Here is a 56,980-nt window from a genome sequence, read left to right on the forward strand (position 1 = left end):
AAGCTGCTGCTCAACTTCTCGTGGTGGGTCAACCGCAAGGACGCCGGCGGCAGCTACCTGTTCGAGGGCGGGTTCCTCGGCATGGACAACATCGGGCCGGTCAACCGGTCCGAGCCGATGCTCGGCGAGTGGCGGCTGGAGCAGTCCGACGCCACGTCGTGGATGGCCGCGTACAGCCTGCACCTCATGCAGATCGCGCTGGAGCTGGCGCGGGACGACGAGTCCTATGAGGACGTCGCGACGAAGTTCGTCGAGCACTTCCTGTCGATCGCGGAGGCGTTCACGCACTTCGGTTCGCACGGCGGCGGGATCTGGCACGACGAGGACGGCTTCTGCTACGACCGGGTGTCGCGTCGGCGTGCCGACGGTGACGTCGAGTCCGAGCCGGTGCGCGTGCGGTCGATGGTCGGCCTGATCCCGTTGCTGGCTTCGGCGGTGCTGGAGCCGTGGGTGCTCGAAGAGTTGCAGGGGTTCACCAGCCGGCTGGAGCACCTGCTCAAGCGACGGCCCGAGCTGCGGCAGTTCATCGACTTCCACTACGAGCGCGGCGCGTTCGTGTCGTTGCTGGACGAGTCGAAGCTCAAGCGCGTGCTGCACCGGATGCTCGACGAGCAGGAGTTCCTGTCCCCGCACGGGATCCGCAGCCTGTCAGCCGCTCACCGCGAGGGCCTCGAGGTCAAGGTCGCGGGCCAGGACCACCGCATGGGCTACGAGCCGGGCGAGTCGCACACGCCGATGTTCGGCGGCAACTCGAACTGGCGCGGCCCGATCTGGCTGCCGACCAACGCGTTGCTGGTGGAGGCGCTGCGCACAGTCTGCACGTTCCACGACGGCATGTTCCAGGTCGAGATGCCGACGCACTCGGGACGCTGGGTCACCGCGGGCCAGGTCGCGGACGAGCTGAGCGATCGGCTCGTCGGGCTGTTCCTGCCCGACCACGACGGGCGCCGGCCGTCGGACGGCAAGCGGATCGAGGCCTCCGAGTCACCTCTTTGGCGCAGGCACGTCACCTTCAGCGAGTACTTCGACGGGGACACGGGCGAAGGTCTCGGCGCGACGCACCAGACGGGCTGGACCGCTCTCGTGGCAGGTCTGATGACGGAAAGAACACGCTGACCAGCACCGTCGTGATCAAATCCTGATCAAGGAGACACTCGCGGATCGTAATTATCCGTGTGCAATACGTGAAGAAGTTGTGTGATCTGAGCCAAACCACACAAGATTTTGCGACTAAAACGGTGATTTGACGCAGGATCGTTGCAAGGCAGTGGCCTGTAACACGCACGTGCTGTCCACCACGTCACCCGAGTGGCAGGATCCCGTTCACTCGTCCGCGACAGTTACGAGGAGTGACGCAGTGGCTCGTCGACCCAGGCACGTGCTCGCCCTGCTGCCCGCAGCGGCCCTAGCGCTGACCGCGCTCGCCGGTTGCGCGACGAGCACCAACAGCGGTGGTGGGACCACCGACGGTGGCATCAAGCTTGTCAAGGAAGGCAAGCTCGTCACCTGCACCCACCTGTCCTACAAGCCGTTCCAGTACACGGACGGCGACAAGACCGTCGGTTTCGACGTCGACCTGGTCGACCTCATCGCCGACGAACTGAAGGTCAAGCAGGAGATCTTCGACACCCAGTTCGAGACGATCACCTCCGGCGCGAGCTTCAACGCCAACCAGTGCGACCTCGCGGCCGCCGGTATGACGATCAAGGAAGAGCGCAAGCAGGCGATCGACTTCTCGGACCCGTACTTCGAGGCCACGCAGGCGCTGCTGGTCAAGAAGGACTCGCCGATCAAGGCGCTGGCGGACCTCAAGGGCAAGAAGATCGGCGTCCAGCAGGACACCACCGGTGAGATCTACGCGAACGACAACAAGGCCGCCAACGGCTACGAGGTCATCCAGTTCGAGGACCTCCCGCTGATGGAGACCGCCGTGCGCACCGGTGCCGTCGACGCCGCGATCAACGACAACGGCGTGCTCCTGGACTACGCCAAGGAGTTCCCGGACACCGTCGTCTCCGCCGAGTTCAACACGAACGAGCAGTACGGCATCGGCATCAAGAAGGGCAACACCGCTCTGACCACGAAGGTCAACGAGGTCCTGAAGAAGGCCAAGGAGAGCGGCAAGTACGACGAGATCTACAAGAAGTGGTTCGGCAAGGCGCCGGAGAAGAAGTAGCGATCTCGAACTGACGGGGCGGCGGACGACGCCGCCCCGTCGGCGTCCGAACCACATCCGCTAGGAGTCACACCATGGCGCTGTCCAAGCGCAAGCGGGCCGAATACTTCCGGTACTCGCAGTACACGCTGCTCGTCGTCATCGCCGTGGTGATCGCGTTCCTCGCCGACTGGGAACAGATCCGCACGGCGTTCTTCAACTTCAAGACGATGGGGGACATGTTCCCCAACGTCATCACCATCGCGTTGAAGAACACCCTCATCTACACCGCGCTCGGGTTCGCGTTCGGCCTCGCGCTCGGCCTCATCCTCGCGTTGATGAAGCTCTCGTCGATCGCGCCGTACCGCTGGATCGCGACGATCTACATCGAGTTCTTCCGCGGCATCCCGGCCCTGCTGGTGTTCATCGGCCTGGCGTTCGGCGTGCCGCTCGCGTTCCAGATCCAGTTCGACATCTACTCCACGGTCATGCTGGCGCTCGGCATCGTCGGTGCCGCCTACATGGCCGAGACCATCCGCGCCGGCATCCAGGCCGTGCCGAAGGGGCAGGTCGAGGCCGCGCGTTCGCTCGGCATGTCGCAGGGCCGCGCGATGATCACCATCGTGATCCCGCAGGCGTTCCGGATCATCCTGCCGCCGCTGACCAACGAGCTGATCCTGCTGACCAAGGACTCCTCGCTGATCTACATCATCGGACTGGCCCGCGACCAGTACGAGCTGACGAAGTTCGGGCGCGAGACGCTGAGCCGCAGCCCGTCGCTCACCCCGATCCTCGTCGTCGGTCTCTGCTACCTGATCATCACGTTGCCTCTCGGGTACCTTTCGCGGTACCTGGAGCGCCGCTCCGGCGGGAAGAAGGTGTCCGTCCTGTGAGCGAGATCAGTGTCGAGATCACCGGCCTGAAGAAGTCGTTCGGCTCGCTGGACGTCCTCAAGGGCATCGACGTCACGGTCAACCGCGGCGACGTGGTCTGCATCATCGGCCCGTCCGGTTCCGGCAAGTCGACGCTGCTGCGCTGCGTCAACCTGCTCGAGGAGCCGAACGGCGGCAAGATCGTCGTCAACGGCGTCGAGCTGACCGACCCGGACGTCGACATCGACCTGGCGCGCACGAAGATCGGCATGGTCTTCCAGTCGTTCAACCTGTTCTCGCACCTCAACGTTCTCGCGAACCTCACGGTCGCGCAGCGCAAGGTGCTCAAGCGGAACGAGAAGGAAGCGCAGGAGATCGCCCTGCGCAACCTCGACCGCGTCGGGTTGAAGGAGAAGGCCAACTCGATGCCCGCGCAGCTCTCCGGCGGCCAGCAGCAGCGCGTGGCGATCGCCCGCGCGCTGTCGATGGACCCGGACGTGATGCTGTTCGACGAGCCGACCTCGGCGCTCGACCCCGAGCTCGTCGGTGACGTGCTCGGCGTGATGCGCCAACTCGCCGACGAGGGCATGACGATGCTGGTCGTGACGCACGAGATGCAGTTCGCCCGCGAGGTCGCCGACAAGGTGATCTTCATGGACGGCGGCTACATCGTCGAGGAGGGCCCGGCGGCCGAGGTCATCGGCAACCCGCAGGAGGAACGCACCCAGGAGTTCCTGGCACGCGTGCTCGACCCGACGCACCACGGCCCGAGCGACCCGGTCTAGAGCTCGTGGCGAGGGGGAAGGTCGCCGCGGCGGACGTGCTGCGGGGGCTGTTGGGGGAGAACGACAATTCCGCTGGTGGCGGGTGGAGGTTGCCTCGGCGCAAGCCGAGCACCCCACCCGTCATCCGCGTCGTGGACCGGGTGGTCACCGACGTCCTCGACCTGCGCGCGGTCGAGGTCCCGTACGTGCTGGAGTTCGAGCGCTGCCAGTTCGAGGCGGCACCGGACCTGCGGCAGGCGAACCTCGCCGGCATCTCGTTCACCGACTGCGACCTGCCCGGCCTCGAAGCGCGCAACCTGAGCAGCGGCAACGACGTGTCGCTGATCGACTGCCGGGTCTCGGGCCTCGCCGACTTCACCGACGCGGAGATCGCGGGCTCGGTCCTGTTGCGGGAGACCAGGTTCAGCGTGCCGGGCGGGCTGTGCCTGCACGGTGACCGGCTGACGGTCGCGGGCGCGTTGCTCGGATTCGGCATCGTCACCGAGGGCGAGGTGCGGCTCGCGGGCTCGCGCATCGGCGGCAACGTCAACCTCGGCAGCGCCGTGCTGGAGAACGCCGACGGCTTCACGTTGAACGGCAACGGCATGCAGGTCGGTGGCAACTTCCTCGGCGCGTTCACGTCGCACGGTGTCGTCTTCCTGGCCAACGCGCGCATCAGCTCCACCCTGTCGTTGAGCGGAGCGACGCTCTCGCGCGGACCGGACTTCAAGGACAGCAGCGATCCGCACGCCGACCCGTCCGCGACGCTCTTCCTGGACCGCGTGGACGTGTCCGGTGACCTGGAGCTCGACCGCGGGTTCACGAGCCGGGGCACCATTCGCGCGGTGAACGCGAAGATCGGTGGCACGTTGTCGCTGGCCGAGGCCGTGCTGGACGCGGTCTCACCACCTTCGGTCGGCACCGACCCGACCGGCTCGGGCCGCGCGTTGCACGTCGACGGCGCGGAGATCGGCGGCGACGTCGTGGGACGCGGCGTGCGGATCAAGGGCCAGCTGCGCATGGTCGACACGCACGTGCGCGGCAGCATCACGATCGAACGGGCCACTGTGGACAATCCGGCCGCGGACGCCGTGCTGGCCAACCGTTCCCAGATCGGCAGCAACTTCGTGGTGCGCGAGTCGGAGGTGTCCGGCGGCCTGGAACTGCGCGGCATCACCGTCGGCGCGAACCTCGACCTGCGCGGCAGCCGGTTGATCAAGCCGGGCAAGTACCGGCACCAGCCGCGCGAGAAGCCGTCGCTCGACATCGGTGGCGCCACGATCGGCCGCGACCTCATCTGCGCACGGGGTGACAAGGAGTTCGTCGCGCACGGCGGCGTGCGGTGCCGTCGCGCGGTGATCGGCCGCATGGCGAACTTCAACGGTGCGGTGCTCGGGTACAAGCTCGACAGCCACGCGTTGAACGCCATGGGCATGCAGGTGCAGGAGCTGATGCTCAACGTCGTGTCACCGCCCAAGGGTCTCGTGACGCTGCGGCAGGCTCGCTGCACGTCGTTGGACGACAACGAGAACTTCTGGAACACCACGGGTTTCATCGACCTCGACGACTTCCGCTACGACTCGCTCGCGTACCCGATCAACCTGCGCGACGACGACCAGGTGCAGCAACGGCTGCGCTGGTTGCGGCAGGCCATGCGGCGCAGCTACCACCCGCGCCCGTACGACCAGTTCGCCGAGATGCTGACTGCGGCAGGCAACGAGGAGCACGCCTCGACCGTGCTGATCGAGAAGCAACGCCTGCGGTACAAGGCAGTTGCCGAGGGCATGCGGTTCTTCGGGCCGTTGGTGCTGCTGTGGAGCTTCCTGCAGCGGTCGATGGTCGGGTACGGCTACCGGCCGGCGCGGGCGTTGGGGTGGCTGATCGCGGCGTGGGTCGTCGGCAGCATCTGGTTCCAGTTCAAGGGACCGCTGGTCGAGATCAACGACGACGACCACCTGCCGTGGAACGCGTGGCTCTACACGATCGACCTCGTGGTGCCGATCGTCGACTTCGGCAACAAGAACCGATGGCAGACGCCGGGCGCGTCGCAGTGGATCGCGTCGGGACTGATCGTGACGGGCTGGATCCTGGCGACGACCGTGGCCGCCGGTCTGACGCGGATGCTCAAGCGTTAGCAACCGTTAGAACGCCACCATCGTGGTATTTCCCCGGCCGATGAACAGTGGTGCGATCGTCCGGTGATCGCCGCCGAGTCCACCGAACTGTTCGTCGGACCTCGGACCGCACTGCTGCAGGTGGTGCGGCTGACCTCGCCTTCGTTGGCGGGGCCCGTGCACGCGCACGTGTCCGGGCCCGGGCTGCACTCGCCGCGGCACGGCGGATCGCTCGCGCTGGGGCCGTTCGGTTACGAGCTCGCGGTCGACGTGTCTGAGCACCCGCCCGGTGCCGTCGTGCCCGCCCAGGCCGTCGTGCGGTCCGGTTCCGGCGAGGAGTCCTGCACGTTCTCGCTGGTCGTGGGCTCGCCGGGGTGGACGGTGCACCTCGTCGGGCACGTCGCGGGTGATGCGCCGTTCGACGCGCTGCGGGCACATCTGGACCTGGCACTGACCGATCCCGCCTACCGGTTCGCCGTGACGTCCGTGGAGTTGCTGCAGCCCTACTGGGACATGTTCCCGCAGCACCGCTCGTCGCTGCTGCGGCTGATCTCCGAGGGCCGGGTCGAGGTCGTCGGGTCGGAGTCCAATGTGGTCGGTGTGACGCCGGTGCTGTCGTCGCTGCCGTCCGGGCCGTCGCTCGCGGCCTCGTCACTCGGTGAGGCCGAGCGGTCGGTCTACTCGTCGTTCCTGGAGTTGCGGTCCGGGGCCGCCGCTCCGCACGTGATGCTGCCCGTCGGGGCCGCTCGTGATGCTCCCAACCCGTGGGTGACGGCGATCCATCACGACTGGAGCGCGCGCTACACGTGGCCGCGGATCGTCTGCTCGTTGCCACGCGACTACTACGTGCGCGGCTCGGTGCCCGTGCCGGCTGCTCCGCTGGACGACTCTCCTGCTGCTGTGTTCGCTTCGCACGCGGCTCGGCTGACCGGGGCGTCGTTTCCCGCCGCCGCGCTGTCCCGCGCTGCTCTGGCGCATCCACGAGAGGCCTTCGACCTGCAGTCCGACGTCGTCTCGCGGTCCTTGGAGGCGCTGACGTCCTCTGTGGACTCGTCGGTGGTCGTGTGGAACCCGCTGCCGTCGGCCTGCACCGACATCGTGTCCGTGCACCTGCCGCACGAGCGCAACGTGCACGTGGAGTTCGACGGTGCCGTGCTGCCGACGTTGGTGGACGGCGTGACCGTGACGTTCTTGGCGCGTGATGTGCCCGCACGTGGGTGGCGCACGTACGAGTTGGTCGAGGACGACATCGATCACGGCTGGCAACGCGGCTATGGCACCGAGATCGCGTCCACTCACTACGTCCTGTCGTACGACCCGATCGCTTCACTCGTCGCCGTCGACGGTCCTGTGCTCGAAGCGCCTCGTCTCGTCGGCCCGATCAGCGTGTGGCACAGCGAGGTCGGCGAGAAGATGGTCGGCTCCACGACCTTCACGCTGTGGAACGAGGTCGAGCACCTCGGCCCTTCGTCGCTGCACGCCGTGCTGGGGTCCCGGTCACCCGCCACCGGCACGTTGTCCTCCGTGAAGACCCGGCCGACGCTGGCCGGTCCGCTGCTCGGCCCCGTCTCACCTGCCGTGACGCCGGTGTTCGCGCGCTACTGGCTGCACGAGCCCGCGCCGTTGGGCGGATTGCCCGCGAACGTCCACCTGGAGGTGCTCGGCCCGGCCCGGCTGCGCGTGGTGGCCGTGTCGGACGGCGCGGAGTTCTCCGGCGTCGTCCGGCTCTCGCTGCCCGAGGGGTGGTCGGCGTCGTGGACCGAACTGCCGGTGTCGCTGCCGGCGGGTGGTCACGTGTCGGCCGAGGTGCGGCTGGAGGCGCCGCGCACGCCGGGCTGCCACCCGGTGCGGGCGACGTTGGAGGGCCTGCCGTTCGAGGTCTACGACGTCGCGCTGCTGACCGTGCCCGAGTGGGATTCCGACGACCCGGTCGAGGTGCTGTGGGTGGCCTCGTCGCCGCCGGTCGTGTCGGTGCGACCGGGTGAGTCGTCGTCGTTGCGGGTGGTCGTGGCCTCCGGCGCGCACGGCGACCTGCCGGTGCAGGCCCGGTTGTTGTCGCCGCGTTCGTCGTGGGAGTTCGCCGGTCCGTTCTGCGTGGGTGGCCTGCTGCCGGCGCAGGGGCGGCTGCCGCTCGGCTTCACGCTCTCCGCGCCCACCTGGGCCACACCGGGCTCGTGGTCTGCCGTGGTCCGCGTGACCGCGGGCGACCTGGTGCGGACCACTGCGCCCATCCGGCTCGAAGTGGCTGGTTAAGCTGCTGCACCGTGACTGATCTGGTGCTGGCACTGGACTTCGGCGGCACCAAGATCGCCGCCGCGCTGGTGGACCCCTTCGGCGCCGTGGTGCGCTCCGAGCGAGTGCCGACGCCGTCCGCGAACCCTTGGGACGCGGTGGTTTCGGTGATCTCCTCGGTGGTCCAGGACTCGGCCGTCGCGGGCGTGGGAATCGGCTCGGCAGGTCCCGTGGACACCGTCGCCGGTACCGTCTCCCCGATCAACGTGCCCTCGTGGCAGGCCTTCCCGCTGCGCGAGTCGGTGGCGTCGCTGTTCCCGGCCGTGCCGGTCGAGCTCGCGGGTGACGGCGTGTGCATGGCGCTCGGCGAGCACTGGCGCGGCGCCGGGCAGGACAGCAGGTTCATGGTCGGGCTGGTCGTGTCGACCGGGGTCGGCGGCGGGCTGGTGCTGGACGGACGGCCGTTCGGCGGGCGCACCGGCAACGCGGGACACATCGGGCACGTCGTGGTGGAGCCCGACGGCCTGCCCTGCACCTGCGGCGGGCGCGGATGTGCGGAGACCGTGGCGAGCGGTCCGCGGATGGTGGCGTGGGCCCGGCGGATCGGGTGGCAGGCGCCGGACGACGCGGACGCCGCCCTGCTGGCCGCCGCCGCGCTGGCCGGTGAGGAGATCCCGCGGGAGGCCTTCGAACGCGCCGGGCGGGCGGTGGGGATGGCCATCGCCGGTGCGGCCGCGGTGTGCGATCTGGACATGGCGGTCATCGGGGGTGGTGTGGCGCAGGCCGGGGAGTTGTTGTTCGAGCCGGTCCGGCGGACCTTGAAGACGCACGCCGGGTTGTCGTACCTGGACGGGCTCGAGGTGCGTGCCGCGCAGCTGGGTGGCGAGGCCGGGCTGGTGGGAGCCGCCGCGTTGGTGCGGCAGACCGCCTGACCTGGTCAGACCGCTTGGCGGCTGTGGCGGAGCGGAGACTCCACTCGGGCCACCGGTACGCCCGCCGTTTCCAGCGCCGTGCGGACGGCTCGGGCCACCTCGACGGCGTTCGGGGTGTCGCCGTGCACGCAGATCGAGTCGGCCTGGATCCGGACCGGGCGGCCGGAGACGCTGCGGAGCCAGCCCTCGGTGGCCAGTTGGACGCACCGGGCCGCGATCTCGGCCGGGTCGCGCAGGACGGCTCCCGGTTCGGAGCGCGGCACCAGCGTGCCGGACGGGGTGTAGGCGCGCCCGGCGAACGCCTCGTGCCACACGCGCAAGCCCGCTACCGAGGCTCGTTTCAGCCAGACCGCACCCGGCGGACCCAGGACCGCGAGCGCTGGATCGAACAGGCGGACCGCGTCGACGACGGCGTCTGCCTGGGGCTCGTGGCGGACCAGGGTGTTGTAGAGGGCGCCGTGCGGTTTCACGTACGAGACTCGGGTGCCCGCGGCTCTGGCGAACGCCGACAGGGCGCCCAGCTGGGCGATGACCTCGTTGGTCAGGGTGTCCGGAGCCACGTCGATGAAGCGGCGGCCGAAACCCGCCAGGTCCCGGTAGCCGACGTGGGCACCCACCGCCACTCCTGCCGCTGCGGCCTGGACGCAGGTCTCGCGCATGGTGTCGGCGTCACCGGCGTGGTAGCCGCAGGCGATGTTCGCGCTGGTCACGACGGCCAGCAGGGCTTTGTCGTCGCCCAGGGTCCAGTGGCCGAAGCCCTCGCCCAGGTCCGCGTTCACGTCCATGGCCGTCCTCCTCGTGCGCGCTCGATCGATGGATTGTGGGATTGTTGAACGATTCTACGATAGTGCAATAGAACGATCCTGCAAATAGACTGCCGAGGTGACCGAGACGTGGGTGTCGACGCTGGCCCAGAACAAGGCTGACCTGGAGCGCGCGAGCACCGCGCAGAAGGTCGCCGACATGCTGCGCGAGCGGGTGCTGCTCGGTGAACTGGAGCCGGGCCTGCGGCTGAGCGAGGAAGCGATCGGCGGGGCGCTGGGCGTCAGCCGCAACACGCTCCGCGAGGCGTTCCGGCTCCTCACCCGCGATCGGATCCTGGTGCACGAGCACAGCCGCGGTGTGTTCGTCCGCCGCCCGACCGGCGAGGACGTCCGGGACCTCTACGCCGCCCGCCGGGTCATCGAGTGCGGCTCGCTGCGACTGTGGAACGACGTCGGCGACGCGCAGCGCGAAGCCGTGCGGGCACCGGTCCGCCAGGCCGTGGCACGCGCCGAGAAGAACGACTTCAGCAAGACCGGCAGCGCGAACATCCAGTTCCACCGCGGCATCGTCGGCCTCGCCGGCAGCACCCGCCTGAGCGACGAGTCCGACCGTCTCTTCGCCGAGCTCATGCTCGCGTTCCGCGTGGCGCACGAGGTGGAGGCCTTCCACCAGACCTACCTGCCGTGGAACCGCAGGATCGTGGAATTGTTGAACAATGGAACGGTTGAACAAGCCGTCCACCAGCTCGACGAGTACTTCGACGCCGCCGAGAAGGACCTGGCGAGCCGTCTACTGGCGGATTAGTCCAAAGAGAACGTTAAGTCGAAGGCAACGATTGCGATCACGAGGCTGACGGCACCCTTCATCAGGCCTAACATCCGCGCAACACCGCGTACACGGAGGGCCACCATGCCGTCGGATCACAAGACCGGCTTGCGCTGGAGCAACTGGAACCTGCTGCTGATACTTCCGCTGTTCATGCTCGTCACGCCGTGGTTCAACATGGACGAACCCAGGATCTTCGGGTTGCCGTTCTTCTACTGGTACCAGTTCCTGTTCGTCCCGCTCGGCGTCGTGTGCGTCGGCCTCGTCTACGTCAAGACCAAGGACGAGCCCGTGGTCACCGGTAAGCCGGACAAGCTCGGCGTGGACGACCTGGACGAGGGAGCGAACTGATGCAGTGGACCGAGCTGATCGTTTTCAGCGCTCTCTTCCTGCTCGTCACGGTCATGGGCTTCCTGGCCGCGCGATGGCAGAAGGGCGACACCCTCGAGCACCTCGACGAGTGGGGCCTCGGCGGTAGGAAGTTCGGCAGCTGGATCACGTGGTTCCTGGTCGGTGGCGACCTCTACACCGCGTACACCTTCGTCGCCGTGCCGGCGCTCATGTTCGGCGCGGGTGCGACCGGGTTCTTCGCGCTGCCGTACACGGTGATCCTCTACCCGCTCGTCTTCCTGCCGCTGGTGCGGATGTGGTCGGTCAGCCGCGTGCACGGCTACGTCACGCCCGCCGACTTCGTTAAGGGCCGCTACGGCTCGCACTGGCTGGCGCTGATCATCGCCATCACCGGCATCGTCGCGACCATGCCGTACATCGCGTTGCAGCTCGTCGGCCTCGAAGCGGTGCTGCGGTCCATGGGCCTCAACGGCTCCGGCATCCTCGGCCACCTGCCGCTGTTCATCGCGTTCCTGATCCTCGCGCTCTACACCTACCAGTCGGGTCTGCGGGCGCCGGCGCTGATCGCCTTCGTCAAGGACATCCTGATCTACCTGGTGATCCTGGTGGCGATCGTCTACCTGCCCGCGAAGTTCGGCGGCTGGGGCGAGATCTTCAACGACGCGCAGGCCAAGTTCGACGCGACGCCGAGCAAGACCGACGGCATCCTGCTGACCGGCACGAACCAGCTGCAGTACGCCACGCTGGCCCTCGGATCGGCGCTCGCGCTGTTCCTCTACCCGCACTCGCTGACCGGAATCCTCGCGAGCCGCGGCCGCAACGTCATCAAGCGCAACATGGTCGCGCTGCCGGCGTACTCGCTGCTGCTGGGCCTGCTGGCACTGCTGGGCTTCGTCGCGATCAGCGCGGGCACCAAGCCGCTCGTCAACCAGGCGACCGGCCGTCCCGACACCAACACGATCGTGCCCGAGCTCTTCGGCGCGAACTTCCCGTCGTGGTTCGCGGGCATCGCGTTCGCGGCCATCGGCATCGGCGCGCTGGTACCGGCGGCGATCATGTCCATCGCGGCGGCGAACCTGTGGACGCGCAACGTCTACAAGGAGTACGTGAAGAAGAGCGCCACCCCGGCGGAGGAGGCCAAGCAGGCCAAGCTCGCCTCGCTGGTGGTGAAGTTCGGCGCCGTCGCGTTCATCGTGTTCGTCGACCCGCAGTTCTCGATCGACCTGCAGCTCATCGGCGGCGTCATGATCCTGCAGACGCTGCCGGCGGTCGCGATCGCGTTGTACACGCGCTGGTTCCACGTGTACGCCCTGATCGCCGGTTGGGTCGCGGGCATGGGCTACGGCATGTGGCTGCTCTACAACATCGGCAACCCGGCCGTCGGCAAGGCGCACTTCGCCGGATCCGCGTTGCCGCTGGGCAACATCTCGATCCTCGGGTGGCACCCGTTCGGTGGCTCGACGACGCAGATCTACGTCGGCATCATCGCGCTGCTCGTCAACCTGGTCGTCGCGGTGGTCGTCACGCTGATCGCCAAGAAGGCCAAGTGGTTCAACGGCACGGACCAGACCGATCCGTCCGACTACCACGTCGACGAGGACAACCCGAGGGTCAAGCCCATCGCGGCCCACTGAGACGAAGTCCGCAACACTATGGGCCACCTGTCGGTTACGGCGGGTGGCCCTTTGCGTTGAGGATCGATCACGTGAAAACCATCGCCGGACTGGTCGGGCTGACCGCGCTCGCCCTCACCCTGAGTCCCGCCGTCGCCCACGCGCAGGACGCGAACTGCTACGACACCTCCGTCCCGCTGACCGTCGAGGAGCAGCGGCTCGACGACACGCTCGTCACGGGCGGTCCCGCCGTCGGCCCCTCGCTCGTCAAGCTCGCCGGGTTCGACGGCCGCGTCACCGACTTCACCGCCAGGCTCTGCCGCCAGGTCCTGCCGAAGCAGGCACAGCAGTTCGTGGAACGCGAGGGCAACGCGCTGTGGAAGGCGGCCGTCGCCCGCGCGCAGAGCACAACACCCGTGGCGCACGACGCCTACGACGACCGCCCGCTCTACTGGGCACGGCTGCAGCTCAGCTCCGCGCTGCGCCAGTGGAAGCCGCGGTTCGCGATCTCTCCCGCCGACCGCGCGACGCTGATCCAGAAGTTCGACTGGGCCTCGCGGGGCCTGAGCGACTCGGCGTTCCCCAGCAGGCCCGGCGTGCGCAAGGTCGCCGTCACCGGCTTCGACCCGTTCCAGCTCACCGGCGTGAACGTGCGGCGGGCCAACCCGGCCGGTGCCGCGGCGTTGCAGCTCGACGGCCGTGAGATCTCCACGCCCACCGGCAAGGTCGTGCTGCAGGCGGCCGTGCTTCCCGTGCTGTGGGGCGGGTTCGACGAGGGTGTCGTCGAACGGTTCTACGGTTCGGCGTTGCAGCAGAAACCCGACGCGTTCGTGACGATCAGCCAGGGCAGGCCCGGCCGGTTCGACGTCGAGCGGTGGGCGGCGCGGTGGCGTGGTGGCTTCGCGGACAACAACAACGTCAACTCGTACGGCAGCGTCCCGAACGCGGCGGGCTGGCCGCAGCCGGTCGCCGAGTTCATCGAGACCACGCTGCCGTTCCAGAAGATGATCGACGCGGGCACCGGCCCGTTCGCGGTGAACTACAACCTGGCCTTCTGCGAGTGGGTCGTCGTCGGTTCGCAGCAGTCGTGCCGCACCGACCAGCCGACGCCGGGCAGGATCGCCGCGTCCGGTGGCGGCGGTGACTACCTCTCCAACGAGAGCATGTACCGAGCCAACCGGCTGCGAATCGGTTACGGCGCAACGAACGTCCTCGGTGGACACCTCCACACGCCGGTGCTCGGGCAGCCCGCCGACCCGGCCGCGCTGACCGATCCGGCCTTCGAAAAGCAGCGTCGGGACATCGCCGATCAGGTGAAGGCCCTAGTCTCTGTGGTGTGACTCGTGTGCGGCTGGCGGTGGCAATTGTCCTGAGCGCGTTGACCCTGTCCGCGTGCGCGATCCAGGTGGGTGGTCAGGCGGTCCCCGGACCGTTGCCGTCCACCGCCTCCGCCTCCGCGCCCGCACTCCCCAAGTCGGGGCAGTGCATGAACGCCTACGAGCTGAAGGTGCTGCAGTGCACCGAATCGCACGAGGCCGAGGTCATGAGCGTCGGTGAGCTCACCGGCCTGCCCACGACCTACCCGGACACGCAGGCGCTGCGCAAGGCCGCGCTCCCGCCGTGCCGCCAGACGCTCAGCGAGTACCTGGGCAGCGGCGACTCGGACTCGACGCGCCTGCGGGTCTGGGCGTTCTGGCCGAACGAGCAGGGCTGGAAGGACGGCCAGCGCTGGCGGCTGTGCACCGTCGTGGAGATCAGCCCGGACGAGAAGCCGCTGGCGCGCAAGGGTTCTGTGAAGGACGTGCTGAAGGGCAACGGCTTCGGCACCTTCCAGACCTGCACCCAGGGCTCGCCGTCGAAGGACCAGGAGGTCAAGGTCGTCGCCTGCACCACCGCGCACATGGCGGAGGCGGTGCCCGGCGGCGTCGTGTCGCTCGGCAAGTCGACCGACCCCGCTCCCTCCAAGGAGCAGATGAACTCGATCGCGACCGAGAAGTGCACGAAGGCCGTGCACGACTACCTGGGCTCGACCAAGCGCTCGGACGTGTTTCCGGCGTGGCGCAACCCCGGCTCCCAGGCCTGGTCAGAGGGTTGGACCAACGCCGTCTGCTACGCGGAGGCCGCCAAGACCTTCAACGGCACCCTCCTCGGCATCCGGGACAACCCGCTCCCGAACTGACCCGGCGATCACGACCATCAAAACGGCGGCCAGGGACAGCACGAGCATCGCGATTCCGGCGATTCCGGCGATTCCCACGGCACACCTCCCTCTCCGCCTCGGTGACGATCTCTGTGATCGCCATCACATACCTAAGACGTTCCCGGGAGGGGCCAGGTTCATTCCTGGAGCAAGACCGTTTTCAGCGACGGCCAAGATGCCCACAGGCTTGTCCACAGCTATCCACAACATGTGCACAAAGCCGTCCACAACTGTGGACAACTTCGTCTCATGTGGACGATGAGCTGCGCTGATTCAGAGAAAATTGCTGCACAGGACCACGCCGGCCACCACGCCGACGGCTAAACCGAGGCCGAACACGAGCGTGAAGCGCCACCACGGCGTGCGGGCCGGTGGGGCGGGCGGGACCGGGTAGTAGCGCACGATTCCGGTGGCCGGTCCGACCTCCACATCACGCGTCGAACCGTCGAAGTTCAGCCCGCCGGGGAAGTCGCCCTGAGTCACACGACCAGTAGTACCCCAAGAAGAAGCCCCACCGGTCGCCGTTGACCGATGGGGCTTCGAAAACACCTCGGCTTGCTAGCCCAGGCGCTGCTTCAGGGCCGCCAGCTCGTCGCGGAGCGTGGTCGGGACCTTCTCGCCGATCTTCTCGAACCACTCCTCGACCAGCGGGATCTCGGCACGCCACTCGTCGGCGTCGAACGCGAGCGAGGCCTCGATGTCCTCACGCGACGCGTCCAGGCCCTCCAGGTCCAGGTCGGCCGCGGTCGGCACGTAGCCGATCGGGGTCTCCTGGGCGGCGGCCTTGCCCTCGAGGCGCTCGATGGCCCACTTCAGGACGCGCGAGTTCTCGCCGAACCCAGGCCACAGGAAGCGCTTGTCCTCACCGCGGCGGAACCAGTTGACGTAGAAGATCTTCGGCAGCTTGTCGGCGTCGGCGCGCTTGCCGAGGTCGACCCAGTGCTGGAAGTAGTCACCGGCGTTGTAGCCGATGAACGGCAGCATCGCCATCGGGTCGCGGCGCACGACACCGGTCTTGCCGACCGCGGCGGCCGTGGTCTCCGACGAGAGCGTGGCGCCCATGTAGGTGCCGTGCTGCCAGTCGCGCGACTCGGTGACCAGCGGGATCGTCGTGGCGCGGCGGCCACCGAAGAAGATCGCCGAGATCGGGACGCCGTTCGGGTCCTCCCACTCCGGGGCCTTGATGTCGCACTGCTCGATCGGCGTGCAGTAGCGCGAGTTCGGGTGCGCGGCCAGCTCGTCGCCGTCCGGCGTCCAGTCCTGGTGCTTCCACGAGGTCAGGTGGGCAGGCGCCTCGCCGATGCCCTCCCACCAGATGTCGCCGTCGTCGGTCAGCGCGACGTTCGTGAACAGCGAGTTGCCCTTGGCGATGGTGCGCATCGCGTTCGGGTTGGTGTGGTAGTCCGTGCCGGGCGCGACGCCGAAGAAGCCGTTCTCCGGGTTCACCGCGTACAGGCGGCCGTCCTCACCGAAACGCATCCAGGCGATGTCGTCGCCGAGCGTCTCGACCTTCCAGCCGGGGATGGTCGGCTCGAGCATGGCGAGGTTCGTCTTGCCACAGGCCGACGGGAACGCGGCGGCGATGTAGTACGCCTTGTTCTCCGGCGAGGTGAGCTTGAGGATCAGCATGTGCTCCGCGAGCCAGCCCTCGTCGCGCGCCATGGCGCTCGCGATGCGCAGGGAGAAGCACTTCTTGCCGAGCAGGGCGTTGCCGCCGTAGCCGGAGCCGAAGCTCCAGATCTCGCGGGTCTCCGGGAAGTGCGAGATGTACTTGGTCGTGTTGCACGGCCACTGCACGTCTTCCTGGCCGGGCTCCAGCGGAGCGCCGAGGGAGTGCAGCGCGGGGACGTACGGGGCGTCCGCACCGAACAGGTTCAGCGCCTTCGTGCCCATGCGGGTCATGATGTGCATGGAGACGACGACGTACTCCGAGTCGGTGATCTCGACACCGAGCATCGGCTTCTCCGCGTCCAGCGGGCCCATGCAGAACGGGATGACGTACATCGTGCGACCACGCATGCAGCCCCGGTAGAGCTCGGTCATGATGGCCTTCATCTCCGAAGGTTCCATCCAGTTGTTCGTCGCGCCCGAGTCCTCCTCGCGCACCGAACAGATGTACGTGCGCTCTTCCACCCGCGCGACGTCGCTGGGGTCCGAGGCCGCCCAGAACGAGTTGGGCTTCTTCTTCAGCGGCACGAACGTGCCGGCGTCGACGAGCTTCTTCGTGAGACGGTCCCATTCGCCCTGAGACCCGTCAGCCCAAACAACCTCGTCGGGGCAGGTCAGCTCAGCGACTTCCTGAACCCATGCGAGCAGACGCGCGTGGTTGGTAGGTGCGTGTTCGAGACCGGGAATGGTCACTGCCGTCATCTCGTCTCGTCTCCTGACTGAACGCCTCGGCAACCCGAGCACGTGGTGGTCCGGTGCAGGACTTCGTCGTCCTCGGGAATAGCTCACGACGCCCGGTGGGGCCGGGCGTACGTGGAAGGGGATGGACCGAGGTTAGCCCGGTGAATGGCAGGTAAAGCACCCCCAGCCTGTCGCTTCCCTCACAAAACCGATTCTGGAATCGATTCAGCACTCGGACGGCGTTAAGGCGGGCTTGAGGTGGGAAAAACACAAGAGGCCCCGGTGCGGTTCTCACCACACCGGGGCCTGTGACCTGCGCTTCAGTTAGAACGTCAGTTCGGGCTGATCCACTGCCCCGTTGTGGAATCGATTCGGACGACTCCGTCGAACCGTTCTTCCTCGAGCCAGTCGTCCGAGTCGTCCAGAATGCCGCTCTTCGAGTCCGTCACGTACCGGCCGTCGGACTCGATGTGCCCGTGCTCGACCTCGACCCAGTCGTCGCCGCGGTGCTCCGACATCGTGACCTCGCCGGATCGGGTGATCTCGGTCGCCACGTCGGCCTTGCCGTCGCCGTTCGAGTCCGTGAACAACCACGTGTCACCGCCGTCGTCCCGGACGACCGCGGTGTCCGCCTTGCCGTCTCCGTCGGTGTCCTCGGTGGCCCGCCCGACGTTTCGCTCACCTTCGTCGGTGTCCACGACAATCGCCTGGGCAGCAGACGAATTCGTCTTTTCCTGCTTCGGATCGTTCGGGTCGACGGCGACCCACTCACCGGAATTCTCCTCGAACCGGGCCTGGCTCAGGAGATTGCCGTCCTTGTCGAACGTGCTCATCAGATCGGCGTCACCGTCGCCGTTCGTGTCGGTGAACGCGAGATGGCCACCGTCATCGGTCTCGACGACGGCGGAGTCGTTCACGCCGTCGTGGTCGAGGTCGAAGGTGACGTCGGCGGTGTACTCCTCATCCTCGACGGTGACCTTCAGCTCGGCGTCGGCCGCACCGTTCTCGTCGATGTACACCGGGACACACCTCCTACTTGCTCATGTACCGGTATGACCCACGTTATGCCGGTTTGGTTCCGCGGCCAACCTCATGAGGGCGTGCAGGTCGTTCTCGCACTGGTCGATGGCGGCGTTGAGGGCGTCGCGGAGTTCGCGGACCTCCAGACCGGTGAAGGTGAAGGCAGGGCCTTCGGGGCCGGCGATCTCCACGGCTCCCGCGCTCACGCTGACCTCGCACACCGCACGGTCCGCGTAGCTGTCGCTGCAGCGAAGGAGCCACTCGCGCTTGACGCCCATGGATCAACCTCATCTTCGCCCCAGACCGGCTCTATTAGACTTAACTTTAGAGCTACTTGAGGCTAAAGTCGCTCGCCTAAGCGAATGATTGGACGGCAACCAAGTGGGTCAAGCCCGGCAGACCGTGGAGCGCCTCCAACTTGGGTTGACCTTGCAACGGCTGAGGACCGAGGCGACCAAGACACAGGAGGAAGCTGCGGAGATCATCGGTCGCAGCGCCGCACGCCTCAGTCAGATCGAGAACGGCAGGGGCGCGCTGGGCGTCGACGAACTCGCCCGGTTGCTCGACTTCTACGGGGTGTCAAACTCCGAGCGGACCACCCTGCTCGCGCTCGGCAAAGCCAGCAGGCGCCGGCAGACGCGCCAGCGCTACATGGACACGCTGCCGGACGCCTATGTGCGCTTCATGGACCTGCTGGCGGCCGCAAGCAGAATCTCCTGGTACGAGTGCGGGGTGATCCCAGGTCTGGCGCAGTCGCCCAGCTACGTCAGCGGGATCATCCAGGCCAGCAGCTCGATCCGGCCCGACGAGGAGACGACCGGTCGCATCGCCTTCCGCCAGAGCCTTCAGCAACGGGTGCTCACGTCCGGCAAGGCGGAGCAGATCGACATCATCTTCACCGAGGACGCGCTCCTGCACGTGGTCGGTGACGAGTCGGTCATGCGAGAACAGGTCCTGCACCTGCTGCAGCTGGCGGAGTTGCCTCGGGTGAACATTCGCGTGGTGGGTCTGGACACGCGCAACAATCCGGGTCTTGGCGGTGGCATGGTCTCGTTGACCTATGATTCCGCGAATCCGATCATGTTCACACCTGCGATCTACGGACCGGCGACCTACTACGACCAACCGGCCCACACAGAACGAATGCAGCAGCTCTTCGAGCGCATTGCCGGTCTTGCGTGGAGCCCCGAGGAGAGCAGGGCGGCGTTGATCGCCTTCCTTGCGAGGAGCGCCTAGGTTGGCCGCGTGGATCAAGAGCACCCACAGCTCAAGTGATGGTGACGCGTGCGTTGAAGTGCTGCGCACCAAGGCCTTGGTTTCGGTGCGCGACTCGAAGAACCCCGATGGTCCCCAGTTCGGATGCTCACCAGGGGCGTGGCGCGCGTTCCTAGGCTCGGTCTCGGACGGACCTGATCCGGCCCAGTAGCTCCTCCGCCTTCGACCGCCCCTGCTCCACCTCGGCGAGCTGACGGGTCGCGGACTGCAGTTCGCGGCCCCGTTCGCCGGCCTCCATCCGCAACGCGCGGTCGACCTCGCGCAGTTCTGCCTCGATGGCTTCGATGCGCTTGGCCAGGGCCTCGTCCAGGGCCAGCGACAGGGCCTGTTCGGCCTCGATCAGCTGCTCGGCTGCGAGTTGGTCCACTGTGGAGCGGGCGTCGGCGATGGCGTCGGAGAGCCACTGCTTGACGTGCTGCTTTTCCGCTGTGTGGGTGCGGGTTCGGGCCATCCACCAGCCCGCGCCCAGGCCCAGGGCGATGGTGACGGGCAGGACGATCGGGTTCAGCGCGGCTATGCCCAGTCCTGCCAGCGGCATGACGGCGAGCTTGCCCGCGCCCAGGCCGCCGGAGACGCCCATGAAGACCAGCAGCTTGTCTTCTGCTGTCGGCGGGCGCTTTTCCTTGGGGCGCAGGATGACCGGGGGTTGTTCGCCTCGGGCGAACTGGCCTCGGATCAGAGTCAGTTCTTCCGCGCTGAACAGGGTGGCCAGCACTGCGTCCGTCACCTGGGAGAGGCGTACGGACAGCGCTGTGGAGATGCGGCCGGACACGACCTGCAGTGCCGTGTCGACCTGCTGGGGCAGTGCGGCCAGGGCCGTGCGGTCGGCCGCGTCGATGGCCTGGCGGTACCAGGTCTGCAGGTCGCGCATCTGGCGGGAGATCTCGTGGGAGTTCTCGATGCGGGCGCGCTGGACCTCGCCGCGCAGCCGGACCTGCCAACCCCTGGTCGAGGAACGGCGTTCGGTCTGCAGTTCTTCGCGGCGGGCGCGCAGGACGGCGGCCTCGTCCTCGCCCACGGACAGAGCGCGCTTCTCGTGTTCGAGGCGGATTTCCAGCTCTGCCAGCACGGTCGTCAACGCGCGCAGGGCGTTGGCCTCGGCCAGCATCCCGGCGCGGCCCGTGACGAGTTCCTGAAGGGCGGTCTGCAGGACGGAGATTCCTGAGCGTTCGCGGAGCATTGAGGCCGCGTCCGGGTTCGGGGCCTGGGCGGCCATGCCGAACATGCGGGACGACACCGGGTACCAGGTGGCGTCGGCGAAACGGGGGGCGTGCTCGGCGAGCAACGTCTGGTTCGCGTCGAGGATCTGGCGCCAGCCGCGGTACTGGTCGGTCTTGGTCAGGGCGAAGATGACGGTCTCGACGCGGTCCCCGACGCGCTTCAGGAAGTCCAGCTCACCGCGGGTGAACGGGGACGAGGCGTCCACGACGAAGATCAGGGCGGTGGCCGAGGTGACGGCTTCGAGCGCCAGTTCGCCGTGCACGGACTCCAGGCCGCCGACGCCTGGGGTGTCCACAACGGACATCCGCTCCAGCAACGGGATCGGCGCGTCGACCTCGACGTAGCGCGGGGGGAGTTCGCCCTCGGGCAGGTCGTGGGCGGCGGAGACCCAGTTGATCAGCGCGGGCAGTGGGAAGCCGACCGGCGCGAGCAGGCCGGGGTAGCACGCGCGGGCCGCCCAGGACGGGCCGTGCTGGAAGACGAGGTAGGTCGAGGTGGCCACGTCGGCGTCGACCGGCGAGAGTCCCGGGGCCGACAGCAGGGCGTTGACCAGCGACGACTTGCCGCGGTTCGTCTCGCCGACGATGACGACCGACGACACCTCCGGTGCCGCTCGCCGCGTCACCCAGTCGGCCATCGACGGATCGAGCTCGCGCACAAGAGAGGTGAGGCGTTCGCGCGTCTGCCGGACTGTCTGCGAGAGGTTGCTCATCGGGCCGTGTAGACCGTCACGATCGGAGCCCGCAGCACGCGGCCGCGGTCGCAGAAGCCGGGTACCTCGGTCTCGGCGACCAGGCCCTGCAACGACAGGTCGTCGGTCGGCACGGCGCCACCGGCCTCGTGCTGCGACGGGTCGAACCGCTCGCCGTCCACCCTCAGCGCCGTGACGCCGATGGACGACAGGCCTTCCTCGATGCGTTCGACCACGCCCGCACTGGCGCGGTCCAGCGCGTACAGGCACAGCTGGACCAGCGCACGGCGCTCGGCCAGCGCCTGGTCGAGCACCTCGTCGGTCATGGTCTCCACACCATCGTCCGACGCCAGACCGGTGTGTTCGGTTCCGTTCACGCTCATCGGTGCCCCCCAGCACGTAGTTGCTGCCAGATGAGGAAATACGCCCGGTGGACGACGTGCGCCACTCGAGCCTGCGCGGGAGTCGCGCCGAAGGAGGCGAACGAACGCCACCACCCGGCCCGTTCCAGTGCGAACGCCACCAGCTCCGTGCCCGGTCTGCCCACCATGCCCAGCTGAGCGGCGACGTCCGGGGTGCTGCCGACGCGCAGCACCTCCTCCGTCAGGTCCGGGGCCAGGGTGACGGCGCCGGAGGAGACCAGCGTCAACGCCTCCAGCAGCCGGAGCTGATGAGCCTCGGGACGGGCCAGCAGGAGTTCGATCGCGTCGTGCACGCGCTGCCGTTCGCCGGAATCACCCGCGGCCAGCGACGTGACGGACGCCAGCGCGGCGGCGGCCTTGATGCCGTCGGCGCGTGCCCGGAAGACCGCGTCCAGCCGACCTCGGACCTCGGCGAACCCGGACGCGTCGAACAGCACCCGCCGCAACGCACCGGCGGGCAGCGCGGGTTCGGCGTCCAACGCCTCCAGCGCGCGACCGATGCCGTAGAGGTCGAGCTTCTCCAGCAACCGGGAGCGCACACCGGCCGCCACGTCGCACTCCCACGACGTGAAGAGGTCACCGGACATCAGCATCATCGTGCGGGTGTCGGCGTCCAGTGCCGCCAACGCCCGCAGCGCCTCCGCGTCGGCCGACGTGAACTCGCCGGTCTCCGCCGACTCGGCGAGCAGGCTGATCACCGGCAGCACGTCCGCCACCCGCGGCCTGAGCAGTTCGGCCTGTTTCGCCGCGAGGATCTGCGCGGCCCGCCAGACGTCACCCTCCGAGCCCTCGACGGTCTCCGGCGCGACGTTGTCGACCTTGTTCAACGCCGCGATGGCGTTGACCGGCCCTGCCTCGCGGGAGGCCGTCGCGGCGGAGAACGCGGCCAACGTCGAGTGGTCGTCCGCGCGCACTCCCTGCGTCACGACGTAGAGAACGGCCTCGGCGCCAGCGACTGCGTTGCGCGACACGGGATCCAGCAGTTCCTCGGTGCGTGCGACCGACGCCGCGTCCAGCGAACCGAGCCCTGGCGTGTCGATGACGGTGATGTCGCGCAGCACGGCGTTCGTCAGGTATGCCTCGATGTGCGAGATGCCTTCCACACCAAGAGAAGCGGGGATCATGCCGTTGGCGTCGAACGGCAGCACCTGCCGTCTGCCGTCACGCAGAACCACTTCGATGCGGTCGACCGTGCCGTACTGATAACGCGTCACGAGCCGTGTGCACTCGCCGATGTCGGTGGGCGCGACACGGCGTCCGATCAGCGCGTTCACCAACGTCGACTTGCCGGACTTGATCCGACCGGCGACCGCGACCTGCAACGGCGCGTGCAGCCGGCGCAGCACCTCCTGGAAACCGGCGGCGGTCTGCGGTGAGACCTGGGGCTGCAGGGCAACGCACAGGTTGGCCACCGCCGCGCACAGCGGACCGGCCAGTTGTTGTCCCTGCAACGCCGTCACGAGCACTGATCGTGCCACGGTTTGTGTGCGTGCGTGCGCGGGTAGCCACAGCGCATGGGTGACAGCTACGTGACGTTCCTAGTGCTGGGGATCGTCCTGGTCGTGGTCGACGGCCAGCTGATCTACCGGAGCGGCAAGGGATACCTGAAGCGCGCGGCGTACGACGAAGAGCAGGCCGGCGGCATGATGAAGCTGACGGCGGTCCTGTTCCACCTCGTAGTGCTCGGTCTGCTCGCCTTGGTGTCGATCATCGAGATCGAGACCGGCGATGCGACGAAGAACGTTGTCGTCAAGCTGGGTGTGGTGCTGTTGCTGCTGGCACTGGCCCACGGCGCGACGATGGCGATCCTGGCCAGGATTCGGGATCGTCAGATGCAGCAGCAGCTCGCGGACCAGATGGCCGAGGAGCACCGCATCTACGAAGAGCGGCAAGAGGAACGTCAGGCACACATCGGCGAACCGCGACCCGCACCCAAGATCGAGTCGCCTTACTCACCCAAGTAATGGGCTCGCACGGCGTTCAGTGCCTCCCCCTCACTGGCGCCGAGTGACCGAGCGATGGCGACGAACTCCGCCGCAGCGGCGGAGAGCGGGTCCGGTGCATGCGAAGGCAGGGCAGCCACCACGGTGCCCTGCCTTCGTCCTGTCGTGATCACGCCCGAGGTCTCCAGCTCCCGGTACGCCCGTGCGACGGTGCCGGCGGCGAGCCCGAGGTCAGCCGCGAGCTGCCGGATCGTCGGTAACCGGGACCCGACGGGCAGCACTCCACCGTTGATCAACCGGACGAGCTGGTCCCGGACCTGACGCCACGGCGGGACACCGTTCTCGACGTCGACGACGATTCGGGGTGCGGTCACCGCACGATCTTCGACGACACCGTGTTCGTGTTCGCCATCAGCACCCACGCGGCGATGCCGACGAACAGGAACCCTCCGCCGACCAGCGCACAGGCCATGGCCGCGCCGATTGCCGCCGAGACGTGCACGCTCCGGGTCCGCAGCGCCCGGTCGACCTCTTCGTCACCGTCCGCCGGACGCGCGACCGCCGCCCACCAGACCGCCAGGACGGCGGCGACGGACACGACGAACACCGGCAGCTGGGAGATCTGGAGGTTCACCACCAGCCACACCAGCGTGATCGCGACGATCGCCGCGTAGGCGCCCAGCACGTACCGCGAGCCGATGTCGAACAGGCCGCGCGGCGCGAGCGAGGCCACCCGTTGCCTCCCCTCGCGGGGCAACGCGACCGCGATCAACTCGGCGAGCAGCGTGCCGCCGAGCACGATCGCCGCGAGAGACCCGAGGCCGCGCCCACTGGCGAACGGCACGAACGACATGCCGACGAAGAGCACCGGGTAGAGCAGCCGCCGCCGCTTCAGGTAGCGGACGGCGTCGTCGATCTGCCCCGGCGTCGGATCGGACACCCGCCAGCTCTTCAGCAAACGCTTGCCGGTCGACTTCATGGGCCACAGGACGATGAGCAGCACGAGGCCGAAGCCCGCAGCCGCCAGGACCTCGTACATGGCGCACCCCCATTTTTTGTATCAACCCCTCGACACAATAACTCACACTGAAGTCGTACGCAGCGTCAGCCCGTGGCGCGACGCGAGGAAGTTCGATCCGCACCTAATCTTGTCCGGTGCGGAGGTTCAGCCTGTGGATGAAGGCTCACCCGGCGTTCGGGGACTCCCTGATCGCCGGCATTCTGCTGATCTTCGACATGGGCTTCGGGGTCGCGGGCATAGACCGCGGCGTGTCGTTCTCGTCGTTCCTCGCAGTGACCCTGCTGATGGTCGGGCCGGTGCCCTTCCGCCGGTACCACCCCCTCGGCACCAGCTACCTGATCCTCGGCGGCGCGTTCCTGCAGCTGTTCACGCACGGCGGGGCCAACGGCATCCCGGTGCGGATGTCCGACTTCGCGCTGGCCATCGCGCTGTACACGCTGGTCGCGTACACGAACCGCAAGACCGCGCTGATCTACTCGGGCTGGCTGCTGGCCGGCACGTTGCTGTGGGCGATCTTCCAGGTCGGCGAGATCCAGGCCGTGTTCCTGGTGTTCTTCGTGTTCATGATCTTCGGCTTCAGCTGGGCGATGGGCGAGTTCATCGGCGCCCGCCGGGCCTACCAGCGGGAGATGGAACAACGCCTGCTCCTGCTGGAGACCGAACGTGACCAGCAGGCCAAGATCGCGGTGGGCGAGGAGCGGTCCCGGATAGCGCGTGAACTGCACGACGTCGTCGCCCACGCGGTGAGCGTGATGATCGTCCACGCCGACGGCGCCGCGTACACGATCAGGTCCCAGCCCGAGGTGGCGGAGAACGCGGTCCGCACGATCGCCGACACCGGCCGCCTGGCGCTGACCGAGATGCGCCGCCTGCTGGGCGTGCTGCGCAGCGAGGACGCCGAGACGCAGTGGGCTCCCCAGCCCGACGCACGAGGTGTGGTCGAGCTCGCCGAGAACACCCGCGCGGCCGGCGTCCCGGTGCGACTGGAGATCAACGGTGACGTGGACGACCTCCCCGTCGGGGTCGGCCTGAGCATCTACCGGATCGTTCAGGAAGCACTGACGAACATCATCAAGCACGCCGGAGCGGGCACGACCGCCATGGTCCGCCTGGCGCGCACGCCGGAGGAGCTGCGGCTGGAAGTGATCGACAACGGCTTCGGCACACCCCACGACGTGGTCAAGGTGTCGGGCGGCAACGGCCTGATCGGCATGAGGGAAAGGGCTGCGGTGCTGGGCGGGGAGTTCGAGGCGGGCCCCAACCCCGGCGGGGGCTGGCGCGTGCGCGCGACATTCCCGCTAGCCGCATAGGGTGATCGAGTGATTCGGGTGCTGCTGGTCGACGACCAGGAACTCATGCGCATGGGCTTTCGCATGGTCCTGGGCGCACAGGAAGACATCGACGTGGTCGGCGAGGCGGCCGACGGCCTCGACGCCGTGCAGATGGCCGACAAGCTGCGGCCCGACGTGGTGCTGATGGACGTCCGCATGCCCGTGATGGACGGCGTGGAGGCGACCAAGCGGATCGCCGAGGCCGACACCGCGAAGGTGCTGGTCATGACGACGTTCGACATGGACGAGTACGCGTTGTCGGCGTTGCGCAACGGCGCCAGCGGGTTCCTGCTGAAGGACACCCCGCCGTCCGACCTCGTGTCGGCCCTGCGCGCGGTGGCCTCGGGTGACGCGGTGGTCTCGCCGTCGGTGACCAAGCGGCTGCTGGGCAGGTTCCTCGGCGACGGCGGCGGTGAGCTGCGCGACGCCTCGATGCTCGACGTGCTGACCGAACGCGAGCGCGAGGTGCTCGTGCTGATCGCGAAGGGCCTGTCGAACACCGAGATCGCCCGCAAGCTCTTCCTGTCGGAGGCGACGGTGAAGACGCACGTCGGGCGGATCCTCGCGAAGCTGGAGCTGCGAGACCGGGTGCAGGCCGTGGTGCTCGCCTACGAGACCGGTCTCGTCCGCCCCGGCGACGCGTAGGGCGTGCCCTACCGGTACTTCTCCGGATCGGCCTCGACGGTCTGACCCGCCATCCGGGGCTTCACCACGTCGTCCCACCAGTGGCCCCAGTCGGGCTGCGAACCGTCGAGGTCGGTGAACCCGTACTCGCGCTTGAGCTTCCACGACGACAGGCACTGGCCCGAGAAGCGTTGGCGGTCCTTGTCGGCTGCGAGGTGCGCGATGCCGCGGCCGAGGTAGTGCGGCGTCTCGGACAACGCGTAGTCCGGCACCTTCTCGATCGCGTCACGCCAGTTGGCCTCCGTGACGCCGAAGCCCTCCAGCATCTGTTCGGACCGCAGGAACCCCGGCGTGGCCGCCAGCGCCGTCACGTTCGGGTGGTCCTTCAGGTCCTTGGCCAGCACCTCGCCGAACCGCCGCACGGTGTTCTTCACGGCGTCGTAAGTGAGGTTCACGAAGTACGCCTCGCCGTCCTCGCCGTCGGTCACCTCGACCACGAGCCCGTCGTCGGACCTGAGCAGGATCGGCATCAGTTTGTGCAGCGCCACGAGATGCGTCTCGACGCCGTTGCGCCACATGTGCAGCTGCTTGTCGAGGTCGTGCTCCCAGAACTTGCCCCACTCGACGAGGTTCTCGCCGCCCCAGGCGTTGTCGACGAAGATGTCGAGCCGGTCGATCCTCGCGGCCAGAGCGTCCACATCGGACGGATTCGTGAGGTCGCACCGGACGGCGATCCCCTTGCCACCGGCGGCGTCCACGAGCTCGGCGGTCTCCTCGATCGTCTCCGACCGCCCGACCTCCGACTGCTGCTCCCGCGTGGTCCGTCCGGCGACGAACACGGTCGCGCCCGCCGCCCCCAACTCGATCGCGATCGCCCGTCCCGCACCGCGCGTGGCGCCGGTGACGACCGCGACCTTCCCGCTCAGATCAGGATCACTTCTTTTCGACACGGCGAGTTCCCCTTCCCTCGTGCCAGGAGAGGACGATCATTCCGTCGCCCTCGACGGTGAGCTGCACGACCTCGGTGACGTCGAACCGGAAGAGGTCGATCTCCTCCGGCTTCGGCCGCCACTCCGTGCGTTCGAACAGCTCGTCCAGATAGGTGTCCTTGTCCGCCCAGAACTCGGCGGTGCCGCTGATCTTCGCGTCGCCCGCCTCCGTCATCGACGCGACCGTGCTCATGCAGTGCAACGCGAACCTCGGGTCGCGCCGCAGGTCCCTCGACTTCAACGAGTCCGGCATCATGCCCGCCCACAGCTCGCCGCGGGTGAAGTCCGGTTCCACACCGCTGATCCGCGGCGAACCGTCCTTGCGCAGCGTCGCGAGCATCGCGTGCCGGTCCACGGCGAACCGGCTCTGCACGAACGCCGCCATCTCGGGCTGTTCCGCCGCGAACTCCGCCCAGCTGGCCATCAACGCATCCCTTCCAGCACCAGATCGATGTCCTCGGACATGCGGACCAGCAGGGCGCCACGCGGGCGCACCGACCAGTCCATCGAGATCCCGTACACCAGCGCGGCGAGGACGCGGGCCGCGTTCGGCGGCAGGCCCTCGGCCGCGCACAGGACCTCCAGCTCCTCTTCCAGCGCCGCGTAGTGCAGCGCCAGCAACGCACGCAGTTCCGGGTCGATCAGATCGACCCCGAGCTGCGCCAGGTTGTTCGTGGCGACCACCGGGTCGGCGAGCCGGTCGAACCAGGTCATCAGCGCGTCGCGGACCGTGCCGGCCTCACGCATCCTGAGCCTGACCTCGTCGGTGCCCGCCTTCGTGAGCGCCTGCAGCAACCCGCTCTTCGACCCGAACCGCTTCGCCACCGCCCCCACCGAGACCCCGGCCTCCGCCGCCACGTCCGCGACGGTGAACTCCGGTCCGCGCCGGTCGATGACGGCCGCGACGGCGTTCAGGATCCGTTCGTCGGTGATGGTGCGAGGTCGTGCCACGGCATTAGTGAACCACAGTTCACTAACCTTCGCCTAGGGTGGTGACACGTGACCTGGAGACCGCGAATGATCGCGCTGGACATCGACGGAACCCTGACCCCGGTCGGCTCGAACGAGATCTCGCCCGCCGTGAAGGCGGCCATCACCCGAGCCGCCGACCACGGCGCTCACGTCGTGCTGTGCACCGGTCGCAGCCTCATCGGGATCAGCGCGGTCGCCGCGCAGCTGCCCGTCTCGTACGCCCTGTGCTCGAACGGCGCGGTGTGGTGGGATCCGGCGATCTCGTCGGTGACCAAGCGGACGACGTTCGAACCCGGCCCGACCATCAGGACGCTGCGGGCGTTGCTGCCGGACTCGGTGTTCGCCGTGGAGAAGACCGGTGTCGGCAGCCTGTCGCTCGGCGAGTTCCTGCCGGGTGACCTGTGGGGCGAGACGAGACAGGTGACGTTCGAGGAGATGGCGGTGCCGACCCCACGGCTGGTCATGCGCTGGCTCGACCGCACGCCGGCCGAGTTGTCGTTCGCCGTGCGGGAGCTGGAACTGCCGGGCGTCGAGTGGCACGTCGACCACACCGAGGCGTGGTTGACCGCGGTGCCGCCGAACGTCTCGAAGGGCACGGCGCTGGACGAGCTCAGCGCGTCGCTCGGCATCAGCCCGAAGGACGCGCTCGCGATCGGGGACGGCTCGAACGACGTCGAGATGCTGACGTGGGCCGGGCTCGGTGTCGCGATGGGACAGGCACCGGCCCATGTGCGGGCGATCGCGGACGAGGTGGCGCCGACCGTGCTGGAGGACGGCGCCGCCCAGGTGCTGAACCGCTTCTTCCCCTAGTCGGAGACGTTGTTCACGGCGACGACCTTGTCGACCTTCACCCGTACGACCAGTTCGCCGGGCACGCCGTTGCGCTCGGCGAACTCGTCGGCGCGGTCGGCGCCCATGTACCGCGCGGCCGTCCTTCCGGCCCAGTACTTGAGCTGGTCCGGGTCCTCGTCCACCACGGCCTGGCCGGTGATGGTCACGAAGTCGAACGGCGGCAGCTCGTTGTCGAAGCAGAGGGCCACCCGGCCGTCCCGCAGGATCGACTTCCCCTTGACGGTGTCGCGGCCCGTCAGGAAGACCACGTCCGGTCCGTCGAGGTCCACCCAGACCGGGGCGATGTGCGGCGAACCGTCCTTGCGGGTGACGGCGAGCTTGCCGGTGCGGGCGGGTTTGGCCAGGACGAACTCGCGCCACCAGCCATCGGGCGCCTCCGTGTATCCCATGTGGCTCATTCAACTACGACGGAGGTAGCGGCACCCGACGACGGAAGTTGACGTGGACCGCAGACCGCAGGTCGATGTGCGCGCACCCCTCGGAACGACAGAGTGATCCCATCACCGAGAGGGGAAAGACCATGATCGAGGCAATCGGCCTCACCAAGAGATACGGCAGGACGGTCGCGGTCGACGACCTGTCGTTCACCGTCCAACCTGGACGGGTGACCGGATTCCTCGGTCCGAACGGCGCAGGCAAGTCCACCACGATGCGGATGATCCTGGGGCTCGACCGTCCGACGGCAGGCCGCGTGCTGATCGACGGGAAGCCCTACACCGAGCTCAACCGTCCACTGCAGACGGTCGGCGCGCTGCTCGACGCCAAGTGGGTTCACCCGAACCGCTCCGCCCGCGCTCACCTGCGCTGGCTCGCCAAGTCCAACAACCTGCCCAAGAACCGGGTGGACGCGGTCCTCGAGGCCGTCGGCCTCACGCAGGTCGCGGGCAAGAACGCCGGCGGGTTCTCGCTCGGCATGTCGCAACGGCTGGGGATCGCCGCGGCACTGCTCGGCGACCCGAAGGTGCTGCTCTTCGACGAGCCGGTCAACGGCCTGGACCCCGAGGGCATCCTCTGGATCCGCACGTTCATGCAGAACCTCGCCGCCGAGGGCCGCACGGTCCTGGTGTCGAGCCACCTGCTGTCGGAGATGGCCCTCACGGCCAGCGAGCTCGTGGTGATCGGCCGGGGGAAGCTGATCACGCAGAGCACCACGCAGGAGTTCATCGACAGCTCGACGGGCAACTCGGTCCTCGTGCGCAGCCCTCAGCTGTTCAAGCTCGGCCCGTTGCTCGTCGACAAGGGCTTCACGGTTCGTGACGGCGCGGACGGCGCGTTGTCCGTATCGGGTGCCACCAGTGACCAGATCGGGGACATCGCCGCTGCGAACGGTGTCGTCCTGCACGAGCTGAGCCCCCAGCGCGGTTCGCTCGAAGAGGCGTTCATGCAGCTGACCGGCGATGCTGTCGAGTACCACGCAGAGATCGGGAAGTGAGTCTGATGACCCTGTTGGCAGTTGAGAGAATCAAGCTCTTCTCGACCCGCTCGCCGTACTGGTGCAGCGCGCTCGCCCTGGTCCTCGGTGTCGGACTCACCGCGATCATCGCGGCCTCGACCGACAACGGCCAGCTGTCCCTCGGCGTCACGCAGTTCGGCAGCAGCCAGCTCGCGCTGTCCGTCGTGCTGGTGATGGCGGCCCTCGCGGTCACGACCGAGTACCGCTTCAGCACGATCCGCGCCACGTTCCTCGCGGTGCCGAACCGGACGTCCGCGCTGGTCGCGAAGACCGTCGTGGTCGCGTTCATCGCCGGTGTCCTCGGCGAGATCATCGCGTTCGGCTCGGTGGGCATCGCCAAGGTGCTCTCGCCCGCCTCGGACCTCGCGATCACCACGGGCGACGAGTGGCGGCACGTGGCGGGCGTCGGCCTGCTCTACGGCATCGGCGCGGTCATCGCGATCGCGGTCGGCATCCTGGTCCGCCAGACCGCCGGCGCCGTCGCGATCCTGCTGGTCTGGAACATGCTGCTGGAAGGCCTGATCGGGATCATCCCGAAGGTCGGCGTGAAGATCCAGGCGTGGCTGCCCTTCATGAACGCCAACCACTTCCTGCAACTCGGCGGCGAGAACATGGCCGAGCAGGCGGGGGCGGGCGTCGACTTCAAGCTGAGCCAGTGGGGTTCGCTCGGCTACTTCGCCGGAGTCGCGGTCGCGCTCCTGGTGGTCGCACTGATCGTCGCGAAGCGGCGGGACGCGTGACCCGTTCCGAATAAAGGGGGAGAGGGACCTGGGTCATCCGTCGGGGGGTGACCCAGGTCCCTGTCAGTTCTTCGAGCGCACCGGGAGAGGCCATGATCGAAGCAGTCCGCCTGCAGAAGCACTACGGCAAGACCAAGGCCGTCGACGACCTGTCGTTCACCGTCCGGCCGGGCCGCGTGACCGGGTTCCTCGGGCCGAACGGCGCCGGCAAGTCCACGACCATGCGGATGATCCTCGGCCTCGACACCCCCACGGGCGGCGACGTCACGATCGACGGCAAGCACTACGCCCAGCTCAGCCAGCCGCTGCGCAAGGTCGGCGCGCTGCTCGACGCGAAGTGGGTGCACCCCAACCGTTCCGCGCGCTCGCACCTCAAGTGGCTCGCGGTCTCCAACAAGATCCCGGTCAGCCAGGTCGGGGAAGTGCTGGAGATCGTCGGCCTCACCGAGGTCGCGCACAAGAACGCGGGCGGGTTCTCGCTCGGCATGTCGCAGCGGCTCGGCATCGCGGGCGCGTTGCTCGGCGACCCCGAGGTGCTGCTGTTCGACGAGCCGGTCAACGGCCTCGACCCCGAGGGCATCCTCTGGATCCGGCAGTTCATGCACCGGCTCGCGCAGGAGGGCCGCACGGTGTTCGTGTCGAGCCACCTGCTGTCCGAGATGGCGCAGACCGCCCAGGACCTCATCGTGATCGGCAAGGGCAAGCTGATCGCGCAGACCTCCACCGAGCAGTTCATCGCCGACGCCACCCAGGACACGGTCCGGGTGCGGTCTCCGCACGCCGCGAAGCTGCGGGAGATCCTCGCCGCGCACGCGACGGTGACGGACGACTCGGCGAGCGGAAGCCTCGTGGTGCACGGCATCCCGGCGCAGCAGATCGGTGAGCTCGCGGCGGAGAACCAGATCGTGCTGCACGAGCTCAGCCCTCAGCGGGGTTCGCTGGAGGAGGCCTTCATGCAGCTCACCAAGGAGTCGGTGGAGTACCACGCTCACTGAGAACGGGCTTGGGGCGCCGCGACCTGATGGCGGGCAGCACGATCAGCAGCCCGGTCATCAGCGCGGTGCCGCCCGAGACGGCGGTGATGAAGGGCAGCCGGTCGGACAGGTCCTGCGGCCGTTCGGACCGCTTCGCCGCGACGGTCGGAGCCGGTTGGGTGGTCGTGGGCTTCGGTGGAGGCAGCAGCGGGTTGCGTTCCACCGGCGGGAGTTGCGCGGTGAGCGCGCCCATCGGGTTGACCAGGCCGAACCCGGTCGTCGTGTCCCGGCCGGGTTCCGCGATGTCGGTCGCTGTCTTGACCAGCGTGTTGACGACGTCCTTCGCCGCCATGTCCGGGTGCTTCGCGCGCACGAGCGCGGCGACCCCGGACACGATCGCCGATGCCGCGCTCGTGCCGTCCATCTCGGCATAACCGCTGGCGTAGACGCTTTCCGGCGCGACCGTCACGATGCCCACCGCCGGAGCCGACAGCACCGTGTCCGCGCCGACGTTCGACGACGCCCACGGCTTGCCGTCCTTGGTAGTGCCGGCGACGGCGATCACGCCGTTGATGTTGGCGGGCGCCGAGACCTCCTTGCCGTCGTTGCCCGTGGCGGCGACGAGGACGACGTCCTTCTCGATCGCGTAATTCACAGCTTTGACCAGCGTCGGCGTCATCGAACTGGAGAAGCCCAGCGACATGTTGACGACCTTGGCGCCGTGGTCGGCCGCCCACCGGATGCTCTCCGCGACGACGTCGAGCCCGAACTGCTCCTTCTCGTCGGCGCTGGCGATCGGCAGGATCTTGGCGCCGGGGGCGATGCCGAGCGCGCCGCCGCCCCGGCCGGTCGCGGCGATGATCCCGGCCATGCCGGTGCCGTGCCCGTCGGTGTCGGTCGTGCCGTCGGTGCCCTTGGACCTGCCGAAACCCGCTCCGGGCAGCACCTGGCCGGCGAGGTCGGGGTGTTGGGCGTCGACGCCGGAGTCGATCACCGCGACGACCACGCCGTCCCCGCGTGCCTGGGCCTGCGCCGAGTAGACGTCGAGCGCGTCGAGGTGCCACTCCTGCTCCTCGATCGACTGCGCGGCGAGCAGCAGCGGCAGCACGACGGCGAGCGCGGGGAGCAGTGGCACGTCAGCTACATCGTCTTTCCAGGTCAGAGCGCAACGTGCCTGGCGTCACACGTTGCGTAAGAGTGCTGTTAACAAACCGTGAAAAGCCGCATTCTGGACATCCTCGGCGTTTGGATTCGCGTTCAATTGGGTTATCCCCGTCTCGGAGGTGCCAGTGACGGTTCATGTCGAAGCAATGCTGAGCCTTGAGTGGTCTGACGCGCTCGAAGTTCCGAACACCCCTGACCTGGCCGGTTCGCCGGCCGAGGTCCGTCGTTCCTGGGTGAACCAGGCGGACGAGCAGCAGGTCCTGACCACCTACCGTGCCGCGAAAGCGGCCGGGAACGCCCCCGGACCGTGGTGGTTGCGGGCGCTCGACCGCGGCAAACTGCGGACACGTGCCGAAGGTCACGCCGTGGAGGACGCGGTGACCGACCTGCTCTCGGCTCGTCCCGGTTGGGTCTTCGTGCCGTGGGCCGACTACGGCGAGATCGGGTACTGGGAGTACGTGCCGTCGGAGAGCGGCGTCTACGGACCCGCCACCCCGACAACCGTGCAGTTCACCGACTCGCACCGCGGGTTCGTCCACCTCGTTCCCGCCCATCGCGGAGCCGGTCGGCCGTCGCCGATCGACTTCACCGTCGATGACCTGCGTACTCAGATCGAGGACATCGAACTGATTGCCTAGAATGTCCCGTCGTGACCAGGCCTGAGTTCCCTCGTTCCATCGTCAGCTTCGTCCAGCGCGGCGAGCGCATGACCGTGGGCCAGGAACGCGCCTGGGACACGTACTGGGAGAAGATGGGCAACGACGTGAAGTCGTTGCCCGAGGGGCCCCTCGACTTCGATTCGTGGTTCGGCCGTTCCGCGCCCGTGCTGCTGGAGATCGGTTCCGGCATGGGCGAGACCACCTCCCAGCTCGTGGCCGCCGCGCCCGAGCTCAACTACGTCGCCGCCGAGGTCTACAAGCCCGGGCTCGCCCAGTTGCTGCTGCGCGCCGAGCACCTCGGTGGGCTCGACAACCTGCGCGTGCTGCGCGGTGACGCCGTCGTGTTGCTGACCGACCACATCGCGCCCGCGTCGTTGCACGGCGTGCGGATCTTCTTCCCGGACCCGTGGCCGAAGAACAAGCACCACAAGCGCCGGCTCGTGCAGCCGGAGTTCGTGTCCCTGATCGCGTCGCGGCTGGAGCCCGGTGGTGTGCTGCACCTCGCGACGGACTGGGAGAACTACGCCGACCAGATGCTCGAGGTGTGTTCCGGCGAGCGGCTGCTGACGAACATGTACGACGGCTGGGCGCCGCGGCCGGACTGGCGGCCCGTCACGAAGTTCGAGCAGCGCGCGGTGAACGAAGATCGGGTTTCGCACGACCTGATGTTCCGGCGGAACGACCTCACCTGATCGAGGTCTCAAGCCGATCGAGTGAACACCGGGCGTCTACCGTTCACTCGACCGAGTGGCGGGTGTTGATCACCCGAAATGCCCCGAGTGGCAGTGACGCGTGAGGCTGTTCCGGGCTTAGCGTCTCGCTGCGTGACCCCCGACGTCCTCCCCGTCGCGGAGGAGTTCGTCCGCATGTTCCACGCGGCGCACTCCGACGCAGGCTCGCTGACCGCCCGCATCGCCCAGGTGCGCGCCGAGATCACCGAGACCGGAACCTACCGCCACACCACCAACGAACTCGCGTACGGCGCGCGGATCGCGTTGCGCGACTCAGGCTGGTGCACCTCCGGTGTGCCTTGGCGCCGCCTGAAGGTCCGCGATCTGCGCGGCTACCGCAACGCCGCCGCCGTCGCCGGCGAGTGCGTCGAGCACCTGCGGCTGGCGACGAACAGCGGTGAGATCCGGCCGCTGGTAACGGTTTTCGCGCCGGACGCGCCCGGCACGCCCGGTCCGGTGATCTGGAACGAGCAGCTGATCCGGTACGCCGGGTACTCCGACGGCATGGGGGACCGGCGGTACACCCAGTTCACCGAGACCATGCAGGGCATGGGGTGGCGTCCGCCGGTGCGGCGCTCACGGTTCGACCTGCTGCCGTTGGTGGTGGAGACGCAGCACGAAGGACCGCGGCTGTTCACGCTGCCGTCCGAGATCGTGCACGAAGTTCCTTTGGAGCACCCGACTCTGCCGTGGTTCGGCGAGATGGGCCTGCGCTGGCACGCGGTTCCGGTCATCTCGAACATGCGGCTGTCGATCGGTGGCGTGAACTACCCCGCCGCACCGTTCAACTCGTGGTTCGTGGGTGCCGAGATCGGCACGCGGTCACTGGCTGAGGAAGGTGCTTACGGTGTGGCACGTGAGGTTGCCGATGCGTTGGGTTTGGACACCTCGTCCGAACGCACGCTGTGGCGGGACTTCGCGACCGTTCACCTGAACGCTGCAGTGCTGCACTCGTTCGACAAGGCGGCCGTCACCATCACGGACCACCACGCGGAAGCGTTGCACCGCCTCGCCTGGCTGCGTTCGCGCCAACGACCTTCGGTCGCACGCCCGGCTTTCCGGCTCGACACGGCGGCCGCGGCGCGCGCACGGAACGGCTCTCCGGCGCGCTTCACGGCCGCGTTGGACGAGACCCGCCCACAACCGACGAGCAGGCTGGCGGAACTGCTCCGCCAGCAACATTCCCTGACCAGCGTCTGACTTCCCCATCACACGCTGCTGGGACGACCTAGTGCTTCGAGTCGATCATCACGCCTGACAGGGCCATCAACGCTAGGACCAACAGGCCGACCACCGCGGCGGCCCAAGTGAACACAACTGACAACATGGCGTCCTCCGTTCCCGTACTTCCGCTCCTCCAGAGTCCGTTACCGCGCCGTCATCCGGCATCCGCCGTGAGGGTGTTTCCGCAGGTCGTCCCCTCAGCCTTCTGGCTGATGCCGGGGTAGCCCCCGGTCGGACGCGGGGTTTCACTTTCGGCCCTACTGTTGCTCGGGTGGAGAGCACGGACTTGACCTGGCGGCGACTCGCCGAACGTCAGTGGCCGTTGGCGATCGCGCTCACCGCCATCGCCCTGCTGGAGACCGGTTCCATCTCGACCGATCTCGGCTGGTGGCAGGTGCCCGGAGTCGCGGTGGTCTGCGTGATCGCCGTGCTCGCACCGCGCAGGCCGTTCGACGCCGCCCTCGCGCTGGCGTTCGCCGTCGCCTGCGTCGCCGTCTACATGCGGTTGCTCGGGGTGGCGCTCGAACCGCACCTCTTCTGGAGCGGCGCGGGCATCTCGATGACCGGCGCGGCGATGGCCACGATCGCGACTCTCGTCCGGGATTCCCCTCGTGCCAAGGCAGTCGCCGGAACCCTGGTCGTCCTCGCGGCCATGGCGCTCGCGGAGGTCCTGGGCTGGCCGATCGTGGCGCCGCGCGAGTACCGCGAGTGGACCCCGGACGCGTGGAACTTCGGGATCGCGGCGTTCGTGCTGCTCGTCCTGTCGGTCGGCAGCGGGATGTACTTCCGGGCCCGCGACAACGAACGCGCCTCGCAGCTCGCTGCTTCCGTTGCGGCGGCACAGAACGCCGAGCGGATGGCGTTGGCGCGCGAGCTGCACGACGTGGTGGCGCACTACGTGACGGCGATCGTCGTGCACGCGCAGGCAGGGCAGCTCAACCGCGAGGTCGACGTGCTGCCGGTGATCGCGGCGTCCGGAACCGAGGCACTGACCGCGATGCGGCGGCTCGTCGGCACGATGCGGGACGAATCCCCCGAGGTGCCGGCGGCTTCCTCGTCCCTGATGGACGACGTGCGGGAGCTGGCTGCCGAGTCCGGGCTGCCGGTCCGGCTCACGTTCGACCTGCAGGACGCGGTGCCGCAGGAACTGGCCCGCTCGGTGCTGCGGCTGGTGCAGGAATCACTGACGAACACCCAGAAACACGCGTCCGCAGTGTCCTCAGTGGAGGTTTCGCTGTCCTCTGGCGACGGCGTGCTGCACCTGGCTGTGCTCGACGACGGCGTCGCGTCCGGCGTGCCCGTCGGGGGCTCGGGAGGCTACGGCCTCGTCGGCATGCGCGAGCGCGTGGAACTGCTCGGCGGGACGTTCTCCGCAGGCCGACGCGAACCGACGGGGTGGACGGTTCGCGCCGATCTACCGATCAGCTAGCTACATGTCGTCGCGGATGACTTCGAACTCCTGCGTCATCTCGGCGTCGTTGAACTGGTCGTCGTTCTGAGGGTCGATGTCGGCCACTGAATGCCTCCGCATGATCACGCCCGGTCGCAGGTTGTGATCATGCCAACTCAGCGCCGGGTCGGCGGCTTGGGGGTGGCGGGCTTCTGCGCGCGGCGGAACTGTCCACTGGACGTGCACGGCTTCTTCGACATGATCTTGAGACGCCCCTGTCCTACCCGTGGTTGCTCATGGATGCACAAAGGGCCCGTCGCTCACGCGTGACGGGCCCCTTGGATGGGGAAAAGTTTTAGGCCGGGGCGGACCCTGGGGGTCGGCCCGCGCCCGACACGATCAGGATTCCCATCCCGTCCGGATGTATGCATGCTTGTGACTGGCGTCACAATGGCAGGATTCCCCGCATGTCACTGCGTCTACACGCCCCGGTGGTCCTGCCCTGCGATCCGTCCTGCGCCGTGTTGCGCGACGCGGTCGTGGACGTCGTCGACGGCCGGATCACCTACGTGGGTGCCGCTTCCGAGGCGCCCGCCTTCGACGGCGAGGTCCGGTCGCTCTCCGGCATCCTGCTGCCCGGCCTGATCAACACCCACGCGCACAGCCCGATGACGGTGCTGCGCGGCCTGGGCTCCGACCTGCCGCTGCTGCGGTGGCTGCAGGAGCAGATGTGGCCGAACGAGGCGCAGATGACCGCGGCCGACGTCGGCACCGGCATGCTGCTGGGCGCGGTCGAGATGCTGCGGCACGGCGTCACCACGTCCGCCGAGATGTACTTCCACGGCCCCGAGCTGGTGTCCTCGGTGCTCGCGGCCGGCTCACGCGTGGTGTTCGGCGGCGCGATCCTCGACGTGCCCGGGATGGACTGGAAGTCGCTGACCGGCGAGATCTCCGCGTGGATCGACGCCGACGGCCTGCGGTTCGGGCCCGGTGAGCGCGTCGAACTGGCCTACGGGCCGCACTCCGCCTACACGCTGTCGGCTCCGCAGTTGACGTCGATCGCCGCCGAGGCGCGCGACCGTGGCGCGTTGTTCATGGTGCACGTGGCCGAGTCGCCGTTCGAGGACGAGGCCGCACGCGCCGAGTTCGGGTCGGTGCCGGCGCTGATGAAGGCCTCGGAAGTACTGGGCGGCCGCGTGCTGTCCGCACACTCCGTGCACCTGTCCGACGACGACATCGCGCTGTACGCGTCGTACGGCGTCGGTGTCGCACACTGCCCCGGGTCGAACGCGAAGCTCGCGTCGGGGATCGCGAGGGTGCCGGAGATGCTGGCCGCCGGGGTGAACGTCGGGCTGGGCACGGACGGGCCGGCGTCCAACGACGACCTGGACCTGTTCGAGGAGGCTCGGCTCGCGGGGCTGTTCGCCCGGGTCTCGAAGATGGACGCCACCGTGCTCGGGGCGGCGCAGGCGTTGCTGATGGCCACCCGCGGTGGTGCCGACGCGCTCGGACGCGACGACATCGGCACGCTGGAGGCCGGGCGCTGGGGCGACGTCGTGCACATCGCCGCCGACGACCCGGCGTTCGCCACCGGGCTGGACGCACCCGACTCGCAGCTGCTGGCGAACCTCGTGTGGGGGTCCGGGTCGCGCCGGGTCACCGACGTGTGGGTCGCCGGTGACCACGTGGTCGCCGAAGGGGAGTCCACTCGGGTGGACCGCCACGAAGCGCAGGCCGGGGTGACCGCGGTGGCTCAGCGACTGCGGAGCGTCAACTCGTAACCACAGGCTGTTGACAAGCCTGTGGACAACTAGTGCGGCCGGGACCGCACGTTGATCTCGGTGATGTGGGCGTCGGGCGTCGCCAGCACGGCCGACGCCACCGCCCGCCCCACCGAGGCCGGGTCGATGTAGAGCGACGGGTCGTACTCGCCGCCCTCCTGACGCCGCACGTCCTGCTGCATCGGCGTGGCGGTGCGGCCGGGGTAGACCGTGGTCACCCGCAACGCCGGCTCGTCGCCGCGCAGGGCGTCCGCGTAGGCCCGCAGCGCGAACTTCGACGCCGCGTAGACGCCCCAGCCGGGGTTCGCGGCGAGGCCGGCGCCCGAGTTGATCAGCACCACGTGGCCGCCCGCGGCGCGGAGCTGCGGAAGGACCAGGTTCGTCAGTTCGGCGACGGCGAAGACGTTCACGTCGAAGGTCCTGCGCCAGTCCTCCTGGGAGGCCTCGCCCAACGGGCCGAGCAGGGCGATGCCGGCGCTGTGGACGATCACGTCGAGGCGGGCGAGCGGACCCAGGTCGGCCGAGGCGACGTTCGTCAGGTCGAACGGCCAGGCCCGCGCTCCGGGGAGTTCGGCGGCGAGCACGGACAGGGAGTCCTCGTCGCGTCCGCCTAGCAGCAGGTCGTGGGTGGGGGCCAGACTTCTGGCGATGGCCGAGCCGATTCCGCTGGATGCCCCGGTGACGAGGGCGACCGGACGATCACTCATGGGGGGACCATAGTGCCCAGGAAGTTGATCCTGCCGTACCTGTGCCTGCTCTACTTCATCAACTACCTGGACCGGGTCAACATCGGGTTCGCCGGGCCGAACGGCATGTCGGAGGAACTCCAGCTCTCGGCGACGGTGTTCGGGTTCGCGTCCGGGGTGTTCTTCATCGGGTACCTGCTGCTCGAGGTGCCGAGCAACCTGGCGCTGCACAGGTTCGGGGCGCGCCGGTGGATCGCGCGGATCATGGTCAGCTGGGGGATCGTCGCCACGGCCATGGCGTTCGTGCCCAACGGGACCGTGCTGATCGTGCTGCGGTTCCTGCTGGGTGTGGCGGAGGCCGGGTTCTTCCCGGGGATCATCCTGTACCTGACCTACTGGTACCCGCAGAAGGAACGGGCGCGCATCGTCGCGCTGTTCATGGTGGCGGTGCCGATCTCGACGGCGCTCGGGGCCACGTTCAGCGGGTTGCTGATCCAGTGGACGGACTGGCGCACGATGTTCCTCATCGAGGGGCTGCCGGCGATCGCGCTGGCGTTCGTGACGTGGTTCTGGTTGCCGGACAAGCCCGCCGAGGCCGTCGAGGAGGAGCCGCAGCAGGAGCACTGGCCGTTGAAGAAGGCCCTGACGCACCCGCGCATCCTGGCGTTGAGCTTCGTGTACTTCGGGATCGTCTACGGGTTGTACACGCTGGGGTTCTTCCTGCCGACGATCATCAAGGGCCTCGCGCCGGGCGCGGGGATCGTCGAGCGCGGGCTGATCAACGCCATCCCGTACGTCCTCGGCGCGGTCGCCATGGTCCTGTGGGCCAGGCACGGCGACCGCACCGGAGAACGGAAGTGGCACGTCGCCGCGCCGATGTTGCTGGGCGGGGTGGCGATTCCGTTCGCGCTCTACCTCGACAACCCCGTCGCGGCGATGGTCGCGGTCTCCGTCTGCGCCATCGGTGTCTGCGCCGCGCTGCCGACGTTCTGGGCACTTCCCACGAGCTTCCTCGGCGGTGCGGCCGCCGCGGGTGGGATCGCGTTGATCAACTCGTTGGGCAACCTGAGCGGCTTCGTGGCGCCCTACGTCACCGGTTCCCTGGCCGACCTCACCGGGACCCAGAAGACCGGCCTCTGGGTCGTCGGCATCACGATGGTCGTGGCGGCAGTCGTCGCGCTCGTTCAGAGGGCGGGCACGGAGAAGGTGTAGAGGGCTTCGTACTTGACGGAGGTCTGGGCGCCTTCGGTGCAGCTACCGGCGGGTGCGACGCCGCCCTTGGTGTTGAGGCGCTGCACGTAGCTGACGCCCTCGAAGACACCGGAACCCCTGGTGGACTTGGACTTCAGGAGGAGTTCGGGAACGGCTCCCGGCACCTCGTTGCGGGCGCCGTCGACCGGGGCGGCCTCGACCGCGCTGCCGTCGACGGTGGAGACCCAGATCGGACCGCGCGAGTGCAGTCCGACCCCCCTGCCGAGGCGGTCCGCCAGGGTGGCCGCGGGTTCGAGGCCCTTCCAGGCCCCCGTTGTGCAGGTGTAGGTCTGCACACCCTTGGCCTGGAGCCGCTGAACGATCTTGTGGCCGGGCGGGACCTGTACGGCGGGTGCGACCCTCGCGGAGGACTCGCTCGTGGCAGCCTCGGTCGGCGCGGCGGTGGAGCTCACGCCTCCGACGAGGATGCCCAGAAGGCTTGATGCGACCAGGACGATGCCAGTTCGTTTCATCACCTGCTGTCGTACGGACCGAAATGCGGACCGGTTCAGTACCGTCTCAGCTGGTTGCGCGGCCACCCGTCCCGCGGACGGGCGGCCGCACCGGTTCACCGGATCAGTCGCAGATCTTCCTGCGGTCCTTGCGCCACACCACCGCGACGGACGGCCGCGGCTGCGAGGTGCCGCCGTCCGGCCAGTGCGAGAGCGGGTTGTTGGCCGAGGCGCCGTCGATCTCGCCGGGGTGCTGCACGGACACCAGCACGAAGTCCTCGGTGATGACCGGGCCGCAGGTCTCCGCGCCCTTGGGGACGGTGAGGAACTGCTTGACCTGGCCGCGCTTCGGGCCCTCGACCGGCACCGCGAACAGGCCGTCGTTGGACGCCAACGCGTTGCCGTCCGTGGAGATCCACAGGTTGCCGTGCGTGTCGAACGCGACGTTGTCCGGGCAGGAGATCGCGCTGACCTGAGACTTGTCGTAGCCGCCGAAGTACGTGCCGGGGTCCTTCGGGTCGCCGCAGACGAGCAGCAGCTTCCACGAGAACGTCAGCGCCGTGTTGTCGCTGCGGCGCTCCTCGATCTCCAGGACGTGGCCGTGCTTGTTGCCGTTGCGCGGGTTGATCTCGGTCGGGCCTTCCTTGCCCGCCTTGCCGCGGTCGGTGTTGTTGGTCAGTGCGGCGTAGATCCGGCGGTTGTGCGTCGAGGGCTCGACGTCCTCCGGGCGGTCCATCTTCGTGGCGCCCACCTTGTCCGCGGCCAGGCGCGTGAAGACGTAGACCTCCTCGGCGGTGAAGCCGGGCACGAACGACTTGTCGTTGTGCGCCAGCGCGATCCACTCGCCGGAGCCGTCGAACTCACCGTCGGCGGGCAGCTTGCCGGTGCCGTCGATCTCGGCGGCCGGGCTGTCACCGGTGAACTTGGCGACGTAGAGCGTTCCCTTGTCCAGCAACTGCTTGTTGTGCTCGCGGGCGCGCTTCGAGCCGCCCTTCTGCATCTTCTCGTCGGTGACGAACTTGTACATGTAGTCGAAGCGCTCGTCGTCGCCCATGTACGCGACCACGCGACCGTCCTTGGCGACGATGACGTTCGCGCCCTCGTGCTTGAAGCGGCCGAGTGCGGTGTGCTTGACCGGCGTCGAGTTCTTGTCGAGCGGGTCGATCTCGACGATCCAGCCGAACCTGTTGGCCTCGTTGGGTTCCTGGGCCAGGTCGAAGCGCTTGTCGAAGCGCTCCCACTGCCGCAGGGACGCGCCGCCGCTGATGCCGTAGCGGGCGAACTTCGCCTTCGTGTCCGGGTCGGTGACCTGGCTCGCGTTGGCGAAGTACTGGTTGAAGTTCTCCTCGCCGGACAGGATCGTGCCCCACGGCGTGACGCCACCGGCGCAGTTGTTCTGCGTGCCGAGGACCCTGCGGCCCGTCGGGTCGGCGGAGGTCTTGAGGAACTTCGATCCGGCGGCCGGGCCCTTCACCTCGAACGGCGTGGTGAGGGTGATGCGGCGGTTGTACTTCTTCTTGTCGTCCGGGCAGACGAAGAGCTTGCCGGTGCGCGGGTCGCGGTCGACCATCACGACCGACAGGCCGTGCGCGGCCCACGCGATCTTGGCGTGCTTTTCGGTGATCGTGGTGGACGACCAGTCCTTGAACATGAACGACTCGGTCGTGTACTCGTGGTTGCTCACCATGAGCCAGCTGTCGTGGTAACCCGGAACCGGGACCAGGCCGCAGAAGTCGTTGTTGAAACCGAACTGCTTGGCCTGCGCCTCAGGAGTCTGGTTGTCGAAGTCGAACTTCGGCGCGTCGTCCAGCACCCCGTCACCCCAGCGGATGACGACGTCCTGCTGGAACCCCTTGGGCACGCTGATCTGGTCGAGCGTGTTGGGCTGCACCGGCTCGAAGTTCAGACCGCCGGGGTCGTTGCCGCCGTGGCCACGGGCCTCGGCGTGCGCCGGGGCGGCGGTGGCGGAACCGGAGAACGCGAGCGCACCGGCGCCGGCGGCCGCGACGACCGCACCGGCCTTCAACATGCCGCGGCGGCTCACGACCTCCTTGACGACGTCGGCGAAGTACGCGTTCTTCGACGTGTTGGGCGCCTCGTGGGCACAGGCGTTGCCGCAGCGGAACTCGCAGGTGACGGCCTGACGCCCGAGCGGGTGGTTGGCCGTGAGCAGGGGCAGCAGGCGACGGCCACGATCGGTGGGTGAGGACACGCAGGCCTCCGAGATCGGTCAGTGGTGGGAACTGGCCGAACCTAAGAGCCGAACGAGTTCGCCTGCCGTCCAGCAGATGAACGGCAGACGAACTCGCCCTACACCCGAATGATCACAGCACGCGGTGTGATCAGCCGATCTCACCGAGTTGACGCCGGCCCTTGCGCCACACCGCGACGACCGACGGCCTCGGCCTGCTGGTGCCGCGGTCCGGCCAGTTCGACGCGGGCTTGTCGGCGCTGGCGCCGTCCACCTCGCCGGGGTGCTGGACGCACACCGTGATCACCCGCTCGCCGATCACCGGACCGCAGGTCTCACCACCGCGCGGCACCGTGAGGAACAGCTTGAGGTGACCGCGTTCGGGGCCTTCCAGCGGCACGCCGTAGAGGCCGTCGTTCAGCCCGTCGAGCTTGCCGTCGGCGTCCGTGGAGATCCACAGGTTGCCGTGCCGGTCGAACGCGACGTTGTCCGGACTGGAGATCGGGCTGACCTGCGACTTGTCGTAGCCGCCGAAGTAGGTGTTCGGGTCCTCGGGGAAGCCGCAGACCAGGAACAGGCCCCAGTTGAACGTCAGCGCGAGCGCGTCGCCCCGGCGTTCGGTCAACTCCAGCACCTGCCCGTGCCGGTTGTTGATCCGCGGGTTCGGCTCGGTCGCGCCTTCCTTGCCGGCGGTGACGCCGCGCTCGACGTTGTTGCTGAGCGCGCAGTAGACCGTGCCGGTGCGCGGGTGACACTGGATGTCCTCGGGACGGTCCATCTTCGTGGCGCCGACCTTGTCCGCGGCGATCCGCGTGAAGACGTAGACCTCCTCGGCGGTCATGCCCGGCACGAACGACTTCTTGCCCGCCGCCAGCGGGATCCACTCGCCGGTGCCGTCGAACTTGCCGTCGCTGGGCAGCTTTCCGGTGCCGTCGATCTCGGACACCGGGCTGTCGCCCTTGAAGCGGCCCACGTAGAGCGTGCCGTCGTCGAGCAGCGTCATGTTGTGGCGGCGCGCGGCCTTGCTGTTGCCGCGCTTCATCTTCCCGTTGGAGATGAACTTGTAGATGTACTCGAACCGCTCGTCGTCACCGGAGTACGCGACGATGCGGCCGTCGTCGGCGACGCGGATGTTCGCGGTCTCGTGCTTGAAGCGGCCGAGGTGCGTGTGCTTGATCGGCGTGGAGTCCGGGTCGTTGGGGTCGAGCTCGATGACCCAGCCGAACCTGTTGACCTCGTTGGGTTCCTGGGCAAGGTCCCAGCGCTTGTCGAAGCGCTCCCACTTGCGCGTGGTCGCGGTTCCCGTGACGCCGTACCTGGTGAGCCTCGGGTCGTTGCGGCCGGCTGCGTTGCCGAAGTACTGGTTGAAGTTCTCCTCGCCGGACAGGATCGTGCCCCACGGGGTGACGCCGCCGGCGCAGTTGTTGATCGTGCCGAGGACCCTCTTGCCGGTGGGGTCGACGGAGGTCTTCAGCAGGTCGCTGCCCGCCGCGGGACCACGGACCTCGAACGGCGTGTGGAGGGTGATGCGGCGGTTGTACTTGCTGAACTTCGCCTTGTAGTGGCCGGAGAACAGCGAGCGCTTGATCATGAACACCGACAGGCCGTGCGCGGCCCAGCCGATCTTCACCTGCTCCTCGGTGGGGTTGTTCGGGTCGTAGCCGCGGAACATGAACGTCTCGCTGGTGTACTCGTGGTTCGTGACCATGATCCCGGTCAGGTCCAACGGGTCCAGCGGCAGGATGGCGGCGAAGTCGCAGTTGAAGCCGAACTGCTTGGCCTGCTTCGCGGCGGTCTGGTTGTCGAAGTCGAACTCGGGGACGCCGGGGAAGAGCGGGTCGCCCCAGCGGATCACGATCCCCTGCTCGTACCCCTCGGGCACGACGACCTCGTCCTTGGTGTTGACCGCGACGGGCTTGAAGTCGAGTCCCCTGGGTGGGCGACCCTGGGACTGCTGGGGTTCGGCGGCGGCTGCCGCGGTGGCCGGGGCGGCGATGGTCGCGGCGGCCGCGACGACTGCGCCGGCCTTGAGCGCGGTGCGCCGGCTGACCAGGTCACCGAAGTACGGGTTGTCCGAAGTGTTCGGAACGTCGTGGAAGCACGCGTCCCCACAGCGGTACTCGCACGTCACCGCGGCTCTGCCGACGCGGTGGTTGACGAGCGGCAGAGGAATCATGGTGGTGGCCTCCTACGGTCGGTTCGGGAACCGCAACCGACCGTAGGCGTCCGTTCATGCTTTGTTAACCCACAAGTTGTTCACCCGCGAGCACAGCTTCGGACGGAACGTCCCTTGTGTCCGTCCTGTTGAACGTCAGCAGCCCGGCGGCGACGAGACAGAGGACCGCCGCGACGACAAACGGCTGGGCCAGGTGACTGACGAAGGTCGCGGCCAAGGCGCCGCCCAGCCACCGCAGGAAGTTGTACCCGGCGCTCGCCACCGGCCGCGGCGCGTCGCTGACGCTCATCGCGGTGCCGGTGAACAACGTGTTGAGCAGGCCGCTTACCAGCCCGCTCACGATGACCGCGACCACCAGCAGCGGCTTGGCGGGCACCGCCATCAGCAGCATCAGCACGGCAAAGGCCAGCACAGATCCGATGATTGCGGTCTTCTCACCGACACGGTCAGCGAGTCGCGGCGCGAGGAAAACACTCGACACGGCGACGCAGACGCCCCAGCCGAAGAAGATCAGTCCGATCTCGACGGCACCCCATTGCAGGACGAACGGCGACCAGGCGAGAACTGTGAAGAACGCGGCCGTGTAGAGCGCCGCTCCGACCGACGTGCGCAACAGGGTGGGGTTCCTGAGCGACTTGAGCGGGTCGAGCAGGCTGATCCTCGGACGTTCTTCGTGCGAGTCCTTGGCCAGGAACGTTGCACAAAGGATCAGTGCCGCCGCCATGAGGATCGCCGTCCCGAGGAACGGCCCGCGCCACGAGAAGCTGCCGAGCAAAGCCCCGAGGAGCGGCCCGACGCTCAGCCCGAGACCGAGCGCGGCCTCGTAGAGCAGGATCGCGGCCTTCTGCCCGCCACTGGCGGCGCCGACGATGACGCTGAGCGCGGTGGCGATGAAGAACGCGTTGCCGAGCCCCCACACGGCCCGCAGTCCGACGAGCTGACCGATGCTGCCCGCCGCGGCACAGGCCAGCGTGGCGACGACGATCAGCGCGAGCCCACCGACGAGCGTGCGCTTGGCCCCGAACCGCGCCGTCGCAGCGCCCGTGAAGAGCATCGCCACGACCTGGACGCCGAGGTAGGAGGAGAACAGCAGGGTGACCTGCGCGGGTGTTGCGTGCAGACCCTCTGCGATGGACAGCAGGATCGGGTCCACGAGCCCGATCCCCATGAAGGCGATCACGGCGGCGAATGCCGTGATCCACACCTGTTTGGGCTGAGCCTTGAAATTCACTTAGCTAGCCTAACCGATTTTGATTAGCATAGCGAAGTATCGTGCGCCACAGGGTACGGTGGCCGGCGTGGATGCGGTGATCTTCGACCTCGACGGCGTGCTGATCGACTCCGAGCAGGTGTGGGACGAGGTGCGCCAGGCGTTCGCCGCCGCCCACGGCGGCACGTGGACTCCTGAGGCGACCCGTGCCATGCAGGGGATGTCGACACCGGAGTGGGGCGCGTACCTGGTGTCGTTGGGCGTCCAGTTGACGCCGGCCGAGGCGTCCGCCGGCGTGATCGCCGAGATGGAGAAGGCCTACGCCGCGCACCTCCCGCTCATCCCGGGCGCCGACGAGACGGTACGTCTCGTCTCGTCGCGGTTCCCGGTGGCGATCGCCTCGTCCGCACCGGCCGTGCTGATCAAGGCGTTCCTGGACGCGACGGGCCTGCACGTGCCCGTCGCCGTGTCGTCGGAGTCGTGCGCCGCCGGAAAGCCCTCACCGGACGTCTACCTCGCGGCGGCCGCGCAGCTCGGGGTCTCGGCTGACTCCTGTTACGCCGTCGAGGATTCGACCAACGGCCTGAAGGCCGCGCTGGCCGCCGGCATGACCGTGTTCGCCGTGCCGAACCCGCACTTCCCGCCTGCCGCCGACGTGCTGGCTCAGGTGCGGGTGCTGTCCTCGATCACCGACCTGCCCGACGCGCTGGCGTAGCTGATCGCGGCCATGCCGATCGCGATGCAGGTGCAGGCGATCACGCCCTTCGGCCAGTAGATGTGGCTGCTGAGGAACAGATAGCTGCCGAGCGTGAGGAAGACCGCGCCCGGGATCGCCTTGAGGCGGTCCTTGAGCAGCGCGCACACCACGATCGCGAGGCTGGCCGCGAAGAAGCACCACGCGCCAACGGTTCCGAGCTGGTTGCCGATCTTGAAGATGGGCGCGTCGGTGGCCGACCTGCCGCCGTTGGCGATGGCGAGCGCGCCACCACCGATGCCCGCCAACGCGTCCAGCGCGCCGTAGAAGACGACGTAGCCGAACGCGGCCGCGCGGGCCGGGTAGCGGACGTAGCGCGGGCTGCCGTCGAGCAGGACCCATTGCGCCGCACCGAGCAGCGGGAAGATCACCGCCAGGATGACGTGCATGTCCCGCCACCACTGGGCGGTCGACGCGTCCAAGTAGTGCGGGTGGGTCAGGCCGATGCCGGCGAGGACCAGGCCGGGGAGGGCGACGAGCAGCGTGCGCACCGGGCGAACCTAGCGGAAGCAGCACTTTCGCTGAGACTCCGAACACACGAACGTGACTGTGCCGGAAGGGCCACCTCTGCCTAGCGTGGCCGGTATGACGCAACGAGTTGCCGTGGTCACCGGCACAGCGCAGGGCATGGGGCTGCGGATCGCCGACGTGCTCCGCGAGGACGGGTTCGCCGTCGTCGGCTTCGACCTGCAGGAGAGCAAGGACGGGATCGTCGGCAACGTGGCCAGCGCCGCGGACGTCCAACGGCTCACCGAGCACGTCATGAGCACTCACCGCAGGGTCGACGTGCTGGTCAACAACGCCGGGATCGCCGGCATCGTGCCGTTCGAGGACACCAGCCTCGAGCAGTGGGAACGGGTCATGGCGGTCAACCTGACCGGGCCGTTCCTGCTCACTCAGGCGCTGGGCAGGGTCATGCTGGCCCAGGGCTCCGGCAGCATCGTCAACATCGCGTCCGTCGCCGGGCTGCAGGGGGTGGCGGACCGGGCCGCGTACAACACGACGAAGCACGGGCTGATCGGGTTGACGCGCACGCTCGCCGTCGAGTGGGGCGGGCGGGGGATCAGGGTCAACGCCGTGTGTCCCGGCTGGGTCAAGACCGAGATGGACGTCGAGTCGCAGGCCGGCGGTTATTACGTCGACGAGGACATCACCGAGCACGTGCCCATGGGGCGGTTCGCTGCGCCCGATGACATCGCACAGGCCGTGCGGTTCCTGGCGAGCGACAACGCGCGGTACATCAACGGTGTCGCGCTGCCCGTCGACGGTGGGTGGACCGCGGACGGCAGCTGGCAGAAACTCCGGCTCTCGAAGCGATGAGAGAAGGGGCCGCTCGTGAGCGGCCCCTCGTCATCACACCTCGCCGCGGATGAACTTCTCGACGGCCTCGTGGGCCTCGGAGTCCGAGTACTGCACGGGCGGGGACTTCATGAAGTACGACGACGCCGAGAGGATCGGGCCGCCGATGCCCCGGTCGAGGGCGATCTTCGCCGCGCGGACCGCGTCGATGATGATGCCCGCGGAGTTCGGGGAGTCCCAGACCTCCAGCTTGTACTCGAGGTTCAGCGGCACGTCGCCGAAGGCACGGCCCTCGAGACGCACGTAGGCCCACTTGCGGTCGTCGAGCCACGCCACGTAGTCCGACGGACCGATGTGGACGTTGCGCTTGCCCATCTCGCGGTCCACCTGGGACGTGACGGCCTGGGTCTTGGAGACCTTCTTGGACTCCAGTCGCTCCAGTTCCTTCATGTTCAGGAAGTCCATGTTGCCGCCGACGTTCAGCTGCATGGTGCGGTCGAGCTGGACACCGCGGTCCTCGAACAGCTTCGCCAGCACGCGGTGCGTGATGGTGGCGCCGACCTGGGACTTGATGTCGTCACCGACGATCGGGACACCGGCCGCGCGGAACTTCTCCGCCCATTCCGGGTCCGACGCGATGAAGACCGGCAGGGCGTTGACGAAGCCGACACCGGCGTCGATGGCGCACTGGGCGTAGAAGCGGTCCGCGTCCTCGGAACCCACCGGCAGGTACGAGACCAGCACGTCGACCTCGGCCTCGCGCAACGCGGCGACCACGTCGACGGGCTCGGAGTCGGACTCCTCGATCGTCTCCCGGTAGAACTTCCCGAGACCGTCGTAGGTGTGCCCGCGCTGCACGACGACGCCGAGCGGCGGCACGTCCGCGATCTTGATCGTGTTGTTCTCGCTGGCCCCGATGGCCTCCGAGAGGTCGACACCGACCTTCTTCGCGTCCACGTCGAACGCTGCGACGAACTCGACATCGCGCACGTGGTAGTCACCGAACTGCACGTGCATGAGACCGGGCACGCGGGTGCTCGGGTCGGCGTCCCGGTAGTAGTGGACGCCCTGCACGAGCGACGCCGCGCAGTTGCCCACCCCGACGATGGCCACTCGAACGGTGCGGCGGTTTTCGCCCATTGCCGAGTCCTCCTTGATCAACAGTGAAGTGCTACTCGTCCTGCTCGGACTTCTCGTGCGCGATGAGCTCGTTGAGCCACCGCACCTCGCGCTCCGTGCTTTCCAGGCCCTGGCTGTGCAGCTCACGGGTGTAGCGGTCGATCTGCTCGCCCGTGCGCGTGAGCCGCTCGCGAAGCCCTTCCCTGCGTTCTTCGACACACCGCCGACGGCCTTCCAGGATGCGCATCCTGACGTCGGCCGGCGTGCGCGAGAAGAACGCCAGGTGGACTCCGAACGAGTCGTCGTCCCAGGTCTGCGGCCCCGCGTTGGCCAGGAGATCGGCGAACCGCTCCTTGCCTTCCGGCGTGAGCTCGTAGACCTTGCGAGCCCGACGTCCCCAAGAAAGAGCCGATTCCTCCGGCCCCTCCTCCACGATCAGGCCCGCCCTCTGGAGTCGCCGCAGTGTTGGGTACAGCGATCCGTAGGAGAACGCTCGAAACGCTCCGAGCAGGTCATGCAAGCGCTTGCGCAGCTCGTAGCCGTGCATGGGCGCCTCGTGCAGCAGGCCGAGCAGCGCGAACTCGAACACGAGTCACCTCCTCGCACCTGCACCGATAGGTGAGGTGATTATATCGGCTCGATACATCGATGGTCCCTTTCAACTGTGGGATGTGGCACACCGTGATACCGCGCCGGGTCCTGCTGCCCTGAACGGCCCATCATCGGAAAGCGCCCGGCACGTACTCTTGTCACGTGTTGACCCAACGACAGGTGGTGGACTACTCGCTGCAGCGCCGTGCGCTGCTGGCGGAGGTCTATGCCGGTCGGACGGGCACCATGGAGGTCTGCGACGCGAACCCGTACCTGCTGCGAGCTGCGAAGTTCCACGGGACGGCGACCCAAGTGCCTTGTCCGGTGTGCCGCAAGGAACCGCTCACCCACGTGTCGTGGGTCTACGGTGACGAGCTCAAGCACGCGGCCGGCTCGGCGCGCACGCCTGAAGAACTGGTGAAGATGGCGAACCTCTTCGACGAGTTCTCCGTGTACCTAGTTGAAGTTTGCCGCACGTGCAGTTGGAACCACCTGGTGCAGTCATACGTCCTGGGGAAGCGTGGGCTGGAAAAGCCACGCAGGAGGACTGCGGCGGAATGACCCACAGGTGACACTGCTCCGAATGAAGTACGACCACCGAACCGTGTGCTGATGCACGCCGGTCTGGGAGGCCTTTTCACGTGAACGACCAGCATGATGACCGGCAGCGCGGAGGCGAGCCGCAGTGGCCGACCGGGGACGACCCGGACGGCGGCGGCACGAGGCGCGATGTCCCGAATCAGCCACGACCGGGTACCCCACCCGGTGGTTTCGCGCGCCCTCCCCAGGGTGGCACGCCACCTGGTGGTTTCCCACAGCAGCAGCCCCCACGCCGCCCGAACGGACCAGGCGGTCCGCAGGGCGGGCCTCAGGGTGCGCCCGGGCGTCCGCAGGGGCCCATGAGCGGTCCCGGCGGCCCGCAGGGCGGTCCGGGTGGTCCCGGTGGTCCGGGCAACCGCCCGCCGACGCCTCCCGGTGGCATGCCCATCGCCCCGCCCCCCGGCGCCCGCCGCCCCGGTGGACCAGGCGGTCCCGGAGGCCCGCAGGGTGGTCCCGGCGGCCCCGGCCGTCCCGGCGTGCCCCCGCGCAAGCCCGGTGAAGAGCGCACCACGCAGATGCCGCCGGTCAACCGTCCGACGACGCAGCGCGAGCCCGAGCTCATCACCCACCGCGAGCCCGACGACGAGTTCCTCATGGCCGGCATGGACGACGACGAGGACGAGTACTACGACGACGAGCCGGAGCTCACCGAAGAGGAGGAGCGTCGTCTGCGCAAGAAGAAGATCTGGAAGCGTGTCCGGATCGCCGCGTTCGTCTCGATCGGCCTGATGCTCCTGGGTCCGGTGATCGCCATCGCGGTCGCGTACCCGCTCGTCGACTGGCCCCGGCCGAACGACATCGCCGCCGACCAGGACAAGACGATCACCCTGCTCTACTCGGACGGCACCGAGATGGGCAAGATCACCTCGCCCGGCCAGAACCGCACGCTGCTCACGTACGAGGAGCTCCCGGACTCCGTCAAGCAGGCCGTCATGGCCGCGGAGGACGCGGGCTTCTACGACAACCCCGGCTTCGACGTGAAGGCCATCGCCCGCGCCGTCTGGCTTCAGGCGACCGGCGGCAGTTCCGGTGGTTCCGGTCTGACGCAGCAGTACATCAAGAAGGCGACCGGTCAAGAGGACGCGACGCTGACTCGTAAGTTCAAAGAGCTCGTCAAGGCCTACAAGATGAGCAACGAGTCGGACCACAACACGATCCTCACCGCGTACATGAACACCGTGTACTTCGGTCGTGGTGCGAACGGCATGAAGGCCGCGGCGCAGGTCTACTACAACAAGCCGATGAAGGACCTCACTCCTTCCGAGGCCGCTTTCATCGCGGGCATGATCCAGATCCCCTCCTGGTCGGAGGACGAGGAGCACGCGAAGAAGCGCTGGGAGTTCGTGATGGACCAGATGCGCCAGAAGGGCTGGATCAGCCAGGCCGACTACGACGCCCGCCAGTACCCGAAGCCGCTGCCGTTCGAGCAGACGCAGCCCGCGAGCCTCGACGGCCCGCTCGCCCGCGTCAGCCAGCAGGTCCAGAACGAGATCGACAGCGAGCTCGTCGGTCTCACCATGGAGAAGGCCCAGAAGGTCGGCGTCACCGTCACCACGACGATCGACCCGAAGATGCAGCAGGCCGCGCTCGACGCCGTGAACTCGGTGATGGCCAACCAGGACCCCGACCTGCGCACGTCGCTCAGCGCGATCGAACCGCAGTCCGGCGCGGTCAGGGCCTACTACCCCGGCAAGGACGGCCTCAAGGGCATCGACTACGCCAAGGGCACGGTCCAGGAGGCAGGCTCGTCGTTCAAGCCGTTCGACCTGGTGGCCGACCTGAAGCGCGGCAAGGGCATCGGCGACACCTACGACGCCACGCCTCGCAAGATCGCCGGCGTCGAGATCCGCAACGCCAGCAACACCCAGTGCGGCAAGGAATGCACGACCAAGCAGGCCATGAAGGAGTCCCTCAACACCGTCTTCTACGAGATGGTGGCGGGCCCCCAGGGCACGGGCACGAAGGCCGTGGCGGACGCGGCACACGCGGCCGGCATCCCGAAGACCGTGATGGTCGGCGGCCAGGCGAAGCAGACGCTGGTCGGTGAGGGCGGCAACGCGCCCACCGCCGGTATCGCCATCGGTGCCGACAGCGCCCAGGTGCGGCCGTTCGACATGGCCTCGGCGTTCGCGACGTTCGCGGCCCGCGGTGTGTACCGCGCCCCGTTCTTCGTCACGAAGATCGTGGGCCCGACCGGCGAGATGCTCTACCAGCACGTCGACCAGCCCGTTCCGGCGTTCGACCCGGTGGAGACGAAGAGCCGCGACATCGCCGACAACGTCACGGAGACGTTGAAGGAGATCCCGTCAGGGGCGATCGCGTGCGCCAACGCCCGTCCGTGCGCCGGCAAGACCGGTACGCACGAGCTCGCGGGCAGCCGCGACCAGAACTCGAAGGCCTGGATGGTCGGCTACACGCCGCAACTCTCCGCCTCCGTGTGGGTCGGCAAGGACGCGGGCAACGTGGCCATCAGGGACGCCAGGGGCAACCCGGTCTTCGGCTCCGGTCTTCCCGGCCTGATGTGGAAGAAGTTCATGGACGGCGCCCTCGCTGGCGCGCAGAAGGAAGCGTTCCCGAAGCCGGTCCCCCTGGGCAACTTCAACCCGCCGAAGAAGTCCGATCCGCCGACGACGCCGTCCACCAACAGCACGCCGTCGAGCAACAACCCGCCGGTGACGACCACGGATCCGGGTAAGCCGACGACGACCACGAAGCAGAACCCCGGTTGCATCCCGGGGATCAACTGCCCCGACCCGTCCGACGATCCCGAGACGTCCACCAGCGGTCGACCTCGACCAGGTGGCTGACCCGCGAAGGGGCCCGGTGCACACGCACCGGGCCCCTTCGCTTTGTGCGTTACCTGGGATGTTGACCACGGCGAAACGGTCTTGGCCGTAACATCCGCCCCGTGCCCAGCAGCCCTGCCGAGCTTCCCGCCGAGGCGTCCGAGTCCGACCTCGCCGAGGAGACCGACTCGCTCACCCGCGAAGAGCGCGTCGCACCCACCTGGACCGAGTCGCTCGCCCGCGGTCTGAGCAGACCGTTCGGCGGTCCGCTCGGCAAGCACGCGCAGGTCGGCCGGAACTACTTCTGGACGGCGCTGCGGGTCGTCCTGATGCTCGCCGTGGTCACGTTGCTGCTGGGCTGGGTGCAGAAGTCGCCGTGCATCCAGCAGTACGTGGACGACAAGGGCGTCGTGCAACTCGACTGGCGGGGCAGCAAGCAGTTCACCGCGCTCTGCTACTCCGACACGGTGCCGCTCTACACCGCGGAACGCCTCGACCAGCGCGGTTCCTTCCCGTACATCACCTCGTGGAAGGACGATGAGGGCAAGCCGACCGAGCACGTCCGGTACATGGAGTACCCCGTGGTCACCGGGCTGTTCATGTGGCTCAACGCCCGCGTGGCGCAGGGTCTCGTGGCGCTCGTGCCGGGGATGCCCATGACGGTGGTCGTGTTCTTCAACGTCACCGCGTTCTGGCTGGCCGTGGCCTGGCTGGTGACGGTGTTCTCGGTCGCCCGGATCGCCCGGCGGCGCACCTGGGACGCGGCGATCGTCGCGGTGTCTCCGCTGGTCATCGTGCACGCGTTCACGAACTTCGACACCATCGCGACGGCGTTCGCCACGGCCGGACTGCTGGCGTGGGCGCGGAAGAAACCTGTGCTCGCCGGTGTGCTGCTGGGGCTCGGTGGTGCGGCGAAGCTCTATCCGTTGTTCCTGCTCGGGCCGTTGCTCTTGTTGTGCTGGCGGTCCAACAGGATCAAGGTGGGCCTCACCACCACCGCGGCGGCCATAGGCGCGTGGGCGCTCGTCAACGCGCCGATCGCGCTGAACCCGGCATCGCAGACGGGCTGGAGAGAGTTCTTCCGCCTCAACACCGAACGCAACGCCGACCCGGACACGCTCTACAACGTGCTCGTGCAGTGGACGGGCTGGCCGGGCTTCGACCCCGGGCTGACGCAGGGGCAACCGCCGACGGTCCTCAACACGGTCAGCATGGTGCTGTTCCTCGTCTGTTGCGCCGGCATCGCCTACGTGGCCCTCTCGGCACCGACGAGGCCCCGCCTCGCGCAGCTCGGGTTCCTGGTCGTGGCGGCGTTCCTGCTGACGAACAAGGTGTGGAGCCCGCAGTACTCGTTGTGGCTGGTGCCGCTGGCGGTGCTCGCGTTGCCGCGCTGGAAGTTGCTGCTGGCGTGGATGACGGTCGACGCGCTGGTGTGGGTGCCGCGCATGTACTTCTACCTCGGCACGGACAACAAGGGTCTGCCGATCGACTGGTTCCTCGGCGCCGTGCTGCTGCGTGACGCCGCCGTCATCGCGTTGTGCGTGATGATCCTCAAGGAGATCTACCACCCGGAGCGCGACCTCGTGCGGATGGCGGGCGACGACGACCCGTTGGCGGGCGTGCTGGCCGACGCGCCGGACCGCCGGCTGGTCAAACCCGTACGAGGCGAGCCATTGCACCGAATGCGGTCCCGTTCGGATGCAGGTGATCACCGGAGTCGAACTCCGGACGCAGTCTGAGCGGATCGGCGGGGTCGCGCACGGCCTCGTCGAAGTCGATGGCGGCGGGGAAGGTGGCGCGGATCCACGCGTTCACCTTCTGGCGCTGCTGTTCCCTCTCCTCTGTCCACGCGAACCAGCCGCGCCACGGCGTGATGGTGCCGACGTGGAACTCCACGCCCTTGTTCTGACACCGCAGCTGGATCGTGCGGATGCCGGCGATGACGTTCTCGGCGTTGACACCGCTCTGGATGTCGTTGATGCCGCCGAGCAGCACGACCTTGCGGACTTCCTTGCTGTACAGGACGTCCCGGTCCACACGGGTGACCATCGGCGCGTTGCCCAGCACCACGCCGTTGCCGTTGATGCCCGCGTTCAGGACCGCGTAGTCGCTCTGCACCAACGACGGCCAGGTGTTCTCGTGGAAGCCCTCGGTGATCGAGTCGCCGAACATCACCACCGCACCCGGCGCCGTGAAGCCCGCGACCTCGACGGCCG

The 56,980-nt window shown here is 68.1% G+C and carries 57 protein-coding genes (2 of these 57 only partly in view); 32 read left to right on the plus strand and 25 right to left on the minus strand.

Features of this window, described 5'->3' with window-relative positions; genetic code table 11:
• The 7 genes from PV646_RS10075 to PV646_RS10105 form a co-directional block, all read left to right on the plus strand.
• Positions 1-1,116: the final stretch of an MGH1-like glycoside hydrolase domain-containing protein gene (locus PV646_RS10075; protein WP_500341157.1), read on the plus strand. The gene continues 1,539 nt to the left of window position 1, outside the view; the window shows 1,116 of its 2,655 coding nt (coding positions 1,540-2,655); its start codon lies beyond the left edge, outside the window; it ends in the stop codon at positions 1,114-1,116.
• A gap of 241 nt (positions 1,117-1,357) precedes the next feature.
• On the plus strand, positions 1,358-2,176 hold the full coding sequence (locus PV646_RS10080; RefSeq protein WP_452250467.1) for an ABC transporter substrate-binding protein: 819 nt from the start codon (positions 1,358-1,360) through the stop codon (positions 2,174-2,176).
• A 74-nt stretch (positions 2,177-2,250) separates the two neighbouring features.
• Positions 2,251-3,048: an amino acid ABC transporter permease gene (locus PV646_RS10085; protein WP_500341158.1), complete on the plus strand. Its 798-nt coding sequence runs from the start codon at positions 2,251-2,253 to the stop codon at positions 3,046-3,048.
• Positions 3,045-3,812, plus strand: coding sequence for an amino acid ABC transporter ATP-binding protein (locus tag PV646_RS10090; RefSeq protein WP_500341159.1), 768 nt, complete (start codon positions 3,045-3,047; stop codon positions 3,810-3,812). Before PV646_RS10085 ends, PV646_RS10090 begins: the two co-directional genes overlap by 4 nt.
• A 5-nt stretch (positions 3,813-3,817) precedes the next feature.
• On the plus strand, positions 3,818-5,926 hold the full coding sequence (locus PV646_RS10095; protein WP_500341160.1) for a pentapeptide repeat-containing protein: 2,109 nt from the start codon (positions 3,818-3,820) through the stop codon (positions 5,924-5,926).
• Positions 5,927-5,989: 63 nt separating this feature from the next.
• The gene (locus PV646_RS10100; protein ID WP_500341161.1) at positions 5,990-8,158 is read left to right on the plus strand and encodes a COG1470 family protein; all 2,169 of its coding nucleotides are present in this window, start codon (positions 5,990-5,992) and stop codon (positions 8,156-8,158) included.
• 11 nt (positions 8,159-8,169) lie between these two features.
• The gene (locus PV646_RS10105) at positions 8,170-9,069 is read left to right on the plus strand and encodes an ROK family protein (RefSeq protein WP_500341162.1); all 900 of its coding nucleotides are present in this window, start codon (positions 8,170-8,172) and stop codon (positions 9,067-9,069) included.
• A 5-nt stretch (positions 9,070-9,074) separates the two neighbouring features.
• Here PV646_RS10105 and PV646_RS10110 read toward each other — a convergent pair whose 3' ends face one another.
• Positions 9,075-9,854 carry a LamB/YcsF family protein gene (locus PV646_RS10110; protein WP_500341163.1) on the minus strand — a complete coding sequence of 260 codons (780 nt, stop codon included), beginning with the start codon at positions 9,852-9,854 and terminating at the stop codon, positions 9,075-9,077.
• Between the two features lie 97 nt (positions 9,855-9,951).
• Here PV646_RS10110 and PV646_RS10115 point away from each other — a divergent pair, with 97 nt between their 5' ends.
• The 5 genes from PV646_RS10115 to PV646_RS10135 all read left to right on the plus strand — a co-directional run bounded on the left by PV646_RS10115 (position 9,952) and on the right by PV646_RS10135 (position 14,802).
• Positions 9,952-10,638, plus strand: coding sequence for a GntR family transcriptional regulator (locus PV646_RS10115; protein WP_500341164.1), 687 nt, complete (start codon positions 9,952-9,954; stop codon positions 10,636-10,638).
• Positions 10,639-10,743: 105 nt separating this feature from the next.
• Entirely contained in the window at positions 10,744-11,010 is a 267-nt protein-coding gene (locus PV646_RS10120) for a DUF3311 domain-containing protein (protein ID WP_500341165.1), read from the plus strand.
• A complete protein-coding gene (gene mctP / locus PV646_RS10125; RefSeq protein ID WP_500341166.1) occupies positions 11,010-12,644 on the plus strand; it encodes a monocarboxylate uptake permease MctP in 1,635 nt (544 codons plus the stop codon). The genes PV646_RS10120 and mctP overlap by 1 nt, the downstream gene beginning before the upstream one ends.
• A gap of 71 nt (positions 12,645-12,715) precedes the next feature.
• Positions 12,716-13,963, plus strand: a complete 1,248-nt coding sequence (locus PV646_RS10130) for a pyroglutamyl-peptidase I (protein WP_500341167.1) — start codon at positions 12,716-12,718, stop codon at positions 13,961-13,963.
• Positions 13,960-14,802: a septum formation family protein gene (locus PV646_RS10135; RefSeq protein ID WP_500341168.1), complete on the plus strand. Its 843-nt coding sequence runs from the start codon at positions 13,960-13,962 to the stop codon at positions 14,800-14,802. The genes PV646_RS10130 and PV646_RS10135 overlap by 4 nt, the downstream gene beginning before the upstream one ends.
• A gap of 294 nt (positions 14,803-15,096) precedes the next feature.
• Here the strand turns inward: PV646_RS10135 and PV646_RS10140 are convergent, their stop codons facing one another.
• The 4 genes from PV646_RS10140 to PV646_RS10155 all read right to left on the minus strand — a co-directional run bounded on the left by PV646_RS10140 (position 15,097) and on the right by PV646_RS10155 (position 18,470).
• The gene (locus PV646_RS10140; RefSeq protein WP_500341169.1) at positions 15,097-15,306 is read right to left on the minus strand and encodes a hypothetical protein; all 210 of its coding nucleotides are present in this window, start codon (positions 15,304-15,306) and stop codon (positions 15,097-15,099) included.
• Positions 15,307-15,381: 75 nt separating this feature from the next.
• Positions 15,382-17,193, minus strand: a complete 1,812-nt coding sequence (locus tag PV646_RS10145) for a phosphoenolpyruvate carboxykinase (GTP) (protein ID WP_500341170.1) — start codon at positions 17,191-17,193, stop codon at positions 15,382-15,384.
• A gap of 311 nt (positions 17,194-17,504) precedes the next feature.
• Positions 17,505-18,191 carry a DUF6802 family protein gene (locus PV646_RS10150; RefSeq protein WP_500341171.1) on the minus strand — a complete coding sequence of 229 codons (687 nt, stop codon included), beginning with the start codon at positions 18,189-18,191 and terminating at the stop codon, positions 17,505-17,507.
• Positions 18,192-18,212: 21 nt separating this feature from the next.
• Positions 18,213-18,470, minus strand: a complete 258-nt coding sequence (locus PV646_RS10155) for a hypothetical protein (RefSeq protein ID WP_500341172.1) — start codon at positions 18,468-18,470, stop codon at positions 18,213-18,215.
• 88 nt (positions 18,471-18,558) lie between these two features.
• Here PV646_RS10155 and PV646_RS10160 point away from each other — a divergent pair, with 88 nt between their 5' ends.
• Both PV646_RS10160 and PV646_RS10165 read left to right on the plus strand, forming a co-directional pair.
• On the plus strand, positions 18,559-19,428 hold the full coding sequence (locus tag PV646_RS10160; RefSeq protein ID WP_500341173.1) for a helix-turn-helix domain-containing protein: 870 nt from the start codon (positions 18,559-18,561) through the stop codon (positions 19,426-19,428).
• Positions 19,429-19,486: 58 nt separating this feature from the next.
• Positions 19,487-19,618: a DUF397 domain-containing protein gene (locus tag PV646_RS10165; protein ID WP_500342353.1), complete on the plus strand. Its 132-nt coding sequence runs from the start codon at positions 19,487-19,489 to the stop codon at positions 19,616-19,618.
• Here PV646_RS10165 and PV646_RS10170 read toward each other — a convergent pair.
• Genes PV646_RS10170 through PV646_RS10180 form a run of 3 tightly spaced genes read right to left on the minus strand, consistent with a single transcriptional unit; the run spans position 19,580 to position 23,279 of the window.
• Positions 19,580-21,400 (minus strand): dynamin family protein, encoded by a 1,821-nt coding sequence (locus tag PV646_RS10170; RefSeq protein ID WP_500341174.1) that lies wholly within the window; start codon positions 21,398-21,400, stop codon positions 19,580-19,582. The genes PV646_RS10165 and PV646_RS10170 overlap by 39 nt on opposite strands.
• Positions 21,397-21,762: a nucleotide exchange factor GrpE gene (gene grpE / locus PV646_RS10175; RefSeq protein WP_500341175.1), complete on the minus strand. Its 366-nt coding sequence runs from the start codon at positions 21,760-21,762 to the stop codon at positions 21,397-21,399. Before grpE ends, PV646_RS10170 begins: the two co-directional genes overlap by 4 nt.
• Positions 21,759-23,279, minus strand: coding sequence for a dynamin family protein (locus tag PV646_RS10180; RefSeq protein WP_500341176.1), 1,521 nt, complete (start codon positions 23,277-23,279; stop codon positions 21,759-21,761). Before PV646_RS10180 ends, grpE begins: the two co-directional genes overlap by 4 nt.
• A 36-nt stretch (positions 23,280-23,315) precedes the next feature.
• On the opposite strand from PV646_RS10180, the gene PV646_RS10185 reads away from it, so the two are divergent.
• The gene (locus PV646_RS10185; RefSeq protein ID WP_500341177.1) at positions 23,316-23,765 is read left to right on the plus strand and encodes a hypothetical protein; all 450 of its coding nucleotides are present in this window, start codon (positions 23,316-23,318) and stop codon (positions 23,763-23,765) included.
• Here the strand turns inward: PV646_RS10185 and PV646_RS10190 are convergent.
• The gene (locus PV646_RS10190) at positions 23,750-24,118 is read right to left on the minus strand and encodes a GntR family transcriptional regulator (RefSeq protein WP_500341178.1); all 369 of its coding nucleotides are present in this window, start codon (positions 24,116-24,118) and stop codon (positions 23,750-23,752) included. The two genes, PV646_RS10185 and PV646_RS10190, sit on opposite strands and share 16 nt — an antisense overlap.
• Positions 24,115-24,783 (minus strand): hypothetical protein, encoded by a 669-nt coding sequence (locus PV646_RS10195; RefSeq protein WP_500341179.1) that lies wholly within the window; start codon positions 24,781-24,783, stop codon positions 24,115-24,117. The genes PV646_RS10190 and PV646_RS10195 overlap by 4 nt, the downstream gene beginning before the upstream one ends.
• A 116-nt stretch (positions 24,784-24,899) precedes the next feature.
• On the opposite strand from PV646_RS10195, the gene PV646_RS10200 reads away from it, so the two are divergent.
• A complete protein-coding gene (locus PV646_RS10200) occupies positions 24,900-26,075 on the plus strand; it encodes a sensor histidine kinase (protein WP_500341180.1) in 1,176 nt (391 codons plus the stop codon).
• A gap of 9 nt (positions 26,076-26,084) precedes the next feature.
• Positions 26,085-26,741 (plus strand): response regulator, encoded by a 657-nt coding sequence (locus tag PV646_RS10205; protein ID WP_500341181.1) that lies wholly within the window; start codon positions 26,085-26,087, stop codon positions 26,739-26,741.
• Positions 26,742-26,749: 8 nt separating this feature from the next.
• Here the strand turns inward: PV646_RS10205 and PV646_RS10210 are convergent, their stop codons facing one another.
• Genes PV646_RS10210 through PV646_RS10220 form a run of 3 tightly spaced genes read right to left on the minus strand, consistent with a single transcriptional unit; the run spans position 26,750 to position 28,660 of the window.
• Positions 26,750-27,670: an SDR family oxidoreductase gene (locus tag PV646_RS10210; protein WP_500341182.1), complete on the minus strand. Its 921-nt coding sequence runs from the start codon at positions 27,668-27,670 to the stop codon at positions 26,750-26,752.
• Complete coding sequence (locus tag PV646_RS10215) at positions 27,654-28,133, minus strand: pyridoxamine 5'-phosphate oxidase family protein (protein WP_500341183.1); 480 nt, start codon at positions 28,131-28,133, stop codon at positions 27,654-27,656. The genes PV646_RS10210 and PV646_RS10215 overlap by 17 nt, the downstream gene beginning before the upstream one ends.
• Entirely contained in the window at positions 28,133-28,660 is a 528-nt protein-coding gene (locus PV646_RS10220; protein WP_500341184.1) for a TetR/AcrR family transcriptional regulator, read from the minus strand. Before PV646_RS10220 ends, PV646_RS10215 begins: the two co-directional genes overlap by 1 nt.
• 48 nt (positions 28,661-28,708) lie before the next feature.
• On the opposite strand from PV646_RS10220, the gene PV646_RS10225 reads away from it, so the two are divergent.
• The gene (locus PV646_RS10225) at positions 28,709-29,491 is read left to right on the plus strand and encodes an HAD family hydrolase (RefSeq protein ID WP_500341185.1); all 783 of its coding nucleotides are present in this window, start codon (positions 28,709-28,711) and stop codon (positions 29,489-29,491) included.
• Here the strand turns inward: PV646_RS10225 and PV646_RS10230 are convergent.
• On the minus strand, positions 29,488-29,922 hold the full coding sequence (locus PV646_RS10230; RefSeq protein WP_500341186.1) for a PPOX class F420-dependent oxidoreductase: 435 nt from the start codon (positions 29,920-29,922) through the stop codon (positions 29,488-29,490). The genes PV646_RS10225 and PV646_RS10230 overlap by 4 nt on opposite strands.
• A 131-nt stretch (positions 29,923-30,053) precedes the next feature.
• Between PV646_RS10230 and PV646_RS10235 the strand changes: the two genes are divergently transcribed.
• From PV646_RS10235 to PV646_RS10245, 3 genes are all read left to right on the plus strand, one after another.
• On the plus strand, positions 30,054-30,965 hold the full coding sequence (locus PV646_RS10235) for an ABC transporter ATP-binding protein (protein WP_500341187.1): 912 nt from the start codon (positions 30,054-30,056) through the stop codon (positions 30,963-30,965).
• 14 nt (positions 30,966-30,979) lie between these two features.
• The gene (locus tag PV646_RS10240) at positions 30,980-31,726 is read left to right on the plus strand and encodes a hypothetical protein (protein WP_500341188.1); all 747 of its coding nucleotides are present in this window, start codon (positions 30,980-30,982) and stop codon (positions 31,724-31,726) included.
• A gap of 92 nt (positions 31,727-31,818) precedes the next feature.
• Entirely contained in the window at positions 31,819-32,721 is a 903-nt protein-coding gene (locus tag PV646_RS10245) for an ABC transporter ATP-binding protein (protein WP_500341189.1), read from the plus strand.
• On the opposite strand, the gene mycP is transcribed toward PV646_RS10245, so the two are convergent.
• Complete coding sequence (gene mycP / locus PV646_RS10250) at positions 32,687-33,835, minus strand: type VII secretion-associated serine protease mycosin (RefSeq protein WP_500341190.1); 1,149 nt, start codon at positions 33,833-33,835, stop codon at positions 32,687-32,689. The two genes, PV646_RS10245 and mycP, sit on opposite strands and share 35 nt — an antisense overlap.
• Before the next feature lie 175 nt (positions 33,836-34,010).
• On the opposite strand from mycP, the gene PV646_RS10255 reads away from it, so the two are divergent.
• From PV646_RS10255 to PV646_RS10270, 4 genes are all read left to right on the plus strand, one after another.
• Positions 34,011-34,502 carry a hypothetical protein gene (locus PV646_RS10255; protein WP_500341191.1) on the plus strand — a complete coding sequence of 164 codons (492 nt, stop codon included), beginning with the start codon at positions 34,011-34,013 and terminating at the stop codon, positions 34,500-34,502.
• Positions 34,503-34,513: 11 nt separating this feature from the next.
• Positions 34,514-35,215, plus strand: coding sequence for a tRNA (guanosine(46)-N7)-methyltransferase TrmB (trmB, locus tag PV646_RS10260; protein WP_500341192.1), 702 nt, complete (start codon positions 34,514-34,516; stop codon positions 35,213-35,215).
• A gap of 132 nt (positions 35,216-35,347) precedes the next feature.
• On the plus strand, positions 35,348-36,454 hold the full coding sequence (locus PV646_RS10265) for a nitric oxide synthase oxygenase (protein ID WP_500341193.1): 1,107 nt from the start codon (positions 35,348-35,350) through the stop codon (positions 36,452-36,454).
• A gap of 295 nt (positions 36,455-36,749) precedes the next feature.
• Positions 36,750-37,907, plus strand: coding sequence for a sensor histidine kinase (locus PV646_RS10270; protein WP_500341194.1), 1,158 nt, complete (start codon positions 36,750-36,752; stop codon positions 37,905-37,907).
• On the opposite strand, the gene PV646_RS10275 is transcribed toward PV646_RS10270, so the two are convergent.
• Positions 37,908-38,114, minus strand: a complete 207-nt coding sequence (locus tag PV646_RS10275) for a hypothetical protein (RefSeq protein ID WP_500341195.1) — start codon at positions 38,112-38,114, stop codon at positions 37,908-37,910. It lies immediately after the preceding gene.
• 221 nt (positions 38,115-38,335) lie between these two features.
• On the opposite strand from PV646_RS10275, the gene PV646_RS10280 reads away from it, so the two are divergent.
• A complete protein-coding gene (locus tag PV646_RS10280) occupies positions 38,336-39,649 on the plus strand; it encodes an amidohydrolase family protein (protein ID WP_500341196.1) in 1,314 nt (437 codons plus the stop codon).
• Between the two features lie 29 nt (positions 39,650-39,678).
• On the opposite strand, the gene PV646_RS10285 is transcribed toward PV646_RS10280, so the two are convergent.
• Positions 39,679-40,356, minus strand: coding sequence for an SDR family oxidoreductase (locus PV646_RS10285; RefSeq protein ID WP_500341197.1), 678 nt, complete (start codon positions 40,354-40,356; stop codon positions 39,679-39,681).
• A gap of 12 nt (positions 40,357-40,368) precedes the next feature.
• On the opposite strand from PV646_RS10285, the gene PV646_RS10290 reads away from it, so the two are divergent.
• A complete protein-coding gene (locus PV646_RS10290) occupies positions 40,369-41,547 on the plus strand; it encodes an MFS transporter (protein ID WP_500341198.1) in 1,179 nt (392 codons plus the stop codon).
• On the opposite strand, the gene PV646_RS10295 is transcribed toward PV646_RS10290, so the two are convergent.
• From PV646_RS10295 to PV646_RS10310, 4 genes are all read right to left on the minus strand, one after another.
• The gene (locus PV646_RS10295) at positions 41,520-42,059 is read right to left on the minus strand and encodes a DUF3455 domain-containing protein (protein WP_500341199.1); all 540 of its coding nucleotides are present in this window, start codon (positions 42,057-42,059) and stop codon (positions 41,520-41,522) included. The two genes, PV646_RS10290 and PV646_RS10295, sit on opposite strands and share 28 nt — an antisense overlap.
• A gap of 103 nt (positions 42,060-42,162) precedes the next feature.
• A complete protein-coding gene (locus PV646_RS10300; protein WP_500341200.1) occupies positions 42,163-44,250 on the minus strand; it encodes a PhoX family protein in 2,088 nt (695 codons plus the stop codon).
• Positions 44,251-44,380: 130 nt separating this feature from the next.
• Positions 44,381-46,405, minus strand: a complete 2,025-nt coding sequence (locus PV646_RS10305) for a PhoX family protein (protein WP_500341201.1) — start codon at positions 46,403-46,405, stop codon at positions 44,381-44,383.
• 64 nt (positions 46,406-46,469) lie between these two features.
• Positions 46,470-47,636, minus strand: a complete 1,167-nt coding sequence (locus PV646_RS10310) for an MFS transporter (RefSeq protein ID WP_500341202.1) — start codon at positions 47,634-47,636, stop codon at positions 46,470-46,472.
• A gap of 67 nt (positions 47,637-47,703) precedes the next feature.
• On the opposite strand from PV646_RS10310, the gene PV646_RS10315 reads away from it, so the two are divergent.
• Complete coding sequence (locus tag PV646_RS10315; protein WP_500341203.1) at positions 47,704-48,330, plus strand: HAD family hydrolase; 627 nt, start codon at positions 47,704-47,706, stop codon at positions 48,328-48,330.
• Here the strand turns inward: PV646_RS10315 and PV646_RS10320 are convergent.
• Positions 48,279-48,860, minus strand: a complete 582-nt coding sequence (locus PV646_RS10320; protein WP_500341204.1) for a hypothetical protein — start codon at positions 48,858-48,860, stop codon at positions 48,279-48,281. The two genes, PV646_RS10315 and PV646_RS10320, sit on opposite strands and share 52 nt — an antisense overlap.
• Before the next feature lie 94 nt (positions 48,861-48,954).
• Between PV646_RS10320 and PV646_RS10325 the strand changes: the two genes are divergently transcribed.
• On the plus strand, positions 48,955-49,689 hold the full coding sequence (locus tag PV646_RS10325; protein ID WP_500341205.1) for an SDR family NAD(P)-dependent oxidoreductase: 735 nt from the start codon (positions 48,955-48,957) through the stop codon (positions 49,687-49,689).
• A gap of 33 nt (positions 49,690-49,722) precedes the next feature.
• On the opposite strand, the gene PV646_RS10330 is transcribed toward PV646_RS10325, so the two are convergent.
• On the minus strand, positions 49,723-50,808 hold the full coding sequence (locus PV646_RS10330; protein WP_452250421.1) for an inositol-3-phosphate synthase: 1,086 nt from the start codon (positions 50,806-50,808) through the stop codon (positions 49,723-49,725).
• Positions 50,809-50,839: 31 nt separating this feature from the next.
• Positions 50,840-51,376, minus strand: coding sequence for a PadR family transcriptional regulator (locus tag PV646_RS10335; protein ID WP_189157466.1), 537 nt, complete (start codon positions 51,374-51,376; stop codon positions 50,840-50,842).
• A gap of 164 nt (positions 51,377-51,540) precedes the next feature.
• Between PV646_RS10335 and PV646_RS10340 the strand changes: the two genes are divergently transcribed.
• From PV646_RS10340 to PV646_RS10350, 3 genes are all read left to right on the plus strand, one after another.
• Complete coding sequence (locus tag PV646_RS10340; RefSeq protein ID WP_500341206.1) at positions 51,541-51,939, plus strand: DUF5318 domain-containing protein; 399 nt, start codon at positions 51,541-51,543, stop codon at positions 51,937-51,939.
• Between the two features lie 338 nt (positions 51,940-52,277).
• Complete coding sequence (locus tag PV646_RS10345; RefSeq protein WP_500341207.1) at positions 52,278-54,785, plus strand: transglycosylase domain-containing protein; 2,508 nt, start codon at positions 52,278-52,280, stop codon at positions 54,783-54,785.
• A 101-nt stretch (positions 54,786-54,886) separates the two neighbouring features.
• The gene (locus PV646_RS10350) at positions 54,887-56,503 is read left to right on the plus strand and encodes a glycosyltransferase family 87 protein (RefSeq protein ID WP_500341208.1); all 1,617 of its coding nucleotides are present in this window, start codon (positions 54,887-54,889) and stop codon (positions 56,501-56,503) included.
• On the opposite strand, the gene PV646_RS10355 is transcribed toward PV646_RS10350, so the two are convergent.
• A protein-coding gene (locus PV646_RS10355) for a GDSL-type esterase/lipase family protein (RefSeq protein ID WP_500341209.1) crosses the window boundary here: on the minus strand, positions 56,415-56,980 show its 3' portion. It continues 442 nt past the right edge of the window; 566 of the gene's 1,008 nt are visible here — the last part of the coding sequence; the start codon falls outside the window, past its right edge; the stop codon is at positions 56,415-56,417. The genes PV646_RS10350 and PV646_RS10355 overlap by 89 nt on opposite strands.

Origin of the sequence: Streptomyces sp. ID05-26A, assembly GCF_033794685.1 — a bacterium.
In the GTDB taxonomy this organism is placed as follows: Bacteria; Actinomycetota; Actinomycetes; order Mycobacteriales; family Pseudonocardiaceae; genus Lentzea.

Excerpts from the sequence above, each read along its gene's own strand:
- mctP (WP_500341166.1), top strand. The coding sequence starts at position 11,010 with ATGCAGTGGACCGAGCTGATCGTTTTCAGCGCTCTCTTCCTGCTCGTC.
- PV646_RS10325 (WP_500341205.1), top strand. The coding sequence starts at position 48,955 with ATGACGCAACGAGTTGCCGTGGTCACCGGCACAGCGCAGGGCATGGGG.
- PV646_RS10330 (WP_452250421.1), bottom strand. The coding sequence starts at position 50,808 with ATGGGCGAAAACCGCCGCACCGTTCGAGTGGCCATCGTCGGGGTGGGC.
- PV646_RS10305 (WP_500341201.1), bottom strand. The coding sequence starts at position 46,405 with ATGATTCCTCTGCCGCTCGTCAACCACCGCGTCGGCAGAGCCGCGGTG.
- PV646_RS10170 (WP_500341174.1), bottom strand. The coding sequence starts at position 21,400 with ATGAGCAACCTCTCGCAGACAGTCCGGCAGACGCGCGAACGCCTCACC.
- PV646_RS10280 (WP_500341196.1), top strand. The coding sequence starts at position 38,336 with ATGTCACTGCGTCTACACGCCCCGGTGGTCCTGCCCTGCGATCCGTCC.
- PV646_RS10145 (WP_500341170.1), bottom strand. The coding sequence starts at position 17,193 with ATGACGGCAGTGACCATTCCCGGTCTCGAACACGCACCTACCAACCAC.
- PV646_RS10185 (WP_500341177.1), top strand. The coding sequence starts at position 23,316 with ATGGGTGACAGCTACGTGACGTTCCTAGTGCTGGGGATCGTCCTGGTC.
- PV646_RS10120 (WP_500341165.1), top strand. The coding sequence starts at position 10,744 with ATGCCGTCGGATCACAAGACCGGCTTGCGCTGGAGCAACTGGAACCTG.
- PV646_RS10245 (WP_500341189.1), top strand. The coding sequence starts at position 31,819 with ATGATCGAAGCAGTCCGCCTGCAGAAGCACTACGGCAAGACCAAGGCC.
- PV646_RS10295 (WP_500341199.1), bottom strand. The coding sequence starts at position 42,059 with ATGAAACGAACTGGCATCGTCCTGGTCGCATCAAGCCTTCTGGGCATC.
- PV646_RS10110 (WP_500341163.1), bottom strand. The coding sequence starts at position 9,854 with ATGGACGTGAACGCGGACCTGGGCGAGGGCTTCGGCCACTGGACCCTG.
- PV646_RS10195 (WP_500341179.1), bottom strand. The coding sequence starts at position 24,783 with ATGTACGAGGTCCTGGCGGCTGCGGGCTTCGGCCTCGTGCTGCTCATC.
- PV646_RS10285 (WP_500341197.1), bottom strand. The coding sequence starts at position 40,356 with ATGAGTGATCGTCCGGTCGCCCTCGTCACCGGGGCATCCAGCGGAATC.
- PV646_RS10215 (WP_500341183.1), bottom strand. The coding sequence starts at position 28,133 with ATGGCCAGCTGGGCGGAGTTCGCGGCGGAACAGCCCGAGATGGCGGCG.
- PV646_RS10085 (WP_500341158.1), top strand. The coding sequence starts at position 2,251 with ATGGCGCTGTCCAAGCGCAAGCGGGCCGAATACTTCCGGTACTCGCAG.
- PV646_RS10345 (WP_500341207.1), top strand. The coding sequence starts at position 52,278 with ATGAGCGGTCCCGGCGGCCCGCAGGGCGGTCCGGGTGGTCCCGGTGGT.
- PV646_RS10255 (WP_500341191.1), top strand. The coding sequence starts at position 34,011 with ATGCTGAGCCTTGAGTGGTCTGACGCGCTCGAAGTTCCGAACACCCCT.
- PV646_RS10235 (WP_500341187.1), top strand. The coding sequence starts at position 30,054 with ATGATCGAGGCAATCGGCCTCACCAAGAGATACGGCAGGACGGTCGCG.
- PV646_RS10155 (WP_500341172.1), bottom strand. The coding sequence starts at position 18,470 with ATGGGCGTCAAGCGCGAGTGGCTCCTTCGCTGCAGCGACAGCTACGCG.
- grpE (WP_500341175.1), bottom strand. The coding sequence starts at position 21,762 with ATGAGCGTGAACGGAACCGAACACACCGGTCTGGCGTCGGACGATGGT.
- PV646_RS10230 (WP_500341186.1), bottom strand. The coding sequence starts at position 29,922 with ATGGGATACACGGAGGCGCCCGATGGCTGGTGGCGCGAGTTCGTCCTG.